Source organism: candidate division KSB1 bacterium, assembly GCA_024655945.1.
Taxonomy (GTDB): domain Bacteria; phylum Zhuqueibacterota; class Zhuqueibacteria; order JANLFK01; family Oleimicrobiaceae; genus Oleimicrobium.
The window spans coordinates 56693-114363 of sequence record JANLFK010000011.1 but is presented as its reverse complement, the minus strand read 5'-3'; the positions used below and the strand labels follow the sequence as shown (position 1 = coordinate 114363).

47 protein-coding genes and 2 pseudogenes (2 of these 49 running past the window's edge) are annotated in these 57671 nt (G+C 62.5%); 21 read left to right on the top strand and 28 right to left on the bottom strand.

Annotated elements, in window-relative coordinates; translation table 11 throughout:
- The 5 genes and pseudogenes from NUW13_12980 to NUW13_12960 all read right to left on the bottom strand — a co-directional run.
- A pseudogene (locus NUW13_12980) lies at nt 1-116 on the bottom strand (phosphate acyltransferase); it reaches 967 nt to the left of the window's first position.
- A gap of 34 nt (nt 117-150) precedes the next feature.
- A complete protein-coding gene (locus NUW13_12975) occupies nt 151-4059 on the bottom strand; it encodes a PAS domain S-box protein (protein MCR4439929.1) in 3909 nt (1302 codons plus the stop codon).
- Between the two features lie 138 nt (nt 4060-4197).
- Nucleotides 4198-5427: an aminotransferase class I/II-fold pyridoxal phosphate-dependent enzyme gene (locus NUW13_12970; GenBank protein MCR4439928.1), complete on the bottom strand. Its 1230-nt coding sequence runs from the start codon at nt 5425-5427 to the stop codon at nt 4198-4200.
- 54 nt (nt 5428-5481) lie between these two features.
- Nucleotides 5482-7395 carry an aconitase/3-isopropylmalate dehydratase large subunit family protein gene (locus NUW13_12965; GenBank protein ID MCR4439927.1) on the bottom strand — a complete coding sequence of 638 codons (1914 nt, stop codon included), beginning with the start codon at nt 7393-7395 and terminating at the stop codon, nt 5482-5484.
- 17 nt (nt 7396-7412) lie between these two features.
- Entirely contained in the window at nt 7413-8393 is a 981-nt protein-coding gene (locus NUW13_12960) for a hypothetical protein (GenBank protein MCR4439926.1), read from the bottom strand.
- Between the two features lie 415 nt (nt 8394-8808).
- Between NUW13_12960 and NUW13_12955 the strand changes: the two genes are divergently transcribed.
- On the top strand, nt 8809-9189 hold the full coding sequence (locus NUW13_12955) for a hypothetical protein (protein ID MCR4439925.1): 381 nt from the start codon (nt 8809-8811) through the stop codon (nt 9187-9189).
- Between the two features lie 245 nt (nt 9190-9434).
- Here NUW13_12955 and NUW13_12950 read toward each other — a convergent pair whose 3' ends face one another.
- Nucleotides 9435-11270, bottom strand: a complete 1836-nt coding sequence (locus tag NUW13_12950; protein ID MCR4439924.1) for a DUF2207 domain-containing protein — start codon at nt 11268-11270, stop codon at nt 9435-9437.
- 377 nt (nt 11271-11647) lie between these two features.
- On the opposite strand from NUW13_12950, the gene NUW13_12945 reads away from it, so the two are divergent.
- Nucleotides 11648-11986 carry an STAS domain-containing protein gene (locus NUW13_12945; GenBank protein ID MCR4439923.1) on the top strand — a complete coding sequence of 113 codons (339 nt, stop codon included), beginning with the start codon at nt 11648-11650 and terminating at the stop codon, nt 11984-11986.
- Between the two features lie 91 nt (nt 11987-12077).
- On the opposite strand, the gene NUW13_12940 is transcribed toward NUW13_12945, so the two are convergent.
- From NUW13_12940 to rfaE1, 6 genes are all read right to left on the bottom strand, one after another.
- A complete protein-coding gene (locus NUW13_12940; GenBank protein ID MCR4439922.1) occupies nt 12078-13415 on the bottom strand; it encodes an aminopeptidase P family protein in 1338 nt (445 codons plus the stop codon).
- Between the two features lie 14 nt (nt 13416-13429).
- Entirely contained in the window at nt 13430-14074 is a 645-nt protein-coding gene (locus tag NUW13_12935) for a VCBS repeat-containing protein (GenBank protein ID MCR4439921.1), read from the bottom strand.
- A 43-nt stretch (nt 14075-14117) separates the two neighbouring features.
- On the bottom strand, nt 14118-15041 hold the full coding sequence (locus NUW13_12930; protein MCR4439920.1) for a metallophosphoesterase: 924 nt from the start codon (nt 15039-15041) through the stop codon (nt 14118-14120).
- 24 nt (nt 15042-15065) lie between these two features.
- The gene (gene purQ, locus NUW13_12925) at nt 15066-15854 is read right to left on the bottom strand and encodes a phosphoribosylformylglycinamidine synthase I (GenBank protein ID MCR4439919.1); all 789 of its coding nucleotides are present in this window, start codon (nt 15852-15854) and stop codon (nt 15066-15068) included.
- Between the two features lie 99 nt (nt 15855-15953).
- The gene (purL, locus tag NUW13_12920) at nt 15954-18818 is read right to left on the bottom strand and encodes a phosphoribosylformylglycinamidine synthase subunit PurL (protein ID MCR4439918.1); all 2865 of its coding nucleotides are present in this window, start codon (nt 18816-18818) and stop codon (nt 15954-15956) included.
- A 23-nt stretch (nt 18819-18841) separates the two neighbouring features.
- Nucleotides 18842-19837 carry a D-glycero-beta-D-manno-heptose-7-phosphate kinase gene (gene rfaE1, locus NUW13_12915; protein ID MCR4439917.1) on the bottom strand — a complete coding sequence of 332 codons (996 nt, stop codon included), beginning with the start codon at nt 19835-19837 and terminating at the stop codon, nt 18842-18844.
- Between the two features lie 326 nt (nt 19838-20163).
- Between rfaE1 and NUW13_12910 the strand changes: the two genes are divergently transcribed.
- From NUW13_12910 to NUW13_12820, 19 genes and pseudogenes are all read left to right on the top strand, one after another.
- Entirely contained in the window at nt 20164-22380 is a 2217-nt protein-coding gene (locus NUW13_12910) for a S9 family peptidase (protein ID MCR4439916.1), read from the top strand.
- Nucleotides 22381-22410: 30 nt separating this feature from the next.
- On the top strand, nt 22411-23253 hold the full coding sequence (locus NUW13_12905) for a hypothetical protein (GenBank protein MCR4439915.1): 843 nt from the start codon (nt 22411-22413) through the stop codon (nt 23251-23253).
- 49 nt (nt 23254-23302) lie between these two features.
- The gene (locus NUW13_12900) at nt 23303-24274 is read left to right on the top strand and encodes an ATP-binding cassette domain-containing protein (protein ID MCR4439914.1); all 972 of its coding nucleotides are present in this window, start codon (nt 23303-23305) and stop codon (nt 24272-24274) included.
- Between the two features lie 33 nt (nt 24275-24307).
- Nucleotides 24308-25081, top strand: coding sequence for an ABC transporter permease (locus NUW13_12895; GenBank protein ID MCR4439913.1), 774 nt, complete (start codon nt 24308-24310; stop codon nt 25079-25081).
- A gap of 25 nt (nt 25082-25106) precedes the next feature.
- Nucleotides 25107-26003, top strand: a complete 897-nt coding sequence (locus NUW13_12890; GenBank protein MCR4439912.1) for a PhzF family phenazine biosynthesis protein — start codon at nt 25107-25109, stop codon at nt 26001-26003.
- Nucleotides 26004-26019: 16 nt separating this feature from the next.
- Nucleotides 26020-27423 (top strand): MFS transporter, encoded by a 1404-nt coding sequence (locus tag NUW13_12885; protein ID MCR4439911.1) that lies wholly within the window; start codon nt 26020-26022, stop codon nt 27421-27423.
- 214 nt (nt 27424-27637) lie between these two features.
- Entirely contained in the window at nt 27638-28369 is a 732-nt protein-coding gene (locus NUW13_12880) for an MBL fold metallo-hydrolase (protein MCR4439910.1), read from the top strand.
- Between the two features lie 42 nt (nt 28370-28411).
- Nucleotides 28412-29512 carry an alanine racemase gene (locus tag NUW13_12875; GenBank protein MCR4439909.1) on the top strand — a complete coding sequence of 367 codons (1101 nt, stop codon included), beginning with the start codon at nt 28412-28414 and terminating at the stop codon, nt 29510-29512.
- Nucleotides 29513-29591: 79 nt separating this feature from the next.
- A complete protein-coding gene (locus NUW13_12870) occupies nt 29592-31961 on the top strand; it encodes a glycyl radical protein (protein MCR4439908.1) in 2370 nt (789 codons plus the stop codon).
- Between the two features lie 47 nt (nt 31962-32008).
- On the top strand, nt 32009-33397 hold the full coding sequence (locus NUW13_12865) for an aminopeptidase P family protein (protein MCR4439907.1): 1389 nt from the start codon (nt 32009-32011) through the stop codon (nt 33395-33397).
- Nucleotides 33398-33458: 61 nt separating this feature from the next.
- Nucleotides 33459-34040 (top strand): TIGR00730 family Rossman fold protein, encoded by a 582-nt coding sequence (locus NUW13_12860; protein ID MCR4439906.1) that lies wholly within the window; start codon nt 33459-33461, stop codon nt 34038-34040.
- Nucleotides 34041-34129: 89 nt separating this feature from the next.
- A complete protein-coding gene (locus tag NUW13_12855; protein ID MCR4439905.1) occupies nt 34130-37840 on the top strand; it encodes a tetratricopeptide repeat protein in 3711 nt (1236 codons plus the stop codon).
- A gap of 45 nt (nt 37841-37885) precedes the next feature.
- A pseudogene (locus NUW13_12850) lies at nt 37886-38086 on the top strand (hypothetical protein).
- A gap of 107 nt (nt 38087-38193) precedes the next feature.
- The gene (locus NUW13_12845; protein MCR4439904.1) at nt 38194-38703 is read left to right on the top strand and encodes a hypothetical protein; all 510 of its coding nucleotides are present in this window, start codon (nt 38194-38196) and stop codon (nt 38701-38703) included.
- Nucleotides 38704-38987: 284 nt separating this feature from the next.
- Nucleotides 38988-40295, top strand: a complete 1308-nt coding sequence (locus NUW13_12840) for a putative DNA binding domain-containing protein (GenBank protein MCR4439903.1) — start codon at nt 38988-38990, stop codon at nt 40293-40295.
- A 201-nt stretch (nt 40296-40496) separates the two neighbouring features.
- Nucleotides 40497-40994, top strand: a complete 498-nt coding sequence (locus tag NUW13_12835; protein MCR4439902.1) for a hypothetical protein — start codon at nt 40497-40499, stop codon at nt 40992-40994.
- A 105-nt stretch (nt 40995-41099) separates the two neighbouring features.
- Nucleotides 41100-41336: a hypothetical protein gene (locus tag NUW13_12830; protein ID MCR4439901.1), complete on the top strand. Its 237-nt coding sequence runs from the start codon at nt 41100-41102 to the stop codon at nt 41334-41336.
- Complete coding sequence (locus tag NUW13_12825) at nt 41309-41545, top strand: hypothetical protein (GenBank protein ID MCR4439900.1); 237 nt, start codon at nt 41309-41311, stop codon at nt 41543-41545. Before NUW13_12830 ends, NUW13_12825 begins: the two co-directional genes overlap by 28 nt.
- 207 nt (nt 41546-41752) lie before the next feature.
- Nucleotides 41753-42172, top strand: a complete 420-nt coding sequence (locus NUW13_12820; GenBank protein ID MCR4439899.1) for an RNA-binding S4 domain-containing protein — start codon at nt 41753-41755, stop codon at nt 42170-42172.
- 9 nt (nt 42173-42181) lie between these two features.
- Here NUW13_12820 and gltA read toward each other — a convergent pair whose 3' ends face one another.
- The 16 genes from gltA to NUW13_12740 all read right to left on the bottom strand — a co-directional run.
- Nucleotides 42182-43612 (bottom strand): NADPH-dependent glutamate synthase, encoded by a 1431-nt coding sequence (gene gltA, locus NUW13_12815; GenBank protein ID MCR4439898.1) that lies wholly within the window; start codon nt 43610-43612, stop codon nt 42182-42184.
- A gap of 7 nt (nt 43613-43619) precedes the next feature.
- On the bottom strand, nt 43620-44486 hold the full coding sequence (locus tag NUW13_12810; protein MCR4439897.1) for a sulfide/dihydroorotate dehydrogenase-like FAD/NAD-binding protein: 867 nt from the start codon (nt 44484-44486) through the stop codon (nt 43620-43622).
- A 528-nt stretch (nt 44487-45014) separates the two neighbouring features.
- Nucleotides 45015-45635 carry an imidazole glycerol phosphate synthase subunit HisH gene (hisH, locus tag NUW13_12805; GenBank protein ID MCR4439896.1) on the bottom strand — a complete coding sequence of 207 codons (621 nt, stop codon included), beginning with the start codon at nt 45633-45635 and terminating at the stop codon, nt 45015-45017.
- Entirely contained in the window at nt 45619-46224 is a 606-nt protein-coding gene (hisB, locus tag NUW13_12800; GenBank protein ID MCR4439895.1) for an imidazoleglycerol-phosphate dehydratase HisB, read from the bottom strand. The genes hisH and hisB overlap by 17 nt, the downstream gene beginning before the upstream one ends.
- Nucleotides 46221-46901 carry a TIGR01548 family HAD-type hydrolase gene (locus NUW13_12795; GenBank protein ID MCR4439894.1) on the bottom strand — a complete coding sequence of 227 codons (681 nt, stop codon included), beginning with the start codon at nt 46899-46901 and terminating at the stop codon, nt 46221-46223. Before NUW13_12795 ends, hisB begins: the two co-directional genes overlap by 4 nt.
- A complete protein-coding gene (gene hisC, locus NUW13_12790; protein MCR4439893.1) occupies nt 46898-47953 on the bottom strand; it encodes a histidinol-phosphate transaminase in 1056 nt (351 codons plus the stop codon). Before hisC ends, NUW13_12795 begins: the two co-directional genes overlap by 4 nt.
- On the bottom strand, nt 47950-48804 hold the full coding sequence (hisG, locus tag NUW13_12785) for an ATP phosphoribosyltransferase (GenBank protein MCR4439892.1): 855 nt from the start codon (nt 48802-48804) through the stop codon (nt 47950-47952). The genes hisC and hisG overlap by 4 nt, the downstream gene beginning before the upstream one ends.
- The gene (aroQ, locus tag NUW13_12780; protein MCR4439891.1) at nt 48791-49246 is read right to left on the bottom strand and encodes a type II 3-dehydroquinate dehydratase; all 456 of its coding nucleotides are present in this window, start codon (nt 49244-49246) and stop codon (nt 48791-48793) included. Before aroQ ends, hisG begins: the two co-directional genes overlap by 14 nt.
- Before the next feature lie 3 nt (nt 49247-49249).
- Nucleotides 49250-50344: a 3-dehydroquinate synthase gene (gene aroB, locus NUW13_12775; GenBank protein MCR4439890.1), complete on the bottom strand. Its 1095-nt coding sequence runs from the start codon at nt 50342-50344 to the stop codon at nt 49250-49252.
- Nucleotides 50331-50876 carry a shikimate kinase gene (locus tag NUW13_12770; protein MCR4439889.1) on the bottom strand — a complete coding sequence of 182 codons (546 nt, stop codon included), beginning with the start codon at nt 50874-50876 and terminating at the stop codon, nt 50331-50333. The genes aroB and NUW13_12770 overlap by 14 nt, the downstream gene beginning before the upstream one ends.
- Nucleotides 50854-52035 carry a chorismate synthase gene (aroC, locus tag NUW13_12765; GenBank protein ID MCR4439888.1) on the bottom strand — a complete coding sequence of 394 codons (1182 nt, stop codon included), beginning with the start codon at nt 52033-52035 and terminating at the stop codon, nt 50854-50856. Before aroC ends, NUW13_12770 begins: the two co-directional genes overlap by 23 nt.
- Nucleotide 52036: 1 nt before the next feature.
- Nucleotides 52037-52915, bottom strand: a complete 879-nt coding sequence (locus NUW13_12760) for a shikimate dehydrogenase (GenBank protein ID MCR4439887.1) — start codon at nt 52913-52915, stop codon at nt 52037-52039.
- Complete coding sequence (aroA, locus tag NUW13_12755; GenBank protein ID MCR4439886.1) at nt 52908-54188, bottom strand: 3-phosphoshikimate 1-carboxyvinyltransferase; 1281 nt, start codon at nt 54186-54188, stop codon at nt 52908-52910. The genes NUW13_12760 and aroA overlap by 8 nt, the downstream gene beginning before the upstream one ends.
- Before the next feature lie 4 nt (nt 54189-54192).
- Nucleotides 54193-55311, bottom strand: coding sequence for a prephenate dehydrogenase/arogenate dehydrogenase family protein (locus NUW13_12750; GenBank protein ID MCR4439885.1), 1119 nt, complete (start codon nt 55309-55311; stop codon nt 54193-54195).
- Entirely contained in the window at nt 55308-56333 is a 1026-nt protein-coding gene (gene aroF / locus NUW13_12745) for a 3-deoxy-7-phosphoheptulonate synthase (protein MCR4439884.1), read from the bottom strand. Before aroF ends, NUW13_12750 begins: the two co-directional genes overlap by 4 nt.
- Nucleotides 56334-56366: 33 nt before the next feature.
- Nucleotides 56367-57671: the 3' portion of a TrpB-like pyridoxal phosphate-dependent enzyme gene (locus tag NUW13_12740; protein MCR4439883.1), read on the bottom strand. It continues 57 nt past the right edge of the window; the window shows 1305 of its 1362 coding nt (coding positions 58-1362); its start codon lies beyond the right edge, outside the window — the gene reads right to left on this strand; the stop codon is at nt 56367-56369.

The window sequence follows — 57671 nt, the reverse complement described above, 5'->3', positions numbered from 1 at the left end:
GCGAAGATGGCCGTGGGCTTGATCTTCTCTATGGCCAGTATCTGTTCGTCCAACGAGCGCTCAATGTCGAACACCCGGCTTCCCTCCTGTGGATTTGTCCTTGCCTCTCTATGCATTCAGGGCCTGTCAGGTCAGCAAGCCACCTGTGGCTCAGTCGGGCGACTTCTTGGCGTCAAGGGTAGCGCGCACCACCGTGAGCAACTGCCGCAAGTCGAAGGGCTTCTGCAGGATGCCGTCGCTGACCTGCGCCAACTCCTCCTGCCCGCGTGGGGCGGGAACGAAACCGCTGGTCAAGAGTATGGCTACCTCCGGCTTTTCCGAACGGATGGTGCGGGCACACTCTTCACCGGGTAGGTCCGGCATGAGAAGGTCCACGATCACGAGGTCGATTTCGTCGGCCCGCTGGCGGAAGAGATCCACGCCCTCCACACCCCCTTTGGCGGTCAACACCTCGTAGCCGTGCCTGCTGAGCATCCTCTGACCCAATTCGAGCATCTCTTCCTGGTCGTCAACGAGCAGGATACACTCATTGCCCCCCTTGAGCGGCAACCGTTTCTTCTCCGGCTCAGGCTTGAGCTGTTCCGTCAGTGCCGGCAAGTAAATGTCAAAGGTGGCGCCCTGGCCTGGCGCGCTGCTCACCTGGATCTCACCGCCGTGCCCGGCCACGATGACGTAGACGATGGACAAGCCCAATCCGGAGCCCTTCCCTTTCGACTTGGTGGTGAAGAAAGGCTCGAAGATGTGCTTGATCGTCTCTTGGTCCATGCCTACGCCTGTATCGGAGACGCGCAGCCGCACCACTTCATGCAGCTGTTGATTCTTGAACTGACGCCGTTGCTCGTCGGTGAGGGTAACGTTGTCCGTCTTGATGACGATCTTGCCCCCCTCGGGCACGGCGTCGCGTGCATTGACGCAGAGATTGATGAGCACCTGCTGCAGCTGCACCGGGTCGCCGGAGATGATGCGCAGGTCTTTGGCCAAATGCGTCCTGAGCGCGATCCCCTCGGGCAGGCTATGCGAAAGAAAGCGCGCCGTCTCGCGCACCACCTCGTTGAGCTGCATGGGGCGGCGCTGGGGCCTGGTGTTGCGACTGAAGGCGATGAGCTGCTGGGTCAGCGAGCCCGCCATAGAGGCAAGCTCGATGATCTGCCTCACCATCCCGCGCAGGTGCTCCGGGAGCTCCTCCTCAGCGTCGAGCAACGAGGCGTAGCCCAGGATTTCGGTGAGGACGTTGTTGAAGTCGTGGGCAATGCCGCCTGCCAACATGCCGACGCTTTCCATCTTCTGCGCCTGCTGGAGCTGTTCCTCCAGGGAACGCTGCTGGGTAACGTCCCGCAGTACCACGAAGGCGCCCACCACTTTTCCCCTCTTACGCCGCGGCGTGAGACTCACCTCCAGCCGAAGGATTGCCGCGCTCTTGGTCAGGCCGTCGCCCTCCGTCTGCACCCTGCTGGCCTGCCCCTGCATGAGCTGGGCAAAAAGGCCGCGCAGCGACTCGCGCTCGGTGGGATGAAAGAATTCCCACAACTCCATGCCGGCGAGTTCTTTGCGCGTGTAGCCGAAAACCTCGGCCACGCGACGATTGGCGTACACAATGCCGCCGGCGGTGTTGACAATGACCACCCCCTCGGCGATGCTCTCTGCGAACGACCTGAAGCGCTCTTCCGACTCGCGCAGGCGGCGCTCTGCAGTGCGGCGGCGGGTCACGTCGGTAAACCAGGCCTCGATGCATTGGCCGTGGTCCGGCGTAGTGACCTCCCGGGCATGCACTACCAGTTCGACCTTGCGCCCGTCAAGCCGAGTGGCCGTTACCTCCCGCGCCCGCAACGGCCCTTTGGCCAGCTCGCGGGCCAGCACCTGGCGAGCCTGCTCGTCCAGCAAGGAGGCGATTCCGCGCCGATTGAGCTCCTCAACAGCGGAGGCGCCGAGAATCTCCAAGCCAGCGCTGTTGACCTGGATGACCCTCCCCTGGCGGTCCACCAGGCATACGCCCACCGCTGCGTGTTCCACCAAAGCCCGGTACTTCTCTTCAGAGCGCCGCAGTTCCTGCTGAAGGAGGTACTCCTCGGTAGTGTCGCGCGCCAGGCCGTGCACCCCCACCAGTTTGCCCTCGCGATAGAGCGGAAGGATCTCGGTCGAGAAGGTCTGTACCACCTTACGTTCGCGGTCGACGTGCACGGTGCGCACGCCGGACATCACCCGCCCAGTTCGGAAGACCGCTAAGCAGGAACGACGGAATGTCTCCCAGCTCTCCGGCGTGTGCGTTATCTTGGCGCGCACCAAGCCGCCTTCGGCCTTCAGCGTAGCCAGGTCAGGGATGTCGGCAAAGCCACGGCTGAGCTGCAGGGGAATTGCCAGCTCGAAATGCTCAGGGTCGGGAATTTCAATAGCCCAATAGAGATCCCGCGAGGTCTCGACCAACTGCCGATAGCACTGGTCGGCATCGGCGCCGCTCACTTTTCCCGCCTCTTGAAGCGCGACCACCACGAGCCGGGTGTGGTTTTCCCCGTAGACGGTGAACATGCGTGCGCCCACGGCTGCCAGGGCGCCGTCTTTCCTGCGCAAAGTTAGGGAGACACCGATCAGCTTGCCGGCCTCCGCGCCGCTCAGCCATCCGGCCGCGTTCGCCTGCTCGTCGCTCGCCACGAGCTCGGCAAGGGAGCGTCCGCGCAATTCCTCCTCTGCATAGCCAGTGAGGGCGGCCGATGCGACATTGGCATGAAAGATCTTCCCGTCCGCTGTACAGACCAAGCAAGCAAGCGGGAGGCCCGCCACCAGAGACCTGAGCAAGTCACCTGCATCCGGTCGAACTCCAGGCGTAGAAGGCGCCGGCAAAGCCAAGAGGGCCACCGCTCCACCTGCAGGGATTGCCATACAGCGCGCGCCTGTGCGGTCACCCGACTTGTGGAGGAGCTGCACGTCAAGCACCCTGGGCGCGGGCGATGGGGAAGTTTCTGCCACCTCAAAGAGCCCCTCTGCCCCTGCGATGACCGACTGCAAGTGGGCGCCCGCAAGCTCGCCGGCTGCGTATCCCAGCTCTTGCTCCACCGCCCGGCTGTGCCGCAGGATCCGCTGCGAACTGTCCACCAGGAGCGCCGGCCCTGGCCACCCTTCCACAAGGGCCTGCAGCTGCGCAGTCGCCAATGCTGGCGCAGTGGGTGGCTGCATCCCCGTCTCCACGCGCTGCACCACTCCCAGGTACGTGGGAGGCGCACCTGCTTCCCTCTCGAGAGCGGCCATGCTCAGCACGGTCGGCAGTTGGTCGCCATCAGCGGTGCGCACTGTCACCTGCCGCGCGACGATTTCATTTTTGCCTTGCAGCTCCTCCAGCAGCGGCAGGCACTCCAAGTCTATGAGGTCGCCGAGCAGGTTGCGCCCCACCAATGCCTGGCCCCCGGCGTAGCCGAGCATCCTGGCCAGTTCCTGGTTCGCCGCGCTGATTTGCCAGTCCACTGTGGCAACGAAAGCGCCTGCCGGAATGAGTGCTAACAGCCGTTCCGTCACCAGGAGCGAAGGCAGGGCCGCAGGGGCCTCTGGGGCAGGCGCGGCCGGCGGCACACCCAGCGCCTCTCCCACCGCCTGCTCGATGGCTTCCAGCATCGTGAGGAAGTTGGCCCCCAGATAGACGTCTACCGGGTCAAGAAAATCCTCGCCAGAGACGGCTCCCCCGCTGCTCACGACTTGCTCATTGAGCAGCTCCAGTTGGCGCCGCACCTCGCCAAAGGTCTGCGCCACCCGCACCACGGCAGCCACATCCGAGTCAACGACCATTGGCAGCGCCGCTAAGGCTACGCCACCGCAAAAGAGCGTGGCCACAAGGCGCTTGCCCTGCATCGCGTCCCGGTCACGCAGCAGCCAGTTGGCAGAAAGGCAGTGGTAGAGACCTTGTAGGGCCGAGGCCGAAAGGGAGGCCTTCTGTTCGACAGATTTGCTCGGGGTGGTAAGTGAGTGACCGTGGCGGTCACGGATGGCGATGGCCACGTGGTATTTCTGGGCCAGCTCATCCTGAACCGCTTGCAGGCGGGCATGCACCTCCTCGGCAGCAGGCGCCGATATCATGTCAGACACCTCCGCGGCAACGACCAGTCCTCACACCCTCAACACCTCTTCACCTCCACTGCCTGCCCCGCCCGGGGCTGCCTGACCACGCTACAATGTACACAAACTCCGCCTCAATGTCAACGTGAAACTGACACCCTACCCACCTGCGCTAAGCTGGCATCCCATCCGCGCATAGCGCGCGAAGAACTCGCCTATGCGCTCATAGGCGCTCTCCAACACCTTTTCCGGGGGCAGAAACACCACCCGAAAGTGCTTCGTGCCGGGTTTCTGACCGAACCCACTTCCCGGCACTACCACCACGCCCGTTTCCAAAATGAGGGCACGCACAAAGTCGTCGTCTGTTCCGTCCACATCAAGGCGGGGGAATGCATAGAAGGCACCTTGTGGCTTGACGCACGAGATGCCCGGTATCGCGTTCAACATGCGCACGGTAATGTCCCGACGCCTGGTCAAGCGCGCCATCACATCTTCCAGGTGGCTCTGGTCCCCTTCCAGGGCCGGGCGGATGGCCCATTGCTCTGGGTGATTGGCGCACAGCCTGGCGCGCAGCAGCTTGTTGATTGCCTCCACATAGTCTTTGAGCCATTCGGCCCTGCCGCTGACGATCCCCCAGCCGATCCGGAACCCGGGCACCAAGTAGGCTTTCGACAGTCCGTTCAAGGTGACCACCGGCACCTCTGCGTTGAGCGCGGCGATAGACACGTGGCGCAGGCCGTCAAAGATGAGCTTGTCGTAGATTTCGTCGGCAAAGATCACCAGACGATGCCGCAAGGCAAGCTCGATGATGTTTTGCAGCACCTCTTCGCGATACAGAGCACCGGTGGGGTTATTGGGGTTGATGAGCACGATCGCCCTGGTCTTCCCGTTGATCTTCTTAGCGATGTCGCGCACGTCCGGCTGCCAGTCGCTTTCTTCGTCAAGATAATACTCATTGACCTCCACGCCCAGCTTATTCAGGAGGGCGCTGTAGAGCGGGTAACCCGGCGAGGGGAGGAGCACATTCTCCCCCTCATTGGCAAGGGCGGTCAGGCAGACGTCGATGGCCTCGCTGGCGCCGGTGGTGATGAAGACGTCTAAGATGTTGTCGATCCCTTTGGCCCGAGCCGCTCGCGCAATGGAGTCGCGAGCCTCCTGCACCCCGGATGAAGGGGAGTAGCCGTTCATGTTGCGCAGCATGGCCCGGTAGGTCGCCTCGATAATGTGCCGTGGCGTCTGGAAGTCAAAGGCATTCGGGTCGCCGATGTTCAGGTACAGCATCTCTTTGCCCTGTTTGGCCGCCTGCTCGGCCAAGATCACGATGTCCCGCACCGCATAGGTAATCTTCTCCGTGCGGCGGGCCGGCACAATCACTCCGTCTCCTGCCATTCCTACCTCCTGGATGTTCTCCATGCTGCATCAAGCCCTAAGCCACGCTCGGCATCACTCCCCCATCAGCTGCGTTCCGTAAGCAAAGAGGTTACCGGCGCGGTAGATTTCCAGCTGCACCGACGAGAACGGCACTGCATTGATCGTGGCACCGTTGGTGCGGTTCACGATGCGACCGCTCGCCACGTCCACCTCGATCTCGTCGCCATGGTTAAGGGGGGCGTCGCCGAGGCCCGGGCACTCCAACAGCCCCAAGCCAGAATTGATGGCGTTACGCTTGTAGATGGCGCCGGTGGATTCACTGATGATGAGCTTAATCCCTAAGGTGCGGAAACAATCCACCCCCTGTTGCCGGGAGGAGCCACAGCCAAAGTTCTTGCCCACCACGACGATATCCTGGGGCGTGGCCCTGCGGCCAAAATCTTCGTACCCGCGCAGGTTGTCGAATGTGTACTGCCCCATCTGGGCCACGTCCCTGATGTGCAAATAGCGGTTGTGAAAAATCATGTCGGTGTCAATGTCGTCGATCAGGTCCCCACGCTCGTCCACGATCTTGAACACCCTGCCCACGATGAGCTCGGCTCCACCGGCAGGTGTCGAAGGAGTCGGCGAGAAGACCTCTGCCTGCGCCGGGCGAGAGGGGCGCACCGCAGCGGAAGGCGTCGCCTCACTTCTCCGCACCAAACACTGGCCATCGGGCACAAAATCGATGAGCGTATGGGCCACAGTCGTCGGGCAGGTAATGAATCCCCGCAGGGCACTGGCCGCTGCAGTGGCCGGGCTGGCCAGGTAGGTGTCGCCTTTGCCCTGTTTGCCGCGAAAGTTCCTGTTGGAGGTGCTGATCTGCACCTCATGCTCTCCCACCATGCCAATCTGGCCAGAGGCACATCCGCCACAGCCCGGGTGGCTGACCACCGCCCCTGCTTCGCGGAAGATTTTGATGAGTCCATCGTCCAACAGCCGGTCGTACACTTCCGCCGTGGCCGGGACGATCTTGAGCATCACGCCCTCTGCGACGCCCCGGCCACGCAGAATGCTGGCCACCACCGCATAGTCCTCGTACCGTCCGTTCGTGCAGGAGCCGATAAAGACCGAATCGATGCGCACGCCGCCCAGCTCGCTGGCCGGCACGACATCGGCAGGACTGTTCGGCCTGGCCACCTGCGGGCGCAAATGGCTCACGTCGATGTCGATGACCCGAACGTACTCCGCATCGGAATCGGCAGTCACCGGACTTACCGCTCGCCCAGAGCGCGCCCGGCAGTAGGACAGGACCTCCTCATTGGGCACCATGAACGCAGCGATGGCACCCATCTCGGTGGCCATGCTCGCCAAGGTGATGCGGCCGGCAAGAGAGAGTTGGTCGATGGCCGGGCCGTAGAGTTCCACCGCCTTCCCCAGTGCCCCTTTTGTCCCTAACTTGCCCACGATGTACAGCGTCAGATCCTTTGCCGTGGTGGGATAGTGGAAGGTACCGTAAAGGTTGACACGAATAGTCGCCGGCACTTCGAACCAGGTTCGCCCCGTCTTGAAGGCGAAAGCAATGTCCTGGTCGCCCATTCCCTGGCCGAATGCACCGATGGCCCCGAGGATGTTCAGATGGCTATCGGTCCCGACCATCACTTCGCCGGGCACCACCAATCCCTGCTCGATAACCACGTGCGAGCCAATCCCCTGGTTGACGTCGTAGACGCGAATACCCTGCTCGCGGGCAAACAGGCGGCAGATTTGTTGGTTGTCCGCATAGCCGGCGGTGTTGGCCGGCACGTTGCAATCGAAGGTAAACACGGTGCGCGACGGGTCGGCCACGTAGTTGCCCTGGTAGTGCTCGCGCAGGTTCTTGACCACATTGGCCCCGCCAAAGTCGCGCGCGCTGCGCAGGTCGATGTCCATCCACACAATCTCGCCGGCCCGCGCCTGGCGGTCCGCATGAGCGGAGATGATTTTCTCGATGATCGTCTGTCCCATAGCACTCCTTGCCGCTGCTACTGCTGCCGGAATAGCGTGACCATTTGGCGAAGTGTCTGCTCCTTGACCTTCATCATTTCCTCCTTGGAGGAACAGAAAATGGTGCCGGCGGCTGCTCCCTTGTGCCCGCTCCCGATGTTCAGCTGGCGCATGATCTCGCCCACGTCCTTGCTGTGTTGCTCTGCAGCCATGGTGACGCCGAGAGAAAAGGAGATGCTGAGATCAGTAGTCTTGGTGCCATCGCGGAACAGGTTGCGCACCTCGATGACCCCTTTCGCCTGCGGAAAGAGCAGATAGGCGAGCTGTCGTATCACCTGGGGCCTGCGATTGTGGCGGGTGAGGTCCAAGACCACCAGCTCCTGCTCCGGGTCTTCTGGCAAGAAGCGTGCATCGGCGCGGACGAGCTCCAGCATCTCCTGTTCGAGCCGCCGGTAGCGCGCAAAGCGCTCTTGCACATCCGGTTGCGCAGCCACGCTCCCCAGGGGTTCCTCCTTTAACCGCTGCACCAAGGAGCGTAAGTACGGCCACTTGCCACCGTCGGGCTGCTGCTGGAGGAGCTTGATCGTGCCATCCACCACCTTGCCTGGCGTCTCTTTGCGCCATTCCTCCACCGACCCAAAGCGGAAGGCATCGATCACGTCCGCCTCGGCCACCAGCTCGGCAAAGTGCGCGGGCAGAGCAATCCCTTGCTCGGTGAAGTACTCGTAGAGCACACGCGCACATGAGTCACGCGGGGCAAACCGGCCGCTCACCTGCTCAGGGTCAATCCCGCGTAAGTGCAACTCCTCGAGGTTGGCCTCGTGGTGATCGAACCACAGCCCGCACTCCAACGGGTAGGGCAGGTCACAGACAACATCCGCTTTGGTAATGGTGATGCGCGCCTCGCTCACCGTCCGCGGCCCGGTGAATTCGATGTGGTTCACATGCAAGGCGTGTGAACAGAGGACGGCACAGGCCAACCCGTCAAAGTCCTCGTGCGTGATTATCTTCTGGTACATCCACTTGGCTTCCCAGCTACGTGGTGGCTTCTGGGCGCTCCTGCCGCGGGCGCTCGGCCAGGTCTCAGGCCTGTGGCCACGGCTTGCGCAGGAGGGCAGCGAAAATTTAGGAAATCTGCGCACAAGGGTCAAGCTCTTTGTGACGCAAAAAAAATTGCGCTTTGCATGTTATCTTACCGGCGTCAGGGGGCGGGAGCCGCGCCATCTTGCATCCACCCCTGGGGGCACAGCCTCTTGACTGAAAACTGCTGCGCGTTTCAACTCGTGTAAGCGAGCGCTTTTCATTTTGCCCTGCCGCCGAGGCGCTACGGTTCCCACCACACTTGGTGGCACCGGAGGCGGCTGCGATTGGGGCTTGAGGTGGGGCGCTGAGCGGCGTTTGCCGGAGGGCCAAAGTGGGGAGGCCAGCCGTTCTATGGGTGCACCGGTCATAAGCGCGGTGCGCACGCCGCGAAAGTGGGTCCTGCTCACCCCATATCACCTCAGTGAGCACGTCGTGTGGCGGTTTTGGGAAGAGTGGGAGTACCACCGCGTTTTCCTGACGCCGCGCCGTCTCAGGGGACAGATGGGGTCGCTTTGGTGCTGGAGACGTTCGACGTGGCTCCCTCTTTCGATGCTCGCCTCCATTCACCTCAGCCGCCGCTTTGCCTGGTGGTGGCTGCTCCTAAGCGTGCTCAACGCCGGGCTTGCCGCGGCCAAGTTCTGCGGCGCCCGCGTGCTCCCTGCGGTACAACCGATCGTGTTTCTGCTCATCTCAGCCGTGTGGGCTCTTTTCTTCCTGATCAGGAGCTGGTAGCGCGCGACCTTTGCGGGGCCGACGTGCAGCATTGAGCTTGTTGTTCCCCTGACGGCAGGGCCTGGCCTTCGCCGCTTTTGCCTTCGCGTGATAGAGTGTCAGGAACGGCTCGGCGGTGCCCAGCCAGAGGAGGAGCCCCCCGCCACGGGCCTGCCGCCGTGGCCCCGGAAGCCACACGGCTTGCCGCCAGGAGGGCCCCCTCGCCAGCGCAGGGTGCCCAGGACGCTGAAGTCCGCCCGTTGGGTTTAGCCAGCTCCGCCGCCAGAACCACCAGCGCCACCGCCAGCGCCGGTGGCCGAGCTCACGCTGCTGGTCACCGTCGAAACCATCGAGCTCAGCGCCTCGGCAATTCCTCCTCCTGGCCGCGAGGCAATGCCCCCCACATACCAGGAAAAGGTGGCCAGTTGTTCCTCAGGCATCTGCCCCAAGAACGCCTCCATCGCTTTGGAACGAACACCCAGGGCGGTGCCATACACCAGCAGCTTGTCAACCTCAGATGGGTACTCCGTGAATTGCGCATCTTTTGCCCCGAATTTGGCCAAGTATCTGGACAAGGCCTTCCACTGCCGGGCTTCGACCTCCGCCTCAGGAGTGCGGCGCGGCACGAGAAAGGAGAGGGCAAACACACCGAGCGTGACACCAGCCAACAGCAAAGCCCACTCCTCCACCAAGAAACCGGCTGCCACCGTCAACAGAAGCAGCAGGCCGGAAAGGAGCAACGAACGTTTCATGGCGCGTAAGCTCTCCTGGTCGTAGAAGTTGCGCGCCCTGGCCTCCGTGGCCACCTCTTTGCTCCACTGGGAAAAGAACGAAGCCGTCGCACTTCGGTGTCTCTTCAGCTCCGCAAGACTGAGGCGGGTTTCTCCGTCCGAAAGAGGTCCGAAAAGGTAGGCCAGCAGCGTCCGTTCATAGAGCAGCAGGCGACCCTCGTCTGCATCGCGGCGTGCGCGCTCCCTGTCCAATTCAAGCACATATTCGGGCTTTGGGATTCGGCCGCGCCTGTCGCCTGCGGGCTGTTCTTCGACGATCTTGATGAGCCCGCGCCGCGCCAAGTCCAGGAGCGTGGCCACCATGGCATTGGCGCTCACGGTGCGGTCAAAGACCAGGTAGCTGACCAAGGCGGGTGGCGTATCCGTCGGGGGGACGCCGGACAAGGCTGGCTGCCCTGGCACCGGATGGCGGCGACCGTAGACGCGGTAGATGTTCCACCAGCTCAGCAGCCCACCGACGCTGAGCAGTGCGACAAACCACCTGCCGTGCTCCTTTCGCGCCTTCTTGCTGGCCTCACCTGCCAGAGCCTGCTGCCGCTCGAGGTTGGCGCGCTCGGCCCACGCAGCCTCCTCCTGCAGAATAACCGCCTGGACGGAGTCTGGCTGCACCGGGGCGCCCGCAAAGACTTGTGCAGGATATAGGGCCCTTACCTCCCAGAAACGCCGTTTGGGAAGCTGTGCCACGTCGGCCAAAATGGTCCCGTCGTCGCGAATGAGAACATTCCCCCAGAGGGGACCATGCGCCCAAGCGCGCACTTGCCCTGTCGCAAGTGGTTGCGGCGGCACAATGCGCACGGTCACCGAGCCACTTGGCTTGTCCCAACCACTCCCCACGAACTGGTAGTAGAGGACGGCAACGTCCGGGTGACGGCGTACGACGTCCAACAGGCGGAACCGCAGCGTGAAGGTGCGCACCTGGTTGCGCGCGCGATAATACCAGCGCACGCGCAAGAGCTCGGCGGTCTGTTCGATGGTGTAGGTGCCAGGTTCCTGCGAGTCATCCAAGCAATACTCCATTTCTCCTTCGCTCAGCCGCACATCGCGGACGCCCCCGGTGCCGGCCAGCGGCAACTCGTAGCTCGCCCAGGTGAAGTTGCCCACAAACCGATACTGCCGCTGCTCGACCACATCCATGCTTCCGTCCTCGTGCAGGTAGGCGTTCACCCATACGCCCAGGATGTCGTACCTCTTGCCGGCCGCCTGAAGAGGGGACAGGCAGAACAGCATCATGAGCGCAGCAACAACCCAGCGCCGAACGAACATCATCGTCTGGGGCCGATGTGACAACACGCCGGTCTGGACTGTCGGCATCTTTCCCTCCCGGATGTCAGCTCAAAGTTTTGCTTGTGACCAGATCTTGGCAAAGGTCGCGGCAGAGGCCGCCCGCGTCTCCCCCTTTCGTGCAGTGGCACCCGCAGGACTGGCACCGAGCCCTCGTCGTGACGACAGTTGCGATTGCCGACTCTTCTCGACACCTGGCGCCGGACCCTCCGGAGTGTTCGCCATTCCCTCCTGGTCCTGCCCCTTGTACCACCACTCAGCTGTAACATTCTGCACCGCCAGGCGCCTTCTTGGTCGAGTGCAACTTTTTCGCGCTTCGACTGGTCTAAGGCGGTGAACGCTTTGTGCCACACTGGCTCGCACAGTTGCCATTTCGTCAGACAATTGCCTTGGATGGGACGATGATCATGGTCAGTACTCTCGAGGACAAAGTCGCGCTGATTACTCCCGAGGGGAAACTCATGGGCGGCCCGGAGACCGCCACCCTTTGCCAGGAAGTCGAGAAGCTGGACCGTGCCGGCTACCGCAAGGTCGTTCTGGACTTGAGCCGCGTGCGCTGGGCAAATAGCACCGCCATCGGCGCGCTCATCAAGTGCTTCTTGACGCTGCAGAGCCATGGAGCCGAGCTTCGTTTAGCATGCCTCAGCGAGCGGGTGCGCCACTACATGACTATCACCAAGCTGAATCAAGTCATGCCGACCTTCGAGTCGGTGGAACAGGCCTTAACTTCCCCGTCTCCTGCTTAGCCGCCCTGCCCTGCGCTGGCAGGACTGCCTTTTGACGGCTCTGGACTCGACCCTGCGTGGCAACGCAACAAGCAGGCATCCCCCCAGGTGCTCACTTCATGTTCCCTATGCCCACCTCGCACATGAGGGCCTCTACCTCGGCCACCGTCTTAGGTGCAGCAGCTGAAAGCACCTCGTGACCCTGTACCGTGACAAGGACGTCGTCCTCAATGCGCACTCCCAGGTTCTCCTCCGGGATGTAGATGCCCGGCTCGACGGTGATAACCATTCCGGGCTGCAGCACCGCTGCCTCGCCGACGTCGTGCACGTCCAGGCCAAGTTGATGGCTGGTGCCGTGCACGAAATACTTGCCATACTCCCCAGGACGGCTGATGAGCCCCAGCTGCACAAGCCCCTGCCCGATGACCTGCGCCGCCTTCTCGTGGACATCGGACATTCTGACTCCTGGCTTGACGATGGCAATGGCCTCCGTCTGGGCCTTGAGCACTATCTCGTAAACCGCGCGTTGTCGCTCCGAAAAGGTGCCGCTCACCGGCATGGTACGGGTGACGTCCGCGCAGTAGTGCCGGTACGATGCTCCTATGTCCACAACGAGCAGGTCCCCCGCTTCCATCTGTCGCTTGTTCTCGCTATAGTGGATGCGGCAAGAATTGGGTCCCGAGCCGATGATGGGAGCGAAGGCCGAGCCATCGCCGTCCCCGCGGCGGAACAGGTACTCCACCAAGGCAGCGACCTCGTACTCCCACATGCCGGGCTCCACGGACTTGGCGGCCTCAACTTGGGCTGCGCAGGTGAGCTGCGCCGCTTTGCGGATGAGCTCCACCTCTGCCTGGCTCTTGATGACCCGCAGCCCGGCCAGCAGGCCCGTTGGGTTGCTGACCACCACGGGATAGTGGCGCAACCGCGCCGCCTCGATGAGCTCCAGCTCCTTGGTGAGCGGCTCCTCCAAGCGCAGGCGCGGCGCCCTGAAGTAGAGCGTATCGGCACGTGTGAGTGCCTCGGCAAAGACCCCGTAGAACTCATGCAGCGGGCGCGCCACATCGATGAGCAGTTCGCTGGTGGGCTGCTCCGGAGTCAGTTCTTCCCCGCCAGTAGGTCTTTCCAGGAAAATGACCTCCTTGGCAGGTCGCTCTTGACCCACAATCGGCAGCCCGCGTCTGCTCAGTACCAGCACCGCACCCGGCTGGTTGATGCCGGTGAGGTAGTAGAAATTGCTCTCCTGGCGAAATGGGCAGCCGTAACTTTCGGCAGACCGCTCCTGGGCCTTGAACACTGCCACGCCCCGGGGCGAAAGAAGCTTGCGCACCGCCTCGCGACGCGCTTCGTATTCCTCAGCAGGCTGCGCCTTGGCAGCTGTGGCAACGACACACCACGCCGCGGTCCAGACCAGCGCCGCGAGCGCGCGATGGCGAAGTGACTTGCCATCCATGACCGGCCTCCTGATCACGGGGCGCACTCCCCTCCGAGCACATGCCTGATGCCCTCCGCCTCATAGCCGGCATTCACCTTCCACCAGCCGTCCGAACCCTGGTATTCGAAAGCCGACACCCCGTCGCTCAGCCAGACGTGAATATGTACCTTACCGCCTCCATAGTTGTAGAAGCCGCAAAGGTCATCAAACCCGTCGCCATTGTAGTCGCCGGCAGCAACGCCGGCGAGCTTGGTGGCATCATAGCCCGCTTTTTGCCGCCACCAGCCTGCCGACGTCTTGTATTCGAAGCGGTTCAGCCCATTGTTGAGCCAGACATGAATGGCAGTCTTGCCGTTTCCGTAGTAATGGAAACGGGCAAGGTCGTCCAGGCCGTTGCCGTCAAAATCGCCGCAGGCCACCTTCACCAGCCGGTCGGCCTCGTAGCCTCCCTTGTTTGTGCTGAACCACCCGTTGGAATCAGAGTACTTGAAACCAGCGCCACCGTTGTTGATCCAGGTATGGATACGCGGCACGCCGTTGCCGTAGTAGTAGATGGCGGCCACGTCGGAGTACAAGGTGGGAAGTTGTTCCGTGCCTGTCGTCTCCTGACTGTACCCCGAGGCGACGACCAGACCGCCAACCAGATAGAGTGCGAGACATCTTTGCGCCCAAGTCATAGCCAGACCCTCCACTCTCACTGCGCAGCGTCTGTGTAGACATCTACTTGGCATTTGCCTGCCAGCCATACGTCTGGTACTGCCAGCGGAAGTCTCTCCCTTTCACGTCCACCACCACAAATCCTTCGGAGAAGCCACGGTATGGTCCTCCCCACCATGCACCTGAAACCGCGCCGCCGGTGACAAAGTGGGTTCCTCTCATCACGATTTCTTCCACGTCATGCATGTGTCCTTGCAGGACCAGGGGCACATAGTGGTCGCCGCAGGTGCGCACGACCTCCAGGGCATTGGTCACCGCCAAGGCACGATCCAATGCGGCCAGCGGGCCGCGGGCGAATTGCTCCGCTACCGAGAACAAGGGGATATGCATGACCAACACCACCGGCGTGCCCTTTTTTACCTGTGCCAGGTCGCTGGCCAACCAGGCCAACTGGAGCGAATCGACGTAGCCGTAGTAGGTGCGCTCAGGGGTGAAGCCAATGGCATCCAGGAGCACAAAATGCCACCCCGCGTGGTCGAAGGAGCGGTAAGTGCGCCCCTCTCCGATGCGCTTCTTGAACATCTCTTTGCCAAATTCGGGGTGACTGGGGTCGACCCCGCTGCTCTTGTACAGGCCAAACACCTCGTGATTGCCAATGCAATTGTACAGAGGCATCTGGAACTCCTTGACCAGGGCAAGGTAGAGCATGTAGAGAGAGTCGGCACGGCCGCAGCCCTGCTCAAGCGCATCCATGATCAAGTCGCCGCCGGTGATGACAAAGGCCGGCTTGGGGCGCAGGGCATTCACCGCCTGAATGGCAGCGCGGAAGCCCTCGGCACCCCGCTGCTCAGGCTGTACGTGGATGTCAGTCATGAACACAAAGCGGAACGACTGCTGCTGTTGGCCACACGCCACCAGGAGCACGAGCACGAACAACCCACCGAAAATCAGAGCACGATGCCGGAGACCCCTCACAAGTGCTTTCATGGGAGCTTCCTCCTCTTGTCCAACTCAAAGCAAGTTGCCCGCAACATAGCTCACGGCGTTGCGAAAGATGAAAACGCCGTCGCCCTCGCTCCTCAGCCCTTCTCTTGTCCAGCGGGGATGATGCGTGGGATCAAAGTGCCGCTCAGGGTGAGGCATGAGCCCACACACCCTACCAGACGGGTCGCAGATGCCAGCAATGCCCGCCACCGAGCCATTGGGGTTCCAGGGGTAGGTACAGGGTGCTCCCTCGGGGTGGATGTATTGCAGTACCACCTGGCCGTTGTTCTGTAGGCCCTGGATGAGCTCTTTCGAGGCAGCCACAAACTTGCCTTCCGCGTGCGCAACAGGAAGGTAGATGCGCTCTGGTCCATCGGCTGTGAACACACACGGGCCGGAGTTGATGCGCAGGTAGACCCACCGGTCTTCGAACTTGCCGGAGTCGTTGTTGGTCAGCGTGACCCGCTGTGGGGCGCCCAAGTCGACCTCGGGCAAAAGCCCAGCCTTGGCCAGCACCTGAAAGCCGTTGCAGATGCCGATGATGAGCTTGCCTTGCCGGTGGAACTCCACCAAGGCCAGGCCCAGCTTGTACTTCAGCTCGTTGGCCAGGATCTTGCCCGCCGACACGTCGTCGCCGTAGGTAAAACCCCCCGGAATCGCCAAGATGTGATAGTCATGCAGACTGAGCTGCCCGCTTACTACACGATTGACATGCACGAGATCGGCCTCCGCTCCCACTGCCCGAAAAGCGAAGGCGGTTTCCTGATCGCAGTTGGAGCCTGCCGCGCGCAGCACCAGAACTCTGACCTTTTTCATCCTCGGCATCCTGTCTTGTCCCTTCGCCGTGCAGGTTGACCACGCGCGCTTGCCCGGCGCCCTTCTCCGCATACTCTGCCACTCCCTGGGGATTTTCCCTTACCACCGTAGGGGCGCTTGCCAGCTCTCCTTCAGCTCGGCGATAGGGGCGTCCACTACCACCTTTCCCGAGACTCCTTTGACCACCAGCCGCGGATCGTTTTGCACCTGCCCTATTTTGGCACAAGGCAGGCCGCGCATAAGCTCCTCGAAAGCCTTGGCCGCCCCGGGCGACACCTCGACGACAAAGCGGCTACACGATTCAGAAAAGAGCAAGGTGTCGTTTCTCACATGGGAAAACGCGTAAGGCACCGCGGCGAGCTCGACCTGCGCCCCCAGGTTCCCGGCAAAGGCCATCTCCGCGATTGCCACGCCCAGTCCACCCTCGGAGCAATCATGGCAGGCGCGCACCAGCCCACGTTGCATGGTCTCAGAAAGGGCGGTAAACAGGCGCAGCGCCTCGCTTGGCTCCACCTTGGGCACGCCGTTACCCACGAATCCGCGCACCGCGTAGTAGTGGCTCCCGCCCAGTTCATCCCGCGTCATGCCCACCACGTACAGGGAGTCGCCGGCACGTTTCAGGTCCATGGAGACCGCTTTCCGGCAGTCCGGCATGATGCTGATGGCCGAGATGAGCAGGGTCGGCGGAATGGCGATGGTTTCCCCCTGCTCGGTGGTGTACTCGTTGTTCAGGCTGTCCTTGCCCGAAATGAAGGGGGTGCCGTAGGCCTTGGCGATGTCGTAGCAGGCCTGGGCGGCGCGCACCAGCCCTCCCAATCGGTCGGGCTTGTCCGGGTTCCCCCAGCAGAAGTTGTCCAGCAGTGCGGTGCGCGACACTTGACCGCCTACTGCCACCACGTTGCGCAAGGCCTCGTCTATGGCGGCGGCCGCCATCCAGTAGGGGTCGATTTGGCCGTATTTGGGGTTGATCCCATTAGCCACCACGATCGCGCGATAAGAGTCATAGCGGGGCCGCACGATGCTGGCATCCCCCGGACCATCGTTATTGGCCCCGACAAGCGGCTTGAGGGCGCTACCACCTTGCACCTCGTGGTCGTACTGGCGTACCACCCATTCCTTGCTGCACACGTTCCAGGAACCGAGGATTTGGTGCAAATAGGGGGTGAGGTCCTGTGGGTCTTCGAAGGTTGCTTCCTCCCAGCTCGCCGCCTGCCAGCGTGCCTCCCGCACCAACCTCGGCAAGCCCTCATGGAGGAACTCCATATCCAACCGGCCTACGACGTGCCCTTGATAGCGCACCACCAGCTGGCGGTCGGAGGTCAACTGGCCTATCACCGTTGCTTCCACGTCTTCGCTAGCGAACAAGGCGAGCGCTTCTTGCAGCTTTTCCGGAGGCACAAAGATCACCATCCGCTCCTGGGCCTCGGAAATCCAAATCTCCGTGTAGCTGAGGCCCTGGTACTTGAGCGGCACCTTCTCCAAGTCCACCACCGCGCCTGTCTCGCGCGCCAGCTCGCCAATGGCGGAGGAAAGTCCGCCGGCGCCGCAATCGGTGATGGCCCGGTACAGGCCGCGGTCGCGCGCCTGAAGGAGAGTGTCAACCACCTTCTTCTCGGTGATGGCGTTGCCGATTTGCACAGCGCCCCCCCATTCCACTTCGGACTCCACCGTCAGCTCGCCTGACGAGCACGTGGCGCCATGGATACCGTCGCGCCCTGTCCTCCCGCCCACGACCACGATGTAGTCGCCGGGCACGCTCTCCTTGCGGTGCATCCCTTTGGGCAGAAGGCCAACCGTGCCGCAATAGACAAGGGGGTTGCCGAGGTAGCGCTCATCGAACAGCACCGCGCCGTTCACCGTGGGGATGCCCATTCGGTTGCCGTAGTCGCGCACCCCTGCCACTACGCCTTTCATGATGCGCTTCGGGTGGAGCACTCCTTTGGGCAGCCGTTGCAGCGGAAAATCCGGCGGGCCGAAGCAGAAGACATCGGTGTTGACGATTGGTTTTGCCCCGAGGCCGGTACCCAGCGGGTCGCGGATGACGCCACCGATGCCGGTATTGGCGCCGCCATAGGGCTCTACTGCCGAAGGGTGATTGTGCGTTTCCACCTTGAAGCAGACGTCATACTCATCATCGAATTCGATGACCCCGGAGTTGTCGACGAACACGGACACGCACCATGGCAACGCCAACTCGCGCGTGACGCGCATGACAGTCTGCTTGAGGAGGTTATCGATGGTGGTGCCACCGTACCTGATCAGGCCGCGCAACGTCTTGTGGCTGCAGTGTTCCGACCAAGTTTGGGCCAACGTTTCCAGCTCCAAATCCGTGGGATTCCTCCCCAAGCCCCGGTAGTACGACTGGATGGCGCGCATCTCTTCCATGTTGAGAAACAGGCTGCGCTCTTTGCTTATCGCCCGCAGGCGGGCGTCATCGGCCGCAAGGAGCTCGATCTCCACCAGCTTGAAGGCATACTCGATGGTGCCGTGGAAGATTTGCTCCCCTGGCCGCACCACGTGCTCGACCACCTTGTTCGCCAGCAGCTTGTCGACGATGAGCTGCTTCTGCGCCTCGCTGAGGTGGCCCAGCAGCCGGTATCTGCGCGCCGTCTTGACGGCGGTGAGCGAGCGGATCCCCAAGTCGCGGATCCCCTTCATGGCGCTCTCTTCCACAGGATCCATGACCCCAGGGTTGTAGGTAATCTCCACGTCCCACTCATCCGCCCCAGGTGGCGGCAGCACCTCGCCATCCACGGCGTACACCTGAGTCACATTGTCCGCGAGCAGCTCGCTGGCGATGCGCTCCTTTTCTGACGCGCTGAGAGCGCCTTGCAGGTAGTAGACTTGCACGGCATGCTGGCACTTTGCTGCGGCCAAACCCAAGTCCTGGAGTCCGGAACTCACCGCCGCAGCCGCGGTATCCAAGAACTCTGGTCTAAGCGCGATCTCGATCCGCGTGGTCACTGGCTACCCTCTGAACACTTCGCTCATTTCTGGTCGTCGATGAGCCTCTGCAAGAGCCGCTCCCTGTCCACAGGAAGCACACCCACCTCTTCGCACACCAGGCCGGCGGCGTAGTTCGCGATGGTCGCTGCCTCTGGCGGGGAAGCTCCGGCAGCATAAGCCGCCGTGAAGACACTAATCACCGTGTCGCCGGCTCCGGAGACGTCGTGCACCTTGCGCGCCTTGGTGGGAACGTGAGCAGCTGCGCCGTTCCGCTGGAATAGAAACATGCCATCTGAGCCCAGGGTAAGGAGCACGTTCTCGCAGGCCAGCCTGTGCAGCAACTCTTCGCCGGCAGCGCGGACATCCTCATCCCTTGCCAGTCGCCTGCCCAGCACCTCTTCGGTCTCCCGCCGGTTGGGCTTGAGCGTACAAACCCCTTGATACTCGAAGAAGTGATCGAACTTCGGATCCACCATCACCGGCAGGTCACGACTGCGGGCCAGCTCTAACGCCCCCTGAATCAATGGTGAGGTGATGAGTCCCTTGTTGTAGTCTTCGATGATGAGTGCCTGAACCTCGGGTAAGATGTGCCGGAGAAAGTCCAGCAAGTGACCGCAAACTTCCTCCCCAATTGCGTGCCGCGTCTCCCGGTCTATGCGCACCACATGTTGGTTGTGGGCGATGACGCGCGTCTTCACCGTGGTGCCGCGCCTGGGATCGGTGAGGATCCCTTCTGTTGGAAAGCGCAACTCCTCCATGAGCTGCCGGAGCACGGCGGCATGCTGGTCGCTGCCTACCACCCCAACAGGCACCGGCCTGGCGCCCAGGGAGGCAAGGTTGTGGGCGACGTTGGCGGCGCCGCCAAGCCGCACCGACTCAGACTCCACCACCACCACAGGCACCGGCGCCTCTGGTGAGATGCGCTCGACAGAGCCCCAAATGTAGCGGTCTAACATCACGTCGCCGAGAACGGCAACGCGCAGGTTGCTGAACGCAGCAAAGAGCTGCCGCGCACGGGTAGCTGAAATAGCAATCATACAAATCCTCTATGGCCCGGAGCAAGTGGTGAGCAAAGATAGTGAAATTCCGGGTAAATGTCAACCGATAAGCACCATCTCTGGCCGCGACGGGCGCTCCTCGGTTCTGGGCTTGGGCGCCAGGCAGAGGCGGGCGAGCACGCCCTGACACACTCTTCGCGCCAATTCCCGCCTCTGCGGGGCAAACCTCTTGATTTTCTCCAGAAATTTCCATAAACTAACAGTACCTTTTCGCTGCGCCAAGGCGCGGCGCGATGATGCACCCGAGGAGACTGGACATTGCGATCCATCGCTGGCAACGACCGTTAACTGCGGAGGATGGCGTCATGGGAACCTGGACCCGGAGAACCAGCCTGTGCGTGGTGGCTGCGGTGCTGGCTGTGGCTGCTCCCGCTGCGCTTGCCCAGAAGAAAATGCTCACCTACAAACAGGTCTACGAGGGAGGACCGCCACGGCTGTTCGGCCAACTCTCGCGCATCGAGGGGTGGTTGGACGACCAGCACTACTTAGAACGGGCCGTGCAAGGCGAAGGACAGGAGGGCGGCAGCCGGCTCATGAAGGTCAACGCCGCAACAGGCGAATCGACGGTTTTTCTCGACTATGCAGAGCTCAAAGAGAAGCTGCCAAAGGGCTTCTTCCTCCAGGCGGCGGTGGACCACACGCCGGACTATTCCGCCTTCCTGCTGCCACGCCAGAATGACCTCTACTACTTTTCGGCAGCCACTGGTGAGTTCAAACGGCTCACTGCCACCCCAGGCCAGGAGAAGAATCCCCGCTTTTCACCTGATGGAAGCAGAGTGGCCTACACCAGAGACAATAACCTCTTCGTGCTGGACATTGCGTCTGGGCTTGAGCATCAGCTGACCACCGACGGCTCGGAGACGGTCTACAACGGCTGGGCTTCGTGGGTCTACTACGAGGAGATCCTGGGCCGCGCTTCCCGTTACGCGGCCTTCTGGTGGGCGCCCAACAGTCAGATGGTGGCTTTCTTGCGCTTCGACGATAGCCCGGTGCCGACCTTCCCCCTCTTCCGCGCGGACGGGGTCCACGGCGAACTGGAAATGACCCGCTACCCGAAGGCAGGCGACCCCAATCCCTACGTGAAGTTAGGCATCGCCCACGTGGACGACGGCAAGATCGTCTGGGTTGAAAGGGATGAAAAGGCAGACCACTACGTGGCCTGGCCCTTCTGGACACCGGACAGCAAGCAACTCCTCTTCCAGTGGATGAACCGCGGGCAGGACCAGCTGAAGATCCTCGCCGCCGAGCCGAGCACGGGAAAGGTCACCGAGGTCTACAGTGAGCAACAGACCTCCTGGGTGGAATTCTTCGAAGACCTCTACCTTTTCAAAGACGGCAGCGGCTTTTTGCTCCGCTCCTGCGTGGATGGCTGGCACCACCTCTACTACTACGATATGAGCGGCAAGTTGCGGCAACGCCTCACCAGCGGCGAGTTTACCGTAAGTTCCATCAATTTAGTGGACGAGGCGAACAGGGTCGTCTACTTCCAGGGCGCCCCGAAGGGGGTCGTGGAGAGCCACCTCTACCGCGTGGGGCTCGATGGCAAGGGCTTCAAGAAGCTCACCACTGTTCCGGGTAGCCACCGGTGCAATGTCTCGCCGCAAGGGAGCTACTTCATCGACACCTATAGCAGCATCGCGCACCCCTCCAGAATGGAGCTGCGCTCCTCGGACGGCACCTTGGTGCGCAGCCTCGGGGACACCCGGCTGCCAATTATGGACGAATACGCCCTCGGTAAAGTGGAGCTTTTCACCATCCCTTCTGGTGATGGCTACGACCTCCCCGCGGTATGGGTGCTCCCGCCGGACTTTGATCCGGCCGAGCGCTATCCGGTCCTTTTCGAAATCTACGGCGGACCAGCCTCTCCCACGGTGTCCAACTCATTCCGCAGGCTGAGCTGGTACTATTTGGCCCAGCAGGGCATCATCGTCATCTCTGTTGACCACCGCGGCTCTGGCCACTTTGGCAAGAAGGGAGTGGCGGCCATGCATCGCAACCTGGGCAAATGGGAGATGCACGACCTGATTGCCGCCGTCAAATGGCTGCGCCAGCAACCCTTTGTCGACCCGGCGCGCATCGGCATCGAGGGCGGAAGCTACGGCGGCTATACCACGTGCATGGCCCTCACCTACGGAGCGGACTATTTCACGCATGGCGTCGCCGAGTATTCGGTGACGGATTGGCGCCTGTACGACACGGTGTACACCGAGCGCTACATGGACACACCTGCGGAAAATCCCGATGGCTACAGCTTCGGCTCGGTGCTCACCCACGCCGACAAGTACAAAGGGCACCTGCTCATCACCCACGGCACAATGGACGACAACGTGCACATGCAGAACACCATTCAGTTCATCGACCGCCTGCAGGAGCTCAACAAGGAGTTTTCGCTGATGCTCTATCCGAACGCCCGGCATGGCATCGGCGGCAGGAAGGGCGTCCATGCGCGCAAGGCAAGTGTGCAATTTTGGTTCCGTCACTTCCTCGGCAAGGATTTGCCAACCGAAGAGACTGCTGAGTAGAAACCGCAGACCGACAAGAAAGGACCCGTGATGGCTATGAAACGCAGCTCCCTGGTCAAATATGCGCTGGTCGGCGGATGCGTCCTCTTTCTGGCTTCCAGTCCCAAGAAGTGGTGTGTCTTGGAGAGCGCGGACCTCTCGTTGGGGGCCCATCATACCCGACATCTGGAGGTCTTCGGCAAGTATGTCGAGGGGTTCAATAATGGTATCAACACCGCCATCTTGCAGGCAATAGACATCGTGCAAGCTCACGCCATGGACGGCGGTGGCTATTTCACGGGAAAGGACTCGGTGCCCACCGAATCGCCCGTCTACTACAACCTGCACCTTTTTGGCAGGCCGCTCATCGAGGTGCCCAGGCACTCCAGTTATTGCAGTGGTGCTACCTACACGGCCTTCATTGAGGCGCTCAATCTCTTGCTGAGTGAGCGCGGCGGAGAGCTGAGCGAAGAACGCTACGAAGCGCTGCGCATGCAAGAGCCGGACGGCAGTAGGCGCGAAGACCTCGTCAAGTTCTGGGGATATTGGAACGCCGATGGCTTCGGTTCCCACTATGCCTTGGTGCAGTACGGCAAGATGGGAGAGGCAATCGCCCCGGAAGAGCTGCGGCCAGGCGACTTCGTCAACATCTCCTGGCAGCGTGGGCTCGGCCACTCGGTCATCTTTCTCGGGTGGGCGAAGGTCAAGGGGGACAAGAAGATGCTCTACTGGTCCAGCCAACGCGCCACCAACGGCTACGGCGACCAGCTCGTCTCGCTGAAGAGAATCAAGAACATCAAAGCCGTGAGGCTGACCAAACCGGAAGGCGTTTTCTCCTTCGATCCTGCCACGCCCGTGGACACCCACATCAGCGGCGACCGGATAAGGTGGTAGGCTCAGCGCACTTCACTCGCGACTTCGAGAGGATCGGTGTCCCTCGCCCATGGAGACGATCAGAGTTAACGAGCTCACCAAGAGGTTCAAGACAGTCACGGCGGTAGACGGGGTGAGCTTTGCCGTCGATCAGGGAGAGCTCTTTGGCCTCTTGGGCCCCAACGGTGCCGGCAAGACGACGCTCATGCGCATGCTCACCACGCTGTTGCAGCCCACCTCCGGCACGGCCTTTGTTGCCGGCTACGAGGTGACCAAGGCGCGCAACCGGGTGCGGGCATGCATCGGCATTGTGTTTCAGGAACCGGCCTTAGACCGCCAACTCACCGGCCGGGAGAATCTCGACTTTCATGCCCGCATGTACGGATTGAACAAGTCCGAACGCCGGGCGCGGATCGCGGAGGTGCTGGAACTGGTCGAGCTCACCGAGCGAGCAGACGATTTGGTGGAGCACTACTCCGGAGGCATGCAGCGCCGACTGGAGATAGCGCGTGGGCTAATCAACTGTCCGAAGGTGCTCTTTCTGGACGAGCCTACGCTGGGCTTGGACACCCAGACACGCCGCAAGATTTGGGATTACATCCGCACCATGAATCGGGAGCGAGGCACCACCATCGTGCTCACTACCCACTACATGGAAGAGGCAGATGCTTTGTGCGATCGCGTGGGCATCATGGACCTGGGCAAGATCGTGGCCTTGGACACGCCGAAACGACTCAAGGACCTCATCGGGGCGGACGTGGTGACGTTGGAGGTGGAATCCGGCGACTGCCAGCCACTTCGGGAGCTCCCCTGGGTGCAGTCGGCGGTGGCCCACGATGACCATCTCACCCTTACGCTGAACAACGGCGAGCGGAGCATACCCCTTCTCTTGGAGGTGGCGCACCGTCATGGCATCAAGATCAAGAGCGTGGAGCTGCACAAGCCAAGCCTCGAGGATGTGTTCCTGCGCTTCACCGGGGCGACCATTCGTGACCGCCACGCAGCGGCAAACCACGGGCCCAGGCGGCCGCGTCGCCCTTAGGCCGGCCTGCACGCAGGGGACAAAGGAGCGAGAATGAAGGTAGTGAGCTTGCAGGCTGTCCACATGCTCTGGCTGCGCGAAATGAAGCGAACCTGGCGCGCCAAGAGCCGCATCATCGGCTCGTTGATGATGCCGCTCTTCTTCCTCCTCTTCTTGGGCTCGGGGTTCCGCAGGGCCGCCCTCCCTGGGGTACCCTCAGGGGTGGACTATATGAGCTTCTTGATCCCCGGAGTGGTGGGTATGACTCTGCTCTTCAGCAGCACCTTTGGCGGGCTGCAGGTGCTGTGGGACAAGGAATTCGGCTTCCTCAAGGAGATTATGGTCACGCCGGTGTCGCGGTTCTCCATTGTGCTGGGGCGCCTTGCGGGGGCATCCACCCTCGCCATTGGGCAGAGCCTGGCCATCCTCCTCTGCGCCGTGGGGTTGGGGTTCACGCTCAACACCGGGTGGGGACTGGCGCTGGGCTGCCTGTTCATGCTCCTCATCGCGTTTACCTTCATCGGCATGGGGTTGGCCTTCGCCTCGCGCATGAACGACATGCACGGCTTTCAGCTGGTGGTCAACTTTGTGGTCTTTCCCATCTTCTTCCTCTCGGGCGCGCTCTTTCCCATCCAGAACCTGCCGCGCGTGCTGCGGCTGCTCTCGTACCTCGACCCCTTGACCTATGGCGTGGATGGCCTGCGCGGGGCCCTGGTGGGCTCTTCTGCCTTCCCTCTCGGCCTGGACCTGGGCATCCTGGCGCTGAGTTGCGCTGGCGTGCTCCTCATCAGCTCGCTGCTGTTCGAGACCAGTGACGTGGGACATTGAGGGCTCGCCCAAGGGCTGATTCCCCATGAGTGCACCTGTGCTGCTCTACATCGTCGATGTGTTTGCCGAGGAGCGCTACAGCGGCAACCAGCTGGCCGTCTTCCGTCACGCGCAGCATCTCACCACAGAGCAAATGCGGCTTCTGGCTCGGGAGATGAACTTTTCTGAGAGCACGTTCATCGTTGACGAGTGGAGGGCGGCAGAGTCTTTCCCGGTGCGCATCTTCACGCCCGCCACCGAGCTCCCTTTCGCCGGACACCCGACGCTTGGCACGGCCTTCGTAATCCAACAAGAGGTATTGGCCGGAGAGTGCGTCCCGCAGGTGAACTTGGAGCTATCGGTGGGCCGCATCCCGGTGCGGTTCGAATACGGCGAGGAGGGCCCCGAGCGGCTGTGGATGAGGCAGAACAGCCCGGTATTTGGCCCTGTGGTGGAAAGAGAACTCGTGCAGCGAGCCTTGGGACTTGCCGGCAGCGAGCTCGCCCCCTTGCCGGCAGAAGTTGTTTCCACCGGCTTGCCTTTCATCATCGCCCCGTTGGCAAGCCGCGCTGCGCTGAGTAAAGCGCGCCTCACTTCTGACCAGAGGCTGCTCAAACGGCTGCCGCTCATGGCATTTCTCCTCTTCTGCCCGGAAACGCGCTCCCCTGCCAACCAGCTGAGCGTGAGGGTCTTCGCTCACCAATACGGCGTGCCGGAAGACCCGGCCACCGGCAGCGCCAACGGCTGTCTGGCCGCCTATCTGGTGCGCCATCGCTACTTTGGCACGGACGCCATCGACATAAGGGTCGAACAAGGCCACGAGGTGGGCCGGCCTTCCCTGCTCCTCCTGCGCAGCAGAAGAGAAGGAGAAACGATGAGAGTCGAGGTGGGAGGAAAGGTGATCATGGTCGCCAACGGGGAACTGCTGGAGAGAAGCGGGTGAGGAGGCTGACACAGCGGTGGCACCTCTGCACTTGCTCACTGTTGCGCGCCTGGCCATGAATAGGTTCGTTCGCTTCTTCGCGACGGCGCCAGACAGGCCCACGCGCCACGATGCGCAGGAGATCGACCACCTGTACCGACGCACCCGCGCCTCGGTGATGGTCGGCATTACCCTGGGCTATGGTCTTTCGTATCTCTGCCGGCTCGGCATTTCAGTGGTCAAGAAGCCGCTCATCGACACCGGGATTGTGACCGCTGAGCAGTTGGGGGTTATTGGCGCGGCGTTCTTCTATACCTATGCAGTGAGCCGATTCACCAACGGCTTTTTGGCTGACCACGCCAACATCAAGCGCTTCTTCCCAGCGGGACTGCTGCTGTCGGCCTTGGTCAATTTGGCAGTTGGTGGCAATACTGCTTTTTGGCTCTTTGTCCTCCTCTGGGGGCTCAATGGTTGGTTCCAGGGCTTTGGCTCTGTGTCTTCGGTGGTGGCGCTCAACCACTGGTTCGCGGGCGACGAGCGGGGGCGGTTCTACGGCATCTGGAGCACGGCCCACGCGCTGGGGGAGGGATTGACCTTTGTGGCAACTGCTGCCGTGGCCGCGGCCCTGGGATGGCGCTTTGGCTTTATCGGCCCGGGGCTCGTGTGCGTAGCGGTGGCGGTAGGCCTGTACCTGGCCCTGGCGGACCGGCCGCAGACGCTCGGACTGCCGTCCGTAGCTCAGTGGCGCCAGAGCGGGAAAGTTGCGGGCTCCGCGTCGACCCTCAGTCGGGATAGGTTCAAAGACCAACTGCGGGTGCTGAGGATGCCGGCCTTGTGGGTGCTGGGTTTGGCCTGTATGACCATGTCTGCGACCCGCTATGCCATGAACAGCTGGGGCGTTCTCTACCTGCAGGAGGCAAAGCACTACACCCTGCTCAAAGCGGGGAGCATGTTGGCCATCAACACCGTGGCCGGTATCGCGGGCTGCGTCGCATACGGCTTCGTTTCGGATACCCTGTTCAAGGCAAGGAGACCGCCGGCCAACCTGCTTTTTGGCCTCATCGAGGTGGGCGCCTTGGCGGCAATTTTCCTCTGCCCGGCAGACCGCCCACTGTGGCTGTCGGCAGCATTTGCGCTCTACGGATTCGGGTTGAGCGGCATCCTGGCGGCGCTCGGCGGCTTGTTCGCCATTGACCTGGCGCCCAGGCAGGCTGCGGGAGCAGCGATGGGCTTCATCGGCGTGTTTAGCTACCTCGGTGCCGCCTTCCAGGAGTTGGTCAGTGGCCTACTCATCCACCGGGCCACTGTTGTGGTGAACGGCGTGCGCCACTACGATTTTCACTATCCGACTCTGTTTTGGTTAGGTACCTCGGTGGTGTCTTTGCTCTTGGCTGCCTCATTGTGGCGGGCAGGAGGCCCGGAAAAAACAGGTGCGCCGTGAACACCTACTCGGTCTCCTCCTATGGACTGCTTCCGTGTGGCACTTCCGGATGCAGCGCTGGGGGCGGAGTAGCTGGCGTCCGCACCAATGCGCGGCCGGCCAGTGGTAGCAGCGAGGTAGCCCAAGGGGATACGTGCGAGCAGGGCACGGGGCTCTTGCCGCGGGAGGTTCCCAGGCGGCCTTCCCTGCACTTTCATAAGCGACGGAGGTGACGATGCGACCGCTTCTCTGCCTTGTCATTCTCGCAGCCAGCGCTTTGGCGGCCAGAGGACAGCGCCCTTATGAGCAAGATACCATTGCCACGCTGCAGGGGCCGCTGCACATCACGTTCATCGGCCACGCCGCGGTGATGTTCACTTGGCAGGACAGGGTCGTCCATGTGGACCCAGTCACACGCGAGGCCGACTATGCCACGCTGCCCAAGGCTGATCTGGTGCTCATCACCCACGAACATCGTGACCATTTGGACACGCTGGCCTGGCGCCAAATACGCAAAGTCTCCACGGTAATAGCCATCCCCCCGGCGGGTAGCGCGATGGTGCCCGAAGGAATCGTCCTCCGCAACGGTGAGGTGGACACCTTGGCGGGGTTCCCTGTGGAGGCGGTGCCCGCCTACAACGTCGTGCACAAGCGGAGCAGCGGCGAGCCTTTCCACCCGCCCGGCCGGGGAAATGGCTACGTGGTCGCCTTTGGTGAGACGCGCGTGTACATCGCAGGCGATACCGAGGACATTCCCGAGATGCAGGAGCTCGGCGACATTACCATTGCCTTTCTGCCCATGAATCTCCCCTACACCATGACGCCGGAGATGGCCGCCAACGCAGCGCGCATGGTGCGGCCAAAAATCCTCTACCCCTACCATTACGGCAATTCGGACGTGCAGCGGCTGGTGGAGCTCTTGCGCGAAGAAAAGGGGATCGAGGTGCGCATCCGCCAGATGCATTGACCCCGCGCAAACGGGACGACCCAAGGCAAGGAGGTACTTATCGTGAGCAAGGAGTTGCGCCGGCCCACTTTGCTCCTCAATGTGCAGCGGGCACGGCAGAACATCGAACGCATGGCAACAAAAGCGCAGCGGAGCGGCGTGCGCTTCCGCCCGCACTTCAAGACGCACCAGTCGACGCGCATCGGGCGCTGGTTTCGGGACTATGGCGTGCAGGCCATCACCGTCTCGTCCGTGGACATGGCCTGGTATTTCGCCCGTGACGGCTGGCGTGACATAACGATTGCCTTCCCGGTCAACCTGTGCCAACTCGACGAGATCAACAGCCTCGCTCGCAAGGTTCGGCTCGGGCTGGTGGTGGAATCCACCAAGAGTGTGTGGGCGTTGCGCGAGCAAATGAAGGCCACCGCCGATGCCTGGATCAAGGTGGATGTCGGCTATGGACGGACTGGCCTGGCCTGGGACGATGCGACGCGCCTGACCACCCTGGCCGAAGAGATCGAGCGCTCGCCGAACCTCCGCCTGCGCGGTCTCCTCACCCATGCCGGGCATGCCTATCGGGCGCGCTCCCACGAAGAGATCGTCGCCATTTACCAGGAGAGCGTGGCACGCCTAAACGGCGCGCGCCAGCGTCTGCAGGCAGTGGGGTTCACCGATCTTGAGCTCTCCACAGGAGACACGCCCTGCTGCAGCGTGGTCGACCATTTCGGCGCGGTGGACGAGGTGCGTCCCGGAAACTTTGTCTTCTACGATGCCATGCAGCTGTGCCTGGGCACCTGCAGCGAGCGTGACCTGGCGGTGGCGGTGGCATGTCCGGTAGTGGCGCGGCACGAAGAGCGCGACGAGCTGGTGATTTGGGGAGGGGCGGTCCATTTCTCCAAAGATGCAGTGAGCGACGGCAAACGCACCCTGTATGGCCTGGTTGCCCTGCCTGCGGACCGCGGCTGGGGACCGCTGGTGCCGGAGGCCTATGTGGCGGCACTCTCTCAGGAACACGGCATCGTCAAGGCGGAGGGCCACTTTGTGCGCAAGGTGCAGCCCGGCGACCTGCTCATCATCGTGCCAGCCCACGCCTGCCTGGCCGTGGCGCAGATGCGGCAGTACCTGACCACCGAGGGGAAGGTGTTAAAAACGTGTGGCATTTGAGGGCGTATTTTTCTATCTTTGCCTGGGGCGCCGGGGCAGCTACCCCGCCCGACCAATGACCAGGAGGAGCGACCAAGTCGTGGCCACGACCGAACGCATTGCGAGGTTGCGCGAGCAGAGCCTCAACGCTGTGCCCCGCTTGTCCGCCGAGCGCGCCTTGTTGCTGACGGATTTCTACAAGTCGGGCCAGGCCGAGCGCGTCTCGGTGCCAGTGGCCAGGGCGTTGGCCTTTGCCCACATCCTCACGCACAAGGCTATTTGCATCAATGAGGGCGAGCTCATCGTGGGCGAGCGCGGCCCGGCACCCAAGGCCACACCCACCTACCCGGAAATCTGCACGCACAGCTTAGCCGACCTCGTGGTTCTCCACACTCGCCCCAAAATCTCGTTCGTGGTCGACGAGGCCACGCGCCAGGCCTACGAACAGGTCATCATCCCCTTCTGGCGGGGACGCACCATGCGCGAGCGCATCTTCGCCGAAATGGACACGGCTTGGCGCCAGGCCTACGAAGCGGGGGTGTTCACCGAGTTCATGGAACAGCGGGCCCCTGGCCACACCGTGCTGGACGACAAAATCTACCGGCTGGGCCTGCTGGATTTCAAGCGACTGATAAGGGCGCAGATCGCCGCCCTCGACTTTTACCACGACCCGGAAGCGTTTGCCAAGCGCGAGGAGCTTCGCGCCATGGCCATCGCCGCAGACGCATTGATAGCCTTCGCGCGTCGCCATGCGCGCCGTGCCCGCCAGTTGGCTGCAGCGGAAAATGACCCGACCCGGCGGCAAGAGCTCGAGCAGATTGCTGCCATCTGCAGCCACGTACCGGCCCACCCACCGCGCACCTTCTGGGAGGCGCTCCAGTACTACTGGTTCGTCCACATAGGCGTCATCACCGAGATGAATACCTGGGACTCCTTCAACCCCGGACGGTTAGATCGCCACCTGTATCTTTTCTACAAGCGGGACTTGGAGAGGGGAGTGCTGACGCGTGAGCAGGCGCGCGAGCTGCTGCAGGCCTTCTGGATCAAGTTCAATAACCAACCTGCTCCGCCAAAGGTCGGCGTCACGGCCTTGGAGAGCAGCACGTACACCGACTTTTGCCTCATCAACTTGGGAGGCGTCGACCAGGACGGCGCGGATGCGGTGAACGAGCTTTCCTACCTGCTTCTGGACGTGATCGAGGAGATGCGCCTTCTGCAGCCAAGCTCCATGGTGCAAATCAGCAAGAAGACGCCTGAGCAGTTTCTGCACCGTGCCCTGCAGATAGTGAAGACCGGCTTCGGGCAGCCCTCCATTTTCAACACCGACGCCATCGTCCAGGAACTGGTGCGGCAGGGCAAGTCCTTGGTGGATGCCCGCAATGGCGGCGCAAGCGGCTGCGTGGAGGCCGGCGCTTTTGGCAAAGAGAGCTACATCCTCACTGGTTACTTCAACCTGGTGAAGATTCTGGAACTCACCCTGAACAACGGGCGGGATCCGCGCACCGGCCAGCTCATCGGCCTGCGTACCGGCGAGCCGCAGAGCTTTTCCACCTTTGACGAGCTGTTTGCCGCCTATGGCAGACAACTGCGGTATTTCATCGATGTCAAGATCAAAGGCAACCGCATCATCGAGCGCCTCTATGCACAGTACCTGCCCGCCCCCTTTCTCTCCCTGCTCATCGATGACTGCATCCGCAAAGGCAAGGACTATCAAGATGGCGGCGCGCGCTACAACAGTTCGTACATCCAAGGGGTGGGACTGGGCAGCATTACCGACTGCCTGGCTGCGCTGCGGTACCATGTGTTCGACCATCACACCTGCACCATGGGCGAGTTGCTCACTGCCCTGGCCAGCAACTTCGCCGGCCACGAGGTCTTGCGCCAGCGGCTCGTGAATCAGACGCCCAAGTATGGGAATGACGATAACTATGCAGATGAGCTCGCCGTGCGCGTGTTCAACCTGTTCTTTGCCGCCGTCGACGGCCGGCCCAACACCAAGGGCGGGCACTACCGCATCAATCTCTTGCCGACCACCGTGCATGTCTACTTCGGCAGCGTGACCGGGGCTACGCCGGACGGGCGAAAGGCCAGCGAGCCGCTTTCTGAGGGGATTTCTCCGGTGCAAGGGGCCGATCGTCGTGGCCCCACGGCGGTGCTCAAATCGGCAGGCAAGATCGACCACCTGCGCACCGGCGGCACCTTGTTGAATCAAAAGTTCACGCCGCAGCTCCTGGCCGATCAGCGCGGTGTTGCTGCCTTGGCCGCCCTCATCCGCGCCTATTTTGCTATGGACGGCCACCACGTGCAGTTCAACGTCGTCACTGCTGACACCTTGCGGAAGGCGCAGAGGGAGCCGGAAAAGTACCGCGACCTGATCGTCCGCGTGGCTGGCTACAGCGACTATTTTGTGGACCTGAGCAGCGAACTCCAGAATGAAATCATCCGCCGCACCGAGCATACGGCCTTTTGAGGCAGTGAGCAGCACTACGGCCAGAACACACAGCAGAGGGAGCAGCAATGTTTGATGCAGAGGTCTACGTGCAGCGACGCAAGGCGCTCAAGAAGAGGATGGGCTCCGGGCTTCTCCTCTTCCTTGGCAATGACGAATTGCCCATGAACTACCGCGCCAACACCTACCCCTTTCGACAGGACAGCACCTTCTTGTACTACTGGGGCCTTGACTTCCCAGGCTTGGCTGCGGTGATCGACATCGAGGCCGACCAGGAGGTGCTGTTCGGCGACGACTATGGGGTCGACGACATTGTGTGGATGGGGCCGCAGCCCTCCATGGCCGACCGGGCAGCACAAGTGGGGGTGAGCACGACCAGGCCTGTCGCGGAGTTAGAGAAGTGGACGCAGCGCGCCTTGCAACAGGGACAGAGGATTCACTACCTCCCGCAGTACCGGAGCGAGAACCAATTAACGATCGAGCGGCTCACTGGAACGCGCGCCCCATGGGTCAACTCCGCGTGCTCGCGAGAATTCGTCCGCGCCGTCGTAGCACAGCGCTCGGTCAAGTCGGCGCAGGAAGTGGCGGAGATCGAAAAGGCCCTGGCCATCAGCTACGAGATGTACCAGCAGGCCGTGCGCTTGATCGCCCCCGGCCTCTACGAGCGCGAAGTGGTAGGGCCCATCGAGGGGTCGGTGCAGGCACGGGGTTCCATGACTGCCTTCCCCACCATCTTCACGACCCATGGGGAGATCCTCCATGGCCACTCGCACGCTCATCGCCTGGAGGCCGGGCAGCTGGTAGTTTTCGATTCGGGCGCCGAGTCGCCCAACCACTACGCCAGCGACATCACCAGGACCTACCCGGTGAGCGGCAAGTTCACTCCATTTCAGAAGGACATCTACCAGGTGGTGGCGACCGCGCAGGAGAAAGCCATCGCCATCATGGCACCTGGGGTGCCGAATCGTGATGCCCACCTGACTGCGGCGCGCGTCATTGCCGATGGCCTCCGCCAGCTCGGCTTCATGAAAGGCGACCCGGACGCAGCAGTGGAAGCTGGCGCCCATGCACTGTTTTTTCCGCACGGCCTGGGCCACATGCTCGGCCTGGACGTCCACGACATGGAGAACCTCGGCGAGGACTTTGTAGGGTACGACGAAGAGTTCAAGCGCAGTGAGCAGTTCGGTCTGGCTTACCTGCGCCTTGCCAAGAGACTGCAGCCCGGGTATGTTATCACCGTGGAGCCGGGTGTCTACTTCATACCGGAGCTGGTCGGGCAATGGAAGGCGGCCAAGAAGCACCGCGCCTTCATCAACTACGCGCGGGTGGAGCGCCATCTCGGCTTCGGCGGCATCAGGATCGAAGATGACGTGCTCATCACCCGCACCGGCCATCGCGTGTTGGGCAAGCCCATTCCCAAGACGGTCGAGGAAATTGAAGCGTCCATGCAACGCTGACGGTAGCTGTGCGCGCCAGCTGCCTCTCTCGGCTTACTGAAGCGAAGGTGACAGGAAGTTGATGATCGAGCGAGCTTGTGTCTTCTGTGCCTCAAGCAGCAGACTTGACGAAGGCTACCTCCGCCCTGCCTACGAACTGGGCCAACTCTTGGCCGAGCAACGGATTACCCTCGTCTACGGCGGGGGCGCAGCGGGCTTAATGGGCGCGGTCGCCGACGGCGCTCTGTCGCGCGGCGGGCAAGTCGTGGGGGTGATTCCGGCTTTCATGGTGGAAAGGGAGTGGGCGCACAAGGGGGTGAGCCAGTTGATCGTGGTGCAGAGCATGAACGAGCGCAAAGAGCTCATGCGCGCCCAGGCCGACGCTCTGGTAGCCTTGCCAGGTGGTTCCGGCACGCTGGAGGAATTGCTCGAAGCGATCTCGCTGAAGCGGCTTGGCCTGTACCTCGGCCCCATCGTGATGCTCAACACGTGCGGCTTCTTTGACCCCCTGCTGCAACTTTTCGAGCGATGCATTGCCGAGCGATTCATGGACCCGCGTCACCGCCAGATGTGGACCGTTGTCGACGAGCCAGCGAAGGTGTTGGAGGCCATCAGGCAGGCGCCCCCGTGGCCGAGCGGCGCCGTACAGTTTGCCGCTGTGTGAGGCCGTGGCCATCTATGGGCGCGCCACCCAACAAGGTCCCGCACGGCCGACGTTTGTCTCGTCTTCCTTCATGAAAGGCAAGAAAGCACATGCACACGAGATATCCCCTCCACGCAGTAGTGGTGGCGTTAGGTCTGCTCTGGAGCGCGGGCAGCATTGCCCAGATAATGAGTGAGGCAGAAGACCTGGCCTACGCGGACAGGCTCTTCACCGACAAACTCTACGACCTCGCAGCGCTGCAGTACCAGCGCTATGCCGACCGCTACCCGACAAGCCCCAAGGCACCGCAGGCCCTGTTGCAGGCATGTCGTGCCTTGTTCTTGTCCGGGCAGCACGAGGCAGCGCTGCGCACCGGGCGCGATGCCTTGCTGCGCTTTCCCGGCTCTGCCCTCCTGGACCAGTTCCTCTTCCAGCAGGGCCAAACTCACGAGGCGCTGGCGCAGCTCCACCAGGCGGCTTTGGCCTTTGAACGCGTGGCGGCCTTTGCCCCGGGCAGTTCCCTTGCGCCAGAGGGCCTGCTGCGTGCCGCGCGCCTCTATCAGAAAGCTGGCGAGTATGCCGACGGCGAGCGTGTGGCCGGCCTGCTGCTGGACAAGTATCCGACAAGCGCGATGCGCGAAGAAGCACGTCTGCTGCTGGCCACGGCGTTGTTCCATCTTGGCCAGCATGAAGAAGCGCTCGCCGAAGCCGAGAAGTTGATCACCCCGGACCTCAAGAAGAGCACGACTGTCCGAGCCCTGGCCCTGAAGGCAGAAATACTCGATCGCCTCGGCCAGTTCACCGAGTCCGAGCGGATCCTCAGGCAGGTGGCCGAAGCAACAGTCGACTCGGTGGCAACCGCCACTGCTGCCTTCCTCCTGGGGGACATCCTGCAAGGTCGCGGCGAATATGCGGAATCGGCGCGCTTTGCGGAAAGGGCTACGCAGTTTGCCGGCGACAAGGAGCTGAAAGCGCGCTCCACCCTGCTCAAGGGGCAAAGCCTGCTGCGCGCCGGTTCGGCAAGAGAGGCCCTGGCGGCATTTGAGTTAGCCAGTTCTTTGGCGCCAGGGGATTCTCTTCGCGCTGAGGCGTGGCTTGGGGCGGGCAACGCCGCGTTGCAGTTGGCACAATTTGCCGCTGCCCGCCAGCACTTTGATGCGGTGCGCGCCCTCCCTGTCGGCGAGCGGCGGGCCTGCGAACGGGCCATAGCGGCAGCCACCATCGGCGCGATGCGGGCGTCGGCTTCCCTTGGAGAAGCGGAAGCAGCACACGCGCGCGCGGCCCAGTTCAGCGCCCGCTTTCCCAATAGCCCCTTTCTGGACGACATCGCCTTCTTCGATGCCCAGCTCAGTCAAGAGGACACAGGCTGCTCCAGACAGGAGATGCACAAGCTCCTGGGCTTTCTCACCCAATTCCCGCAGAGCCAGTTCGCGGACGAGGTTTCCTTGAGTTTGGCGCGCTGTTATCAAGACCTGGGCGACTATGCAGCAGCAGCCGATGCCTACGAGAACTACGCCGGCCAGTTTCCGGCCTCGCCTTTAGCCGATGAGGCGGCGTACAAAGCCTTGTTGCTCCGTTCCTTCCTTGTTGCGGACTACCGCAAGGCTTCATCTTCGCTGGCGCTGCAAGTGGTCCGGCTGGCCAGCGGCCAAGATCGCGACCGAGTGCCTGTCGACGTGGGCGCGCTGTACTTGGAATCGCTGCGGGACTATGCTACCGCCCGGGCGCTCTATCGGCACCTCTACGCGCAGGACACCACTGCTGCTTCCGCCACGCTCTTGTTGAGCCTGGCCACTTGCTACCATGGGCTGGCTGCCTCAGCTTATCTTTCGGCCCACCAGAGTGCTCTCGGGGCGCTGGTGGACAGTGCCGCCACTTTCTATCGCAAGGCCATCGCCACCTCCAGCGATACCCACGAAAGACTTGCCGCAGTGCGCGGGCTGCTCGGACTGCGCAAAATGACCAAGCTCTCTCCGCTTGACGTGCCGCGCTGGCTAGCGGACCTGGACGCTGCCCTGGCGGTCGTCCCTGCCCAGAGTCCCCTGCGCGCCGAGTTGCTGGCCGAGAAGGCCAGTCTGCTGCTTGAGCAGGGCCCACAAGCCGACAGCCTGGCCTTTCTTGTTCGCACCTTCGCCAGCGACGCAGCTCGCCTTGCTGGCGACGACGAGCTGCGCGCCCGCTGTCATTGGCTGGTGGCGCAAGGATCGCTGGCCGCTCGCGACACGGCGGCTGCCGGGACAGCCCTGAAAACCATCATCGAGCGCCTGCCGCGCACCCGGCGAGGTGCGCAGGCGATGATGTTGGCCGCCGCCCTGGCTGAGGCCGGCAATCGCTTCGGCGAGGCAGAAAAACTGTACGAGCGCGTCCTCAACGACTGCTCCTATGCACCGGTGGCGGACAGCGCGGAGGTGCGGCTTGCCGATCTTCTCATCCGCCAGGAGAAGCACAAGGCGGCCGCCGAGCTCCTCCAGCGTGTGCGGGAGAAGAGAGCAAGCGACATTTCGCTTTCTGAGGCGCCGGATGCCGACCCGCCGGAACTGAAACTCCGTCTAGGCACCGCCTACCACCATCTTGGCCGCTCGCGAGAAGCGGAAGCACTGCTGGTGGAGTTTGTGCGGGAGGCAGCAAGCAACCCGCAGGTTGCGCAGGCCCTCGCCCTTCTTGCCACGATGGCCGAGGAAAGAGGTGACCGGGAGAGAGCCCTCACCTTCTTGCGTCAAGCCAGCTCGCTGCCGGCTGCTTCGCCGAGCGCAAAGGTCTCCGCCCGGCTGCGCACAGCTGACCTGCTCTTTCGCAACGGCGACTATCGCAGTGCGGCAGCCGAGTACCAGGAGTTGATCAAGGATGTGCCAGCGGACTCGGTGCGGCGAGTGGCAGGGCCCAAGCTGGTCATTTCCCTGTTCAGGCTCGATGACCGCCCCCGGGCCACCGCCGAGGCCGAGAAATATCTGAAAGCATATCGCGACGACGCCAATCGTGCCCTTTTTGCCTACGAGGAAGGCGAGTTCTTTATCCGCCAAAAGGACTTTAAGCAGGCGGAAAAAGCCTTCCGCGCGGCGCGGGATGTCAAGAACGCAGAGACGGCAGCCTGGGGGGACATCGGATTGGGCAAGCTCTCCCTGATCATGAACCAACCAGACGAGGCGCTGAACATCCTCGCCGGCGTCCCCGCCAAGTACCCCAACAGTCCCTTGACAGCCACCGCCTATGTGAACCTGGGTGATTTCTACTTCAAGAATGGGCAGTTTGAGAACGCGTTCCTTGCCTTCCAGAAGGCCTTGGCGGTGCCGCGCATTGACTCTGCCATGCGTGCGCTTGCCTTGGGCTACCTGATCGACGCGGCGGATCGCCTGGGCATGTGGGACCGTGCCATCGCCTTTGCTCGCCAGTACCTGCAGGGCTTTCCGCGCGCCGATGACGCCTTTGCGCGCAAAATGCAGATAGGCACCTGCCTGAAGAACCTCAAAGAGTACGAGCGGGCAATAGAGCACTTTCGGGACCTGAAGCCCTACGCCAGCAAGGAGACCGAGCCGGAAATCCAGTACTGGATCGGCAAATGCTACTTGGAGATGGGGAGATACACCGAGGCCATCGTCGAGCTCATGAAGGTGAAGTACCTTTCCCCGCCATCGAAGCTCCCCTGGGCTGTCACCGCGATGTACGAATCGGGGCTGGCGTACATGCGCCTTGGCAAGCTGGACGACGCGCGCCGCATCTTCCAACGCATCGAGCGCGAAGAGGGCAGTGCCAGCAGCTTCGGCCGGGTAGCGAGGGAGCGCATCAAGGAGATAAACGAGAGGAAAGCGGGCCAGTCCGGGTAGCGGGAAGCTGCGGGGGTTTTTCAGCGAGGGGCTTCAAGACAGGACATGAGGAACAAACTGTACGCAAGGGCCATCACCAGTTGGCCTGAAGAAGACCGGCCACGAGAAAAACTGCTCAAGCACGGCGCTCACACCTTGAGCAACGCCGAACTTTTGGCTATTCTTATCCGCACAGGTGTGGAAGGCTCAAGCGCCGTGGGTCTGGACCGCGAACTGTTGCGCAAATTCAAGACCCTGCGCGCACTCAGTGCCTGCGACCCAGCCGAGTCGCGCGAGATCAGGGGGCTGATGCAGGCCATTCGGTGAGGTTGTTTTGTGAACCCTGAACGCTTCCACAACAGCACAGCCCCTTCGTGGACGGCAACGGCCGCATCGGCCGCTTGCTCATCTGGCTGTTGCTGGTGCAGTGGGGACTGTTGCCGCTGCCGATGCTCTACCTGAGCGCCTATTTTTATCGCCACCGCCAGGATTACTATGACCTGCTCTTGGGGGTAAGCGAACGGGGCGCGTGGCGTGATTGGCTGCTCTTCTTCCTGCGTGGGGTGGCCGAGCAGGCGGGAGATGCCCTGAGGCGCGCCCCCAGGTTGCAGGATTTACGCGAGCAATGGCATCAGAACCTGGCCCAGGCACGTTTTTCAGCGCTGCTGATGCGTCTGGTAGATGCTTTGTTCGACACGCCGATCTTGACCATACCGCGGGCGGCCCGTTTGCTCGACGTCACCTATCCCAGTGCACAGCGCAACGTGGAGAAGCTTATTGAGGCGGGCATCCTGCGGTTGCTTGGCGACGCGAGCCGTGGCAAGACGTACGTGGCGTCTGAGATCATGAACGTGATCGGAGAAGAGCCGGTGCCCGGACAATGAATTATACTTTTCGGCCGAAAAGTATGATTCCGAAGCACAGAACTAACGTTTAGTACAATGCCGACCCATGCTCCACGCCCCAACCCGCGAAACCGTGGCCAACGACATCTGGCGGGCGTGCGACATTCCACCCCGTAAGTGCAGGGCAACCCGCGCGAGCTGGAGCGGTGGATTTGCGCGTGAGGGTTGAGGACTGCCAGCTTTCGGTAAGTTGGCAACCCTCTGAAGATGCTCAATCTGGAGCCTTGACCACGCCCAAATGCTCCTTGCCGGAGAGCCAGAATGTGGAATGGAAGCGTCAGTGGACCGAACGCGCTCTGGACGACCTGGCGGCCTTTGCCAACACCGACGGCGGTCTGCTCCTGATGGGCGTTCAGGACGACGGCGAGGTGGTGGGCGCTCGGGCAGATGACCGGGAATTGCAGCGCATCGCCAATCTGATTGCTGCGCACTTGGGGATTACGCCGTCCATCGAAGTCGTGCCAATGGAGGGGCGCGAGGTTATCCGCATCAGCGTGGAACCGACGTCGTGCTTAGTCGCCTTGGGCGGGCGTTATTTGCGGCGCGTCGGCACAACCAACCGCGATTTCGCCCCCGAGGAGTTAGCGCGCCATATCCTGAAGCGCTCCGGGCGTACCTGGGACAGTTTCGCCAGCGAATGGGGCTTCGGCGAGCTGGACGAAGAATCGGTGAACTATTTTGCCCGGCTTGCGCGCCCCAGGTTGCCCCACATTGACCCGGCGCAGCCGCAGGCGGTTCTGAAGAATCTCGGCCTGGTCAGCGAAGGGGAGCTCACCAACGCGGCGGTCTTGCTCTTTGCCCGGCGCCCGCAGCAGCTCTTTCCCCTGGCGCAGGTGCGGATTGGGCTTTTCCGGGGAACGCAGATTCTCGATAGCCACGACTTTCAAGGCACGCTCTGGCAACAGCTCGATGGCGCGATGGAGCGCTTCCGTCAGGTGCTCAAGGTGCGCTTCGACATCCGCGTGGAAGAGCCTTCGCCGGAGGGCTTGCAGCGCCGCGAGGTGTGGGAGTATCCCCTGGATGCCCTGCGGGAGGCGGTGGTCAACGCCCTGATTCATCGCGATTACACCTATCCGGCGGACGTTCAGATTCGGATGGAAGAAGACCGCCTGGACATCTGGAGTCCGGGCGAACTGCCGCCGCCGCTCACGCCGGAGGCGCTGTACGGCCCGCACGGTTCGGTGTTGCGCAATCCGCTGCTTGCGCAGGCCTTTTACTTCGCCGGCATCATCGAGCGCTGGGGCACGGGCACCACGCGCATCGTGCAACTCTGCCGCGAACAGGGCTTGCCGGACCCGGAGTTCCAAAACTGGCAGGGTGGGGTTCGTGTGGTCTTCAGCCAGGACCCCTCCACCCCCGAACGGCTGCGGGCGACGGGGCTGAGCGAGCGACAGATTCAGATTGGTGCGACATTGCGCAGTCGCCAGAGTGCTTCGATCGGCGAACTCCACCGACTCTTTCCAGATGTCACGGCCAAAACCGTCCAGCGTGACCTCCAGGCCCTTGTGGACAAAGGCTTGCTGAAGGCGCAAGGCGAAAAGAAGGGGAGACGCTATGTCCTGGCTCGATAACGGACATTTATCGGACATATTGGACAATTTGGGACAGCCGGGTGTCCCAATAACCGTCGCGCCCGTCTGATCGCCTCGAAGCTAGAGACCGCCGGCCTCGAGGAGAGCGCCGACGCGCGCGCCTCGCGGCTGCCGCCCTTTCTGGGGGAGATGAGGCCTTTCTGTGAACCCTGAACGCTTCCACAACAGCACAGCCCCTTCGTGGACGGCAACGGCCGCATCGGCCGCTTGCTCATCTGGCTGTTGCTGGTGCAGTGGGGACTGTTGCCGCTGCCGATGCTCTACCTGAGCGCCTATTTTTATCGCCACCGCCAGGATTACTATGACCTGCTCTTGGGGGTAAGCGAACGGGGCGCGTGGCGTGATTGGCTGCTCTTTTTCCTGCGCGGTGTGGCCGAGCAGGCAGGTAATGCCCTGAGGCGCGCCAGGAGACTGCAGGACTTGCAGGAAGGATGGCACGGCCGCCTCGCCCAGGCGCGGACCTCTGTTCTGGCTTTACGCCTGGCGGATTCGCTTTCTGCTAACCCAGTTCTTACGACTCCACAGGCCCAACGCTTGCTCCGGGTTGGTTCTTATCATGGCGCGCAAAAGAATGTAGAAAAACTGGTGAGCGCTGGCATCCTCCGCCCGGCGGAAGAGACGACGTATGGCAAGACCTACATGGCTGCCGAGATTTTGCGGATCATCCACGATGAATAAGACATGAGGTGAAATTGCACTTTTCGGCCGAAAGGTGCAATTCTTGGCCGAGGAGTTGCACACAAGTGCAAATCTGGACTCGCAAGAGAGGTTCCAATGCCCCAGTTGAACATCGTCCTGGCCGAGCGCAGGCCGGAACGCGATTTCGTGCGACAGTTGATCAGACCTGAAAACGCCTCCGCGATAGATGCCTGGATCAAATCCACCGATCAAGGATTCTACGAAATCGAGTATGCCTGGCGCAAAGGCGAGCATCCCAAGCGCGGCTACTTCAACCCAGAGTTTTCATCAAGAAAGGCAACGACATTCTGGTCGTGGAAATCAAAGGTGACGAGGAAATAGACGGCCCTTCGGACGAGAACAAGGGCAAGTACCGTTATGCTCGTCAGCATTTTGAGACGCTGAATCAGCAGCAGGGCGAATGCCGCTACTCTTTCCATTTCCTGAGGCTGCGGGATTATGATGCTTTCTTCCAGTTCCTGCGTGAGGGAAACTATGGGTCATTTGTTTCTGGCCTGGATGCCGCATTGGGGTACAACACTCACGGTTAGGGAGGATGCATTACAGGTCGGCATAGCAAGGGGCAGTCCGGTGCCCGCCTCTGGCCGCTGGGCCCGCGCCAGGGTTGGTTGGTCTTTGTAGAAAACGTCCTGACGCCGAAGGAGGGCGTATTGCAAAGCTCTGCGCCAGTGGCGAACTCGACCACCTACTGCGGATCAATTGCGACAAGAGCTCGAGCATAGATGGTGAAGTCACCCATGAGCGAGAAAGCAGACCAACAGCACCCCGTCCAAGGGCAGGAAAGCGTGCGCCTTGACAAATGGCTCAAGGTGGCGCGCATCTTCAGGACGCGCGCGCAGGCGGCCAAGAGCTGCGAAGAGGGGAAGGTCAAGGTGAACGGCCAAGTGGCAAAACCTGCGAAGGCGATCCGGGCCGGGGATACGGTCACCGTGAAGCACAAGCACCTCTATCGCACGTTCGATGTGCTCCAGGTGACGGCGAAAAGCCTCTCAGCCGAAAAGGCGCGGGAACTGTACCGCGAACATCAGCAAGAGCTTTCCCCGGAATCGCAGGAGCTTCTGGAGCTCTACCAACGGGCGCGGCGCGTGCGCCCGCCATTCAAGGGTCGTCCTACCAAGAAGGAACGTCGCCGCCTCGAGCGCTTGCGAGGGTGGTAGCCCGCTCACTTACCAGTTGCCAGTCATCAGATACTCGTGCATGGCGTTGGCGGCGCGTCTCCCCTGTCCCATGGCTAAGATCACCGTAGCTGCGCCCAGTACGATGTCGCCGCCAGCGAACACCCCCCGCTTAGAGGTTTTGCCCGTATGCTCGTCGATGATGATACCCCCCCACTTGGTGACGGCAATGTCCGGCGTGGTCTGGGGAATGAGCGGATTGGGGCTATTGCCAATGGCAACAATGACTGCGTCCACCTCCATGATGAACTCGGAGCCAGGCACAGGAACCGGACGCCGCCGCCCCGATTCGTCGGGCTCTCCCAGCTCCATCTTGATGACCTCCAGTCCCTTCACCCAGCCGCGCTCATCGCCCAGCACGCGCACCGGCGCCATGAGCAGGTTGAATTGCACGCCCTCTTCCTTGGCGTGCTCAATCTCCTCCAATCGCGCCGGCATCTCCTTTTCCGAGCGCCGATAGACGATGATCGACCGCTCTGCCCCCAGGCGGAGCGCCGTCCGCGCGGCGTCCATGGCTACGTTTCCCCCGCCAATGGTCGCCACTCTCTTGAAAGGGAAGATCGGCGTATCTGCCTCTGGAAAGTCGTAGGCGCGCATCAAGTTGGCCCGAGTGAGGTACTCATTGGCCGAGTAGACCCCAAGCAGATTCTCCCCGGGGATGCGCATGAAGTTCGGCAGACCGGCGCCGGTGCCGACAAACACGGCGTCATACTCCTGAAGAAGCTCGTCAAGGCTTCTGGTCTTGCCCACGACGAAATTGGTTCTGAGGGTGACACCCAGGCGAGTGAGATAGTCGACTTCGGCTTCGACGATGGCCTTTGGCAGACGGAACTCGGGGATCCCGTAAACGAGCACCCCTCCGGGCTTATGCAGCGCCTCGAAGATAGTCACCTCGTGCCCACGCAGGATGAGGTCGCCGGCCACGGTCAGTCCTGCGGGCCCGCTTCCTACCACGGCCACGCGCTTTCCTGTCTTGGGCGGCAGGGTAGGCAGCTCCACGGCACCGTGCTCACGCTCCCAATCGGCCACAAAGCGCTCCAGCTTGCCGATGCCCACGGACATCTTCACGTCCTTGTGGCTCTTGGTCAGGGTACACTCTTTTTGGCACTGCTCTTCTTGGGGGCACACACGGCCGCACACGGCTGGGAGCACATTCTTCTCTTTGATGCGCCGAGCGGCGGCCACAAATTCCCCTTGCTCGATGAGGCGAATAAACCCAGGAATGTCGATCTCCACCGGACACCCAGCCACACACGGTCTGGTTTTACACTGCAGGCAGCGTTGCGCCTCGCGGATGGCCTGCTCCGGCGTGTAGCCTAACGGCACTTCCCTTTGGTTCCTGATGCGCTCGTTGGGGTCTTGTTCTGGCATGCGCTGCGGCGGGATCTGCAGCCGCTGTTTTGGCGTCAGTGTCTGTTCCATACCGTTCTCATGCCCTCGCTTTCTTCTCCGCCCAGTACCGTTCCAGTGCCTTGCACTCCAGCTCCTTGTACATGCCCAACCGCTTTTCCATTTCGTCCCAATCGACCTGATGGGCATCGAACTCTGGTCCGTCGACGCAGACGAACTTGGTCTTGCCACCGACGGTGACGCGGCAGCCGCCGCACATGCCCGTGCCATCGATCATGATGGTGTTGAGGCTGGCAATGGTGGGGATTTGGTGCGCGGCGGTAAGCTTGCTCACCATCTTCATCATCACTGCCGGCCCGATGGCAATGACCAGGTCGATCTTGCGGCCCTGCCGGATCAGTTCCTGGAGGGCATCGGTGACAAAGCCCTTCTTGCCATAGCTGCCGTCGTCGCTGGTGACGATCACCTCATCGCTCACGCTGCGCATCTCTTGTTCCAGGATGAGCAGCTCCTTCTTGCGCGCGCCCAGAATGGAAATGATGTAGTTGCCAGCGGCACGCATGGCCTGCGTGATGGGGTAGATGGGCGCAATGCCGATGCCACCGCCGACACTCACCACCGTGCCGACCTTAGCGATGTGCGTAGGTGAGCCAAGGGGGCCCACCAGGTCAACCAACTTGTCGCCCACCTCCTTCTCGGCTAACTCATAGGTGGTTTTCCCCACGCTCTGGGAAATGAGGGAGATGGTGCCTGCCCGCGGGTCGGCATCGGCAATGGTGAGGGGAATACGCTCGCCCAGGGGGTTGACGCGGATTATGACAAACTGTCCAACCCGCCGCTTCTGGGCAATCTCCGGTGCGTACACCACAAAGCGGGTGACGTCTGGGGCAAGCACCTCCTTGCTGACGATTTCGTTGAGCTCCATACCGGCTCCTCTTGCTTCCATCCCACTGCGCTCCTGCACCCTACCGCAGCGAAGGATGGAATATAGCAAAACCGGGAAAGCTTTGCAAAGAATTTTCGGCACGTGCGCTGGGAGCTGCGGTTCGTCGTGTAGGGGGCGTGCTTTGGCGCCGGCAGCGCGTTCGCGACGTCTCGGCAACGAGGTGGCCTTTTCCAAGCTCAGTTGTGCAAGGGGCTGGAGCGCGAGGTTGGCGACGGTGCCGAACACTTGCTCAGCCGGAAACTCGAGGGCGGGACACCGTTTCTTGTCTGAAGAGAGTCTTCTCGATGCAGGGCAACCGGAGGGCAACCTGGAGCTTACTGGTCACGTTGGCCATGCGCCGCAATGAGGCGGGATCCGTGGGCAGCTCCCCATGCCGGAAGGGCCTTCGCGCCGCAAGAAGAGGGGTACGTGCGCAAAAGGTGGAACTTGCCGGCAGCCACGCGGCTCCCCGACGAATGCTCTGCCCTCTGCGGTCAGCGACGCGACTGCAGTGCCTTGTAGCGACACGGAGAGGCCTCTATCTGCCCTTCAGCCGCCGTGGCCGGCGCCGGCACAGCGCTCGAGCCAGTTCTTGAGGACAGTCAGGCCGGCTCGACCGCTCTTTTCGGGGTGGAACTGGACCGCCCACACCTGGCCGACGCCCACCGCGGAGGCGTAGCGGATGCCGTACTCGGTCCACCCAACGACCTTGAGCGTGTCCTCAGGCACGGCCGAGTAGCTGTGCACAAAGTAGAAATACTCACCAGGGACAAGCCCGGCGAACAGAGGGCAGTCGGCCTTGAACTCCACGTTGTTCCAGCCGATCTGCGGCACGCGCCGTCCTTGGAAACGGCGGCATGTGCCTCTGAGAAAGCCAAAGCCAGCTGCGCCGGGCGACTCCTCGCTCCCCTCCAGCAGCAGCTGCAGACCTAAACAGATGCCTAAGTAGGGGCGGCCAGCGTCCAGCCAGGCCCGCAGGGCGCCAAAGAGGCCCGCCGCATGGAGGTGCTCAACCGCGTGCCCGAACGAGCCCACGCCGGGTAAGATCAACCTGTCCGCGAGCTCCAATTCCTGCGCGCCACGAACAAGCCGGTGCTCCACGCCCAGGTAGGATAGGGCTTCGCTCACCGAGCGCAGGTTGCCGGCGCCATAGTCAACTATCCCGGTCATCGATCAGTCCTTTTGTGCTGGGGACCTCACCAGCGGCGCGAGGATTGACCTGGCAAGCCATGGCGAGGGCCTTGGCGAAGGCCTTGAAGATGGCCTCCATCTTGTGGTGGTCGCTGCGGCCATAGGGCATGCGTACCACCACGTTGCCTCCCAATTGCACGGCGAAGGCATAGAAAAAGTCTTCCAGCAGGTCCGAGTCGAGGTCGCCGCAAAATTGGCGACTGAAGTGGACATCGTACTGCAGGTAAGGGCGGCCGCCGATGTCCACGGCCACCACGGCCAGTGCCTCGTCCATGGGGTAGACGAAGTAGCCGGCGCGGTTGATGCCGCGCTTGTCGCCCAAAGCCTGGGCAAAGGCCTTGCCCAATACCAGCCCGCAGTCCTCGAGCAGGTGGTGCTGGTCCACGTGCAGGTCGCCGCTGGCGCTGAGGGTGAGGTCAAAGAGCCCGTGCTTGGCAAAGGTCTCGAGCATGTGCGTGAGCAAGCCGATGGGGGTTGTGACGTGCGCCTGTCCCTTGCCGTCGATGCTAAGTTCGACGATAACCTCAGTCTCGCGGCTGCGCCGCTCCGCGCGGGCGCTGCGCTTCACCTGAGCACCTCCTCTATGCAGTTCACATCCGGGATGACTGCTGCCGCGCCGTGGCCGCGCAGCAGGGCCATGCAGGCTGCGCCTTCTTCTCCCAGCTGGTTGGCGAGCACGGCGATGGGCACCACCTTCGCCGCTCTGGCCGCAACGATGTCGTCGACGGTGTCGCCCACGTACCAACCCTCTTGTGCACCCAACTTGGCCAAGGCAAGGTACAAGCCATCCGGGTGGGGCTTCTGTCGGTCCCAGGGCAGGTCATCCATGGTCACCACTGCGCCAAAGAGGTGCTGCATGCCGGCGCGCTGCAGTGTCCAGGCTGCTTCGCGGCGGGGTCTGCCAGTCACCACGCCCAGCGCGTATCGACCAGCCAACCGCATGGCCACCTCCGCACGCAAGAGCCACTGCTCATTGGTGATCAGCCCGTCAAAGTTGCGCCCCAGGTAGAATTCCTGGAACACGCTGACGATCTCTTGCAGAGGGACATCCACGCCCTGGTCGTGCAAGACTCGGCGCGTCAGCTCCCAGTCGTTGTTGCAGCCTCCGGCGTCCTTGTACGCCTGGATCTGCGCAGGCGAAATGGCCATTCCCGAAAAGTGCTCCACCGTCGCCGCGATGGCCCGCCGATAGGAACCGGACACCTCCACGAGCACCCCGTCCATATCGAAGAGCACGGCCTTCATGCCAACTCCACAAGCGAAGCCCGCAGGGCTGCCAAGAACGCCTGGTTCTCGGCAGGAGTGCCAACGGTGACGCGCAGCCAGTCGCTCAAGGCGTCCCCGAAGGATCGCACCAAGACGCCGCGCCGGCGTAAGGCAGAGAAAAGCGTCGCCGCGGGCACGGCCTGGTGGCGGAAGAGCACAAAGTTCGCGCGCGAGGGCACTGCCTGGACCCCAGAAATGCTCGGCAGCACCGCCAGGAGCTCTTCCCTCTGGCACACCACTTCCTGGATCTCCTTTTCCAGCAACTTGCGGTGCGCCAGCATCACCTCGCCGGCGATCTGCTGCAGGATACCCACCGAGAAGGGCAGCCGCGCCTTTGCCAGCTCGGCCACCACTTGCGGCGGCCCCAGAAGATAGCCAAGCCGCGCGCCTGCCAGCCGCAAGGCTTTGGAGAATGTGCGCAACAGAACGAGGTTGCTGTAGCTGCGCAGCAGGGGCAAGGCGGTCTCACCGTGGAACTCGAAGTAGGCCTCATCCACGCAGACCAGGCAGTCCACCCGTGCAACCAGCTCCTCGATGTCGGAAACGGCCATCCAGGTGCCGGTGGGATTGTTCGGTGTGGCGAAGATGACCAGGCGCGCCCCATGAGCAGCAGCCACCAGCGCCTCAGGGTCGCAACTAAAGTCCGCCCGAAGTGGTACTTCCCGTACACATGCTCCCAAGATGCGGGCCACTCGACTGTAAACGGCAAAGCCAGGAGTGACGGTGACGATGGTGTCGCCACTCTCACACGTTGCGGAAATCACCGTTTGGATGAGCTCGTTTGAGGCGTTCCCCACCAGCACGCACTCGGCGGGCACCCCGGCATAGGCCGCGATGGCTGTCACCAACGCCCCTGCCTCTCCATCCGGGTAGCGCTGCCACGAGGCAGCGGCCAAACGCGCCAGAATTTCCCTCTTGAATTGGTCCGGCACGTCGCGGGGGAACTCATTCTGGTTGAGCTTAACCATCTGCGCATCTTGCGGCACCTCGTAGCGCGACAGCTCCCGCACCCGCTGTTTGATGAGGCTCATATGATGACCTTCTTGAACTCGTACTCGAGAATGTCCGTGGCACCCATCTTCTTGAGCAGAGGGACGAGGCGGATAATCTCAGAGCGGCGCACGGCTGCCTTGACTGCGTACCCCTGCTCTCCGTACAGCTGCGAGATTGTCGGCGCTCGCATGCAGGGAAGCAGGCGCACCACCGCCTCCAGCCTTTCCGCCGGCACATTCATCTCCAACATCACCCTCTCGCGCGCGTTGAGCACCGCCGTAAAGAGCATCACCAACTCTTCGATCTTTTCCCGCGTGCGCTCGTCTTGCATGACGCGGGCATTGGCGATGAACCGGGTCGAAGACTCCATCACCGTGGCCACGATGCGCAACCCGTGTTCTCGGAGCGTCTGGCCGGTGGCGGTGTTATCGATAATCATGTCGGCGTCTTCCGGCGGAAATGCCTCGGTGGCACCGTAGGTGCGGAGGAGAATAAAGTCGTACCCCTGCTCGCTGAGGAACTGACGGGAAATGCGCTCATACTCGGAGGCAACGACCAGACGGCGGCTGCGCAGCTCTGCGGTCTTGAGCTGCGCCGGCACCGCCGCGACAATGCTCACCGGATCCAGGCGCAGGTCCAGGAGTTCTTCCACCTGCGCCCCGGTCTCCACGATCCAATCCAGGCCGGTGAAGCCGCAATCGTGGGAGCCGAGCTCGACAAGTTGGGCGATGTTTTGCGGCTTCATAATCTTCACCTGCAGCTCCGGGTCGTTGACGGCCGGCACGTACTGCCGGTCGTTTTCCCGCAAGACAAAGCCCGCGTCGGTGAGAAGCTGCACCACGCCATTGTGGATGCGACCTTTGGGAATGACCAGCCTAATCTTGCGCATGCTTTCCTCTTCCGGTGATGACCCGTACCAGCTCCTCCAAGCCGCCCAGGTAACCGTCGGCTCCCAACCCGACAATTTGCGCAACACACACCGGCGCAATCACCGAGACGCGTCGGAACTCCTCTCGCGCGTGGATGTCCGACAGGTGCACCTCAACTACCGGCAGCGCCACCGCTGCGAGGGCGTCCCGCAGCGCGTAGCTGTAATGAGTCAGAGCGCCGGGGTTGATCAGAATGCCGTCTGCCCATTTTCGCCGCCGCTGAATGAGGTCGATGAGCCGGCCTTCGTGGTTGGATTGCGCGATCTTGACCCGCACACCGAGGGTGCGTGCGTGCCTCCTGATGAGTGCGTTGAGCCCACGCAGCGTCATGGTGCCGTAGATGTGCGGCTCACGCTCGCCGAGCAGATTCAGGTTCGGCCCGTGGAGGACGAGGACCCTCATCCGTCACCTCCTGCCCAAGGCATACGCGATGGCGGCCATGAGTTCCTGCTCCGTCACGTCGGTAATGACCTGCGGCCAGCCGATGCCCCGCAAACCCACAAAGTGCAGCGCCCGGGCATAATGCTTCTTGTCGGCAGCGACAAATTCCATCACTGCGGAAGGGGCTACGCGCGACAGATCCACTGAGCACGGCAGCCGATTCAGGAGCTTGATGACCGCTCGGAACTGCTCATCCGCTAAAAGCCCCCTTTGCGCGGACAGCCAAGCTGCCCCACGCATGCCCACGAGCACCGCCTCGCCGTGACGGAGCACCCTGAACCTGGTGGCGGCCTCCAGGGCATGCCCGATGGTATGGCCAAAGTTGAGCACCCGCCGCATCCCCTGCTCGCGCTCGTCTCTGCTGACGATGCGCGCTTTCACCTGGCAACATTCACTGATCACCCAGGCAAGAGCTTTCTCGTCCTGGAAACTCAGCAAGGCCTCCAACTTCTCCTGCAACACCTGGAACAGCGCTGGGTGGGCGACGATGGCATATTTGAGCACTTCAGCAAATCCCGCACGCAGATCGCGCCTCTTCAAAGTCGCGAGCACAGTCGGGTCGATGAGCACGCAGCACGGATGATAGAAGGTCCCGATGACGTTCTTTGCGGCCGGGTGATTGATCCCCGTCTTGCCGCCCAATGCGCTATCTACTTGTGCAATGAGGGTGGTGGCAATCTGCACCAAGCGCACCCCACGCAGGTACGTTGATGCCACAAATCCTGCCAGGTCGCCAACCACCCCTCCACCAAGCGCGACCACCGTGGCACTGCGATCGAGCCGGTCCTCTATAAGCTTTCCCCACAGCCACTGGCAGGAGCGCAGCGACTTGGACGCCTCACCCGCAGGCACGGCGTACTGGGTCACTTCCACCCCGGCTGCCCGGAGACTCGGGCTCACTTGCGGGCCGTAGAGGGGAGCCACGTGGCTATCGGTGACCAGCGCAACACGCCGGCCCACCAGGCAAGGGGCGAGCAGTTCCCCCACCCGTGCGAGCAGGCCCATTTCGACGTGCACCGGGTAGGAGCCGGTGCCTACTTTGACCTCAATCGTCTCCATCCTGTTTCCCCAACACCACCAGCAGTCGACTCACCAGGGCTTCGGTCGTGCTCTTTTCGTGCACACGCAGAACCACCTGCGCCTGGCGGTAACGCGGCTCCCGCTCCGCCAACAGGCCTGCAATGGCCCGGGAACGCTCCTCTCCCTCAAGTCCCCGTAGCAGCGGACGCACTCTGTCCTCGGCAAGTCGGCGGGCCAAGAGTGAGGCGGTGCATTCGAGGTACACGGTGGTCCCACTCCCTTGCAGCCGTCGCCAGTTTTCGCTATCCATGACCGCGCCCCCGCCGACTGCAGCCACCTGGCCGCTACGGCTGCTCACGATTTGGATCACCTGCCGCTCGAGCTGCCGAAAATGACCTTCACCTTCTTGAGCGAAAATGTCGGCGATGCGGCGTCCGGTCAGTTGCTCGACGAGCTGGTCGGTGTCGACAAAGGTCATGCCCAGGCGTGCGGCAAGGGCTCGGCCGAGGCTGCTCTTGCCTGCGCCCATGAAGCCGATGAGGTAGAGGTTACCGGACCGTGGCGCGCTCATAGGCTGCAAGCAGTTCAGGCAGTGAGTCGCCGCCGAACTTTTCCAAGATGGCATCGGCAAGCACCAGTTTGACCATGGCCTCTGCGACCACCGCAGCCGCCGGGACCGCACACACATCTGCCCGCTCACGAAGAGCCGCCTCGGGCTTGCCATCGCGCAAGTCCACAGAACGCAAGGGGCGGGCAAGCGTCGGTATCGGTTTCATGGCAGCGCGCAGCACGATGGGCTGGCCGTTGCTCACGCCGCCCTCGATGCCGCCTGCCCGGTTGCTGGCCCGTGCTAGCCTGCGCCGCGGCCGGGGGCTGATCTCATCGTGGACTTGCGAACCGCGCAGGTCTGCGGCTTTCGACCCCAGGCCGATCTCAACACTCTTGATGCCGGGAATCGACATCACTGCCATGGCCAAGCGCCCGTCCAGGCGGCGGTCCCAGTGCACATAGCTGCCGAGTCCCGGGGGCACGCCCACAGCCACCACTTCGAGCACGCCACCGACGGAGTCGCCCGCCTCGCGTGCCTCATCGATTGCTGCGATCATGCGCTTCTCGTCCTCAGGATCCAGGCAGCGCACCGGCGATTTGTCCGCCTGCGCCCACACTCTGCGGCACCACTGCAGAGCACGGCGACCAGCAGCTGCCGGCGTCTCATCCGTCGCTTGCCAGCGACTCCAGTGACCAGCAATGGCCGTGACGTGGCTGACCACGCCAATAGCCACTTGTTCCAGAAGCTCGCCGGCGATCGCTCCCAACGCTACCCGCATAGCGGTCTCGCGGGCGCTGGCCCGCTCGATGACGTCGCGCAGGTCGGCATGCCCGTACTTGAGGGCACCGGCAAGGTCCGCGTGACCCGGGCGCGGCACCGTCACCGGCTCAGGTCGTTGGCCACATGCTTCTACAGCCATGACCTCCTGCCAATTCTGCCAGTCCCGATTGGCTACGATGAGTGCTACCGGAGCGCCGGTGGTGTACCCTGCGCGCACGCCGGCAACAATCTCCACGCGGTCCTGTTCGATGGCCATGCGACCGCCTCTCCCGTAGCCCGCTTGCCGACGACGCAATTGGCGGTCAATCTCCTCCCTGCGCACCGGCACCTGGGCGGGCATCCCCTCCAGAATGCCTACCAGTGCCTTGCCGTGCGACTCGCCTGCAGTGAAGTACCGCAGTCTACGCATAACCCTGCAGTTCCTTGCTGAGAAATGTGCGCATCTCGGTCATGAATTCGCCCTCCTTTGCCGGACGGCGGCCGGTCCAGAGTGCCATCGCCTCCACCGCTTGGAAGATGAGCATGTCCAGGCCGGGTATGGTCTGCGCCCCGCGTCCTGCCGCCTCCCGCAGCAAGCGAGTGTGCAGGGGATTGTAAACTAAGTCGAACACCACTATGCCCTTGCCGAGGAAATTGCCCGTCACGGGCGATTCGTGATGCCGGGGCCACATGCCGCAGGGCGTCGCGTTGACCAGGAGCGCCGCACCCTCCAGACTCCGGGCGAGAGCAGCTTCCTCCCACGGGAACACGGTCAGCTCAGTCTTGCCGCACGATTCGGCCAATTCGCTGGCAAGTCGTTCTCCTCGGGTCGGTGTGCGGCTGTGGATGTGCACAGCTGCCGCCCCCATCTGCGCCAGCACCCACACCACCGCGCGCGCGGCGCCCCCCGCGCCCAGTACCACGACCTTGCAGCCACGCACGTCCACCCCACGCCGCCTCAGGGCCAGTTCCACCCCGGCAGTGTCCGAATTGTACCCAAGCAGTCGTCCCTGCTGGTTGACGATGACATTCACGGCCCCCACTGCCCGGGCCTCTGGGGAAACCTCGTCCAGCAGCGGCAAGACCGCCTCTTTGTGCGGGATGGTGACATTGACCCCCCTCACGCCGAGCGCCCTTAGCCCGGCCACAGCCTCGGCCAGCTCCTCGCGGCGCACCCGGAAGGCATGGTAGCAACAGTTCACGCCAAGGACGTGAATCAAGTTCCCATGCAGTAGAGGCGAAAGGGAATGGTCCACAGGATCGCCGATGAGCCCGAGCGTCTGGGTGTGCGCGTCAGCCACGGCGCAGCTCCTCGAGCAAGTCGAAGAAGCCAGGAAAGGAGATATCCACGCACTCGGCGTGGCGGATCACAGTCGGGCCGTGGGCGAGCAACCCGGCAACCGCAAAGCTCATGGCGATGCGGTGGTCGCCGAAGCTGTCCACCGCGGCCCCCTTCAGCTTCTGAGGTCCGGGGATGACGAGCCCGTCTTCGAGCTCCTGCACCTCGGCGCCCATGGCCCTGAGATTGGCGGCCACAGCCCGGATGCGGTCACTCTCCTTCACGCGCAACTCTCTTGCGCCTTGGATGCGAGTCTCCCCTTCGGCCTGGGTGGCCACCACCGCCAGCACCGGCAGCTCGTCAATCAGGCGCGGGACAAGCGCACCGTCGATTTCCACGGCACGCAGCGAACCTGCCTCTACAAGGAGATCGGCCACCGGCTCCCAGGCCTCCGCCTGTTCTTCGAGAACTATCCGCGCGCCCATCTTCCTCAAAACCTCGAGCAGGCCGCTGCGGGTCGGATTGACGCCTACTTTTTCGACCCGCAAAGCGGACCCTTCCACCACCGCGGCCGCTGCCAGGAGAAGGGCTGCCGAAGATATGTCCCCCGGTACCTCCACGCTGGCGCCCTGCAGCCGTGCCGGCCCACGTACGGCCACCGCTCTGCGGTCCACGCTTACTGCCACGCCGAAGTGGGGCAGCATGCGCTCGGTGTGGTCACGCGTGGGCGCTGGCTCCACGACCTCGGTTGTGCCTTCGGCAAAGAGGCCGGCCAACAGCACCGCCGATTTGACTTGAGCGCTGGCAACCGGCATTGCATAGGAGATGGCCGTGAGCTTGCCGCCCTGAATGCGCAGCGGTGCGAAGCCTCCGGGCATAGATTCGATGCGCGCGCCCATCATGGCCAAGGGCTCGATGACGCGCGCCATGGGCCGCCGCCGGAGTGACTCATCCCCGGTGAGGGAGGCGGCAAACTGCTGACCGGCCAGAACGCCGGCAAGGAGTCGCATGGTCGTCCCGGAATTGCCCGCGTCGAGTACGGCGGGCGGCGGCCGCAAACCGCGCAGGCCCACGCCGTCCACGCTGGCCTCGCTCCCGCACACCCGGATCGGCACTCCTAAGGCTTGCAGACACGCTATCGTGCTCTGCACGTCCTTGCCCGGGCAAAGGTTGCGGATGTGCGTCCGGCCCTCGGCTATGGCGCCACAAATCAGGGCCCGATGGGAAATCGACTTGTCCCCTTGCACCCTCACCGTGCCGCGCAGCGCACCGCCTCCTCTGATCTCCCGGTCCATGGCCTCACTCCACCCTGCGCGTCCGGTAACCCAGGCGGCCAATGAGCGTCGCGGCGCGCGTGCGACAGGCCTCCGACTCGAAGGCCATGCGGATGCTGCCGGCATCGCCCTCCCGCACCTTCAGCACCTCGATGTCCTTGATGTTGATCTCCTCGGCGGCCAGTGCCCCGGCCATCGCCGCAATCACCCCGGGCCGATCTTCCACCTGGACGATGAGGTCATAGTGGGGCTTCAGAAAGCCCTTTGTGTCGCGCGGAATGGACAGCCTGCTGCGGGCAGCACTGTCGAACTCTCCTGCCAAATCCCCGGCCAGGAGCCTGCTGCGGAGGCGCTGCAGCTCGGCGATGTACTCGTCCACAAAGGGCACGATCTGCTCGACGTTGGTGGCAAGCACGTCCGCCCACATGCGGTAGGGACTGGAGGCGATGCGCGTCATGTCCCGGAATCCGCCTGCCGCCAACTTCAGCAGGTGGGGCATGTCGGATTGATGCCGGGCGACCATATTCATCAGCGCCACGGCCAGAAGCTGGGGCAGGTGGCTAACCGCCGCCGCTACCCGGTCGTGCAACAGCGGGCTGACAATGAGCACCTTGGCCCCAACCTGCTCTAAGAGGCTGCCCAGGGAACGCACCACACGCGCAGGGGTCTTGGCAGCCGGCGTGAGCACCCACACTGCGTTGTCGAACATGAGGGGATCGGCTCCGCGCAGGCCTTGGCGTTCCGAGCCAGCCATCGGGTGACCGCCCACAAAGTAGCAGCCAGAAGGGAACACGGCTTCGGCTGCCTGTACTATCGTGCGCTTGCTGCTTCCGACATCGGTGACTATGGTGCCAGGTCGGACTGCCGCTGCCACCCTTGGCAAGAGGCGCAGGATCTCCGCAATGGGCGTCGCCAACACCACGACGTCGGCCTGTGCCACGCATCGCTCCACCTCTTCCTTGGCGAACCCTCGGTCGATGGCGCCAAGTTCTCTCCCCAGAGCAACGATCGGCTCCTCATCGCTGGCCAAGATCTCCACCGTTGGTAGTTTGCGCTTGACGGCCATGGCCAACGAGCCGCCAATCACCCCGATGCCGATGATCGCCACGCGCCTGGGCGCCTTTTGTTGGGTAGTGTCGCTCATTGCGGCTCCGCCACCCTCCTGCCAATGGCCCAGGCGATGATGCGCAGCTCCTCCATCAGATGCGCAAACTGCTCCGGCAGCAGGGACTGTGCGCCATCGGAGAGTGCCTCGTCGGGACGCGGGTGCACTTCGACCAGCAGTCCATCGGCTCCGGCCGCCACCGCCGCGCGGGCCATGGGCGCCACCTTGTCGCGCAGGCCAGTGCCGTGGCTGGGGTCAGCGATGATGGGCAAATGACTCCGCTTTTTCACCACCGGTATTGCCGAAATGTCCATGGTGTTGCGCGTGTAGGTCTCAAAGGTGCGAATGCCCCGTTCGCACAGGATGACCTGCGAGTTGCCAGCGGCCATGATGTACTCGGCTGCCATGAGCCACTCCTCGATGGTGGCCGCCATGCCCCTCTTTAGGAGCACTGGCTTGCCAGCTCGACCTGCCTCTTTGAGCAGGGGAAAATTCTGCATGTTGCGCGCGCCAATCTGGAGAAGATCCACGTACAAGGCCACCATCTCCACGTCGCGAGCCTCGATGAGCTCAGAGACCGCCGCCAGACCATGTGCCTGCGCTGCGTTGCGCAGGAAGCGCAACCCTTCTTCGCCCAGGCCTTGAAAGCTGTAAGGCGAGGTGCGCGGCTTGAAGGCCCCACCACGGAGCACGCGCGCCCCAGCCTTCTTGACCAAGCCGGCCACCTCGTCAATCTGCGCCTCGCTCTCTATCGCGCAGGGACCGGCCATCACCACCACCTCCTCGCCCCCCACCTCAACGTCCCTCACGCGCACCACCGTGTCCAACGGGTGAAAAGCGCGGCTGGCCAGCTTGTACGGCTCGGTGACGCGCAGCACCTCATGCACTCCACGCATCACCTCCAGGACGCGCGTGTCTACCCCTCGCTTGTCACCGATGGCACCGAGGATGGTACGGTTCACCCCGGTAGAGCGATGCACCCGAAAACCAAGGGCAACCAGCTTGTCCTCCACCGCCTGGATCTCTTCCGGGGTGGCGTTGTCGTCCATCACCACAACCATGGGGCTTCCTCCGGATCGCGCGGTCGAAGGCGCTCAGGATACGACAGGCAGACGCTTGAGCGCCTCCGCCACTTGTTCTTCCGGATACTCATAGTCCCGCAACTTGCCGCCCAGGAAGCTCTCGTAGGCCGCCATGTCGAAGTGGCCATGGCCGCTAAGGTTGAAAAGAATGGTGCGTGCCTTCCCCTCCTCCTTGCAGCGCAGTGCTTCGTCGATGACCACGCGAATGGCGTGGTTGCTCTCCGGGGCCGGGACAATTCCCTCATGACGGGCAAAGGTCACTCCTGCCTGGAACGTGTCCACCTGATTGACGGCCCGCGCCTCCACCAGCCCTAAGCGATGCAGGTGGCACACAATCGGCGCCATGCCATGGTAGCGCAGACCACCCGCGTGTACTGGCGGCGGCACAAAGTCGTGACCTAAGGTGTACATCTTCAGCAGCGGGGTCAGGCCGGCACTGTCGCCAAAGTCGTAGGCGTACAGGCCCTTGGTGACCGTGGGGCAACTGGCTGGCTCCACGTTGATCACCCGGAGGTGCGGCTGCGCCCCGTCGATCTTGTCCTTCAAGAAGGGCAGGTACAGCCCGGCCGCATTGGAGCCCCCGCCGATGCAACCGACGATGACATCCGGATAGTAGCCTGCCAGCTCCATCTGCCGTCTTGCTTCCAAGCCGATGACAGTCTGATGCAGCAGCACGTGGTTGAGCACACTGCCCAAAGAGTAGTGGGTGTCGTCGCGGGTGACAGCCTCCTCCACCGCCTCGCTAATAGCGATGCCCAGGCTGCCCGGGCTGTCGGGATCGCGGGCCAGCACCGCTCGACCGGCCTTGGTCTCATTGCTGGGACTGGGGATGCAGGTAGCCCCCCATGTCTCCATGAGAATGCGGCGATAAGGCTTCTGCCGATAGCTTATCGCCACCATGTAGATTTTCACTTCCACCCCGAAGAACATACCGCCCAGCGCCAGCGCACTCCCCCACTGTCCAGCACCTGTCTCGGTGGTAATCCGCTTGATGCCTTCCTTGGCATTGTAGTAGGCCTGGGCAACTGCGGTGTTCGGCTTGTGACTGCCTGCTGGGCTCACCCCCTCGTACTTGTAGAAGATCCGCGCCGGCGTATCCAATGCTTTCTCCAGTCGTCTGGCCCTGTACAACGGCGTTGGGCGCCAGAGTGCGTACACCTCCCGCACCCCTTCGGGAATGTCGATCCAGCGCTCGGTGCTCACCTCCTGCGTGATGAGCGCCACGGGGAAGAGCGGTGCCAGGTCATCCGGACCTACGGGCTTGCCAGTTGCCGGATGAAGAACCGGCGGCAGCGGCTCCGGGAGATCGGCCTGGAT

Bases quoted from the DNA above. Each gene is read 5' to 3' on its own strand.
- aroA (MCR4439886.1), bottom strand. From the start codon at position 54,188: ATGGACCGGGAGATCAGAGGAGGCGGTGCGCTGCGCGGCACGGTGAGG.
- aroF (MCR4439884.1), bottom strand. From the start codon at position 56,333: ATGGTTGTGGTGATGGACGACAACGCCACCCCGGAAGAGATCCAGGCG.
- NUW13_12940 (MCR4439922.1), bottom strand. From the start codon at position 13,415: ATGGATGGCAAGTCACTTCGCCATCGCGCGCTCGCGGCGCTGGTCTGG.
- NUW13_12930 (MCR4439920.1), bottom strand. From the start codon at position 15,041: ATGAAAGCACTTGTGAGGGGTCTCCGGCATCGTGCTCTGATTTTCGGT.
- NUW13_12890 (MCR4439912.1), top strand. From the start codon at position 25,107: ATGAGTGCACCTGTGCTGCTCTACATCGTCGATGTGTTTGCCGAGGAG.
- hisH (MCR4439896.1), bottom strand. From the start codon at position 45,635: ATGACCGGGATAGTTGACTATGGCGCCGGCAACCTGCGCTCGGTGAGC.
- NUW13_12820 (MCR4439899.1), top strand. From the start codon at position 41,753: ATGAGCGAGAAAGCAGACCAACAGCACCCCGTCCAAGGGCAGGAAAGC.
- hisG (MCR4439892.1), bottom strand. From the start codon at position 48,804: ATGCGCAAGATTAGGCTGGTCATTCCCAAAGGTCGCATCCACAATGGC.
- NUW13_12900 (MCR4439914.1), top strand. From the start codon at position 23,303: ATGGAGACGATCAGAGTTAACGAGCTCACCAAGAGGTTCAAGACAGTC.
- rfaE1 (MCR4439917.1), bottom strand. From the start codon at position 19,837: ATGATTGCTATTTCAGCTACCCGTGCGCGGCAGCTCTTTGCTGCGTTC.
- NUW13_12910 (MCR4439916.1), top strand. From the start codon at position 20,164: ATGGGAACCTGGACCCGGAGAACCAGCCTGTGCGTGGTGGCTGCGGTG.
- NUW13_12970 (MCR4439928.1), bottom strand. From the start codon at position 5,427: ATGGCAGGAGACGGAGTGATTGTGCCGGCCCGCCGCACGGAGAAGATT.
- NUW13_12955 (MCR4439925.1), top strand. From the start codon at position 8,809: ATGGGTGCACCGGTCATAAGCGCGGTGCGCACGCCGCGAAAGTGGGTC.
- NUW13_12895 (MCR4439913.1), top strand. From the start codon at position 24,308: ATGAAGGTAGTGAGCTTGCAGGCTGTCCACATGCTCTGGCTGCGCGAA.
- NUW13_12795 (MCR4439894.1), bottom strand. From the start codon at position 46,901: ATGAAGGCCGTGCTCTTCGATATGGACGGGGTGCTCGTGGAGGTGTCC.
- NUW13_12905 (MCR4439915.1), top strand. From the start codon at position 22,411: ATGGCTATGAAACGCAGCTCCCTGGTCAAATATGCGCTGGTCGGCGGA.
- NUW13_12960 (MCR4439926.1), bottom strand. From the start codon at position 8,393: ATGTACCAGAAGATAATCACGCACGAGGACTTTGACGGGTTGGCCTGT.
- aroB (MCR4439890.1), bottom strand. From the start codon at position 50,344: ATGGAGACGATTGAGGTCAAAGTAGGCACCGGCTCCTACCCGGTGCAC.
- NUW13_12855 (MCR4439905.1), top strand. From the start codon at position 34,130: ATGCACACGAGATATCCCCTCCACGCAGTAGTGGTGGCGTTAGGTCTG.
- hisC (MCR4439893.1), bottom strand. From the start codon at position 47,953: ATGAGCCTCATCAAACAGCGGGTGCGGGAGCTGTCGCGCTACGAGGTG.
- NUW13_12750 (MCR4439885.1), bottom strand. From the start codon at position 55,311: ATGAGCGACACTACCCAACAAAAGGCGCCCAGGCGCGTGGCGATCATC.
- NUW13_12935 (MCR4439921.1), bottom strand. From the start codon at position 14,074: ATGACTTGGGCGCAAAGATGTCTCGCACTCTATCTGGTTGGCGGTCTG.
- gltA (MCR4439898.1), bottom strand. From the start codon at position 43,612: ATGGAACAGACACTGACGCCAAAACAGCGGCTGCAGATCCCGCCGCAG.
- NUW13_12810 (MCR4439897.1), bottom strand. From the start codon at position 44,486: ATGGAAGCAAGAGGAGCCGGTATGGAGCTCAACGAAATCGTCAGCAAG.
- NUW13_12860 (MCR4439906.1), top strand. From the start codon at position 33,459: ATGATCGAGCGAGCTTGTGTCTTCTGTGCCTCAAGCAGCAGACTTGAC.
- purQ (MCR4439919.1), bottom strand. From the start codon at position 15,854: ATGAAAAAGGTCAGAGTTCTGGTGCTGCGCGCGGCAGGCTCCAACTGC.
- NUW13_12950 (MCR4439924.1), bottom strand. From the start codon at position 11,270: ATGCCGACAGTCCAGACCGGCGTGTTGTCACATCGGCCCCAGACGATG.
- NUW13_12770 (MCR4439889.1), bottom strand. From the start codon at position 50,876: ATGAGCGCGCCACGGTCCGGTAACCTCTACCTCATCGGCTTCATGGGC.
- NUW13_12865 (MCR4439907.1), top strand. From the start codon at position 32,009: ATGTTTGATGCAGAGGTCTACGTGCAGCGACGCAAGGCGCTCAAGAAG.
- NUW13_12975 (MCR4439929.1), bottom strand. From the start codon at position 4,059: ATGATATCGGCGCCTGCTGCCGAGGAGGTGCATGCCCGCCTGCAAGCG.
- NUW13_12880 (MCR4439910.1), top strand. From the start codon at position 27,638: ATGCGACCGCTTCTCTGCCTTGTCATTCTCGCAGCCAGCGCTTTGGCG.
- NUW13_12945 (MCR4439923.1), top strand. From the start codon at position 11,648: ATGGTCAGTACTCTCGAGGACAAAGTCGCGCTGATTACTCCCGAGGGG.
- aroQ (MCR4439891.1), bottom strand. From the start codon at position 49,246: ATGAGGGTCCTCGTCCTCCACGGGCCGAACCTGAATCTGCTCGGCGAG.
- NUW13_12965 (MCR4439927.1), bottom strand. From the start codon at position 7,395: ATGGGACAGACGATCATCGAGAAAATCATCTCCGCTCATGCGGACCGC.